The following is a 57,671-nucleotide window of genomic DNA, read 5'->3' as shown; positions in this document are numbered from 1 at the left end:
TATTCAGTCTTCTTTCTTTAGATCCGAAATTCGTTTTTACGACGATTTGTTTCGCGAGATAATAGATTTTGAAGGTTTATCTTTAGTGCCCAAGCCAAGTCCAAGTCAGAAAGAACCTTAAATGATCTTTCAAGGTCCTTAGAGATGGCAGTTCTTCTTTTACAAACCTAATCGATTTTGTGAACAAAAATACAAGATCAGATCATCTTTAAAAACAAATTCTAAGATGACATAATATGTAAAATACTATACGAACTTTTAGCCTTTTCCCCACACACGTGGGGTTGAACCGACTTTCAGGAGTTTTTTTCCTACGACGTATTTCTTTTCCCCACACACGTGGGGTTGAACCGTATTGGGATAAGATAACTGTTAAGCTTAATCACTTTTCCCCACACACGTGGGGTTGAACCGCAGAAGAGGCAAAAGAGAGACAGGCTGCAAAACTTTTCCCCACACACGTGGGGTTGAACCGACATGAACCCGTCGAGAGGTTTTGAGTATCCCCTTTTCCCCACACACGTGGGGTTGAACCGACATGAACCCGTCGAGAGGTTTTGAGTATCCCCTTTTCCCCACACACGTGGGGTTGAACCGGGCGAGGGCTACACTCCTGAGCAGGTAGAGGACTTTTCCCCACACACGTGGGGTTGAACCGTGACAGCTATTAAAGAATTGTCATTAGGATTACTTTTCCCCACACACGTGGGGTTGAACCGTTTGTTTATAAACGCAGTTCCTGAACTAATAACTTTTCCCCACACACGTGGGGTTGAACCGACAATGTGGCCAGTGCTTTGTTATGGAGTTGGCTTTTCCCCACACACGTGGGGTTGAACCGATGATCTTTTCCCCGTCAGTTAACCCGAACCCCTTTTCCCCACACACGTGGGGTTGAACCGTCGGCAACCGGTTTTTCGTTAAAGTAAATCCACTTTTCCCCACACACGTGGGGTTGCATTAAAAGTTACAGAGAATAAAATTTATCTTTGTTTGAGATGCCCCCGTTTTTAGTACCAGTGTAAAGTGTCAAAATCCACTTAAGCAGAGCGTCTTAAATATTCCTCCGGAGTAAGTCCCCCAAGAGAACTATGTGGCCTTTCAGAATTATAGAAATTTCTCCAATCCTCGACAAGGCGCTGTGCTTCTTCAATATTCTTAAACCAATTTTCATTTAAACATTCGTTTCGCATTTTTCCGTTAAAGCTCTCGATGAAGGCATTCTCAGTAGGCTTACCCGGCGTAATAAAATGAATATCGACTCCTTTTTCAAAAGCCCATCGTAAAAAAGCTTTTGATGTGAATTCGGGACCGTTATCCACAACGATTTGTTTTGGCAGGCTACGGACTTCAGATACTTCATTCAAAATTCTTACTAATCGTTCCGAAGTGATTGAGAATTCCACCTGCGTTGCCACGGCGAATCGTCCAAAGTCATCGATGATATTCAATATTCTGAATTTTCTTCCCGAGTAGAGTGAATCCGACATGAAATCCATCGACCACCTTTCCTCCGGTTTCTTAGGAACAATCTTTGGAATCGCAGGTAACGATACTCTCTTTCGTTTCGGTTTGATTCGGTATTTTAAGCCCAATGCTGAATACAAGCGATAGATTCGTTTATGGTTTACTCGTTCTTCTTGCCGAATAAAATCATGAATCTGTCTGTATCCCGCCCTTTTATGCTTATACGCTAAAGTGAGAATTCGATCCTTCAATTCCATGTTTTTGTCCTGAAGCCTGGAACGATGTCGAAAGCCGGTTCTGGAGATTTGCAAAAGACGGCAGGATTTCCGTTCTCCAAGCCGCGTTTTGATTAACAGGAGCGCCTCTCGTTTCTGCTCACGGCTCACCACTTTTTTTCGAGTAACATCTTGATCGCTTCATTTTCTAAAGCTAACTCTGCATACAGTTTCTTTAGCCTACTGTTTTCTTCCTCTAAAGTCTTCATCCGTTTTAGATCGTTTAGTTCTAACCCGCCGTATTTCGAACGCCAACGGTAAAAAGTGTTACCACTGATTCCGTATTTACGACAAAGTTCAGGAGTCGATATCCCTGATTCAGATTCCTTTAGAATCTTATGAATTTGATCTTCACTGAAACGTTTTTTCATGTTTTCCTCCAAAATTTTATGTTCTTGAGAGGATTTCAAACATTCTAAATGGTTCTAAATTCGGGGGCTAGGTCATGTTAAATTGAGAATTTTTACAACGTAGAATCCATGAATTCAACTTTAAGTTTTTAATATTCCTATTTTGTGGAAATTTCACTTTCGCAAAGGTGAATGATGGACTTAGGAATTACGATCGGAACATAAAGAATATATCTTAAAAGTCCTTTGTTTAATCTCGAAAAACGAAGTTTCAAAACGGAATAATACTATTTAGAAGCCAAAAAGTTTGAAAAAGAGAAGTGGTAAACCAAAGATAATGATGATTTACTAATTTATAGCATATTGGAAATGATGAAATTGATATGCGGAATTTTATTGTCGTTTTAATTTTTACCGTATTTACTTTTTCCGGTTTATTGGCGAAAACTTCCGATTTCAACGGCGAATGTAAACCGAAAGAATGGATCTGTATTCTTACCCGCAACGAAAATAACAAAGTAGAATTTTACGTTCAAAACCAAACACCTTCGGGAGAATATCCTTTTATAATTTATTTTAATTTCTCGACTTTGAATAACTTCGAGGCCGATGTCCCTCTACCATATCGTTTTGTTTCCAAAGGCAGTTCGGAACCGAAAAAATTTCTCACGATCAGTCCGATCGACTCTCGCAAAGAACGCTCTTACAACTCAAACATCTATGTAAAAGCAGGGGATGACGGTTCCAAAGCGAGAAACCTTCCTTATCGTTTACCTTTTGAATCCTCTTCCAGAGTCGGGCAAGGATACAACGGAAAATTCACACATACGGGAATATTCACTTACGCGCTTGATTTCACTCTTTCAGAAGGAAGCCCCATTCTCGCCGCAAGAGAAGGACTTGTGATCGCAATACAAGACAAATATCAATCTGGAGGAACTATTTCCTTCTACAAAGACAAAGCAAACTTTATCCAGATTCTACATAAAGATGGAAGCATAGCAGAATACGCTCATTTAAAACACAAAGGAATTTCAGTTCAAATCGGACAAATCGTCCAAACGGGAGAAAGAATCGGCTTTTCCGGAAACACTGGCTTTAGTAGCGCTCCCCATTTACATTTTCACGTTTTAAGACACAAGGCAGATCTTCAAACCTTAGAATCGGTTCCCATTTCTTTCGAAACCGACGAAGGAGTGTTAGACGAGCTTAAAGAAGGTGTAGTTTATTGGAATCCTTCGAACACCTTGCCGGCAGGCAAAATTTTCTTCGAAGAAGATTTAAAAATTTGCTCCGAATTTATTCAAAAGAAACTTTCCGAATGCGAAGAAAAATTCAATCCGCAAAAACGACCGATTCTTGCACTTGAGGTGAGAAAACCAGGAAAATATGATCTGAAAGTCGAAGTATGCAATCCAGATTCGATCTGCAAAAGAATCGATTGGACTCTTCAACCCGAGTGGAAATCCTCCGTTTCCTACTTCGACTGGAATTTGTTTCCCGGACAACCCGGCAAATATAAAATTCAAGTCATCAACGACATCGAAATCATCAAAACCTGGATCGTTGAACGTTAGTTAGGATATATTAATCTGCGATTGAAAAATTCCATAAACCGGCAAACTATAAGAAATACAATTTTGAGTATCTTTCTATTAGTTACTACATTGTGTACATCAAAAAAACGGAATATGGATCCTCAAAATCAACGATTACACCGACTCAAATAGACTCCATATTTAAGGTTAACTCTGAGAAATCGAAGATTGTGATCAAAATTTTTAAACAACCTCACAAAGACAATATCCGAAATAAATGTAAAAAGGATTCCTAAATCCGACTTGCTTTTCAACACCGAGTTGATTCTATTTTCCGAAATAATAGGAGAGTGGAATGCATCCGGCAATCATCGCATTATTAGGTTTTGTATCTTGGACACTCGTGCTCGGACTTTGGTTAGTGAGCATACGATCATTCAAAGTATTGATGGGAACGAATAAATCGGACGAATTCCCAGCAGGAATCAAACACGGAAGCGAATTCTATTGGAGGCTCAACCGAGCTCATCTCAATTGTATAGAAAATCTACCTGTTTTCGGAGTCTTAGTTTTGATCGGCGGTTTCATCGGAGTTTTAGATGAAACATTCGGACTTGTATCGCAGATCGTTTTAGGTGCGAGGATTTTTCAGACTCTCGCTCATCTTAGTTCTGGCTCAGTGTTTGCAATCAATACACGCTTTACTGGTTTTATCGTACAATACGGAAGTTTTATATATTTTCTTTGGCACATTCTTCACAACACGGGAATCGTTTAATCGGAGAACCGCTTTAGTATTAAGTCGACACGAAAAGAATCGGATTCTAAAACTGTATTTCTTTTTTTGGAACCAACGATCATATTTGCGAACCACACAAGCGTGCTTAAAATTCGAAAAACTTCAGTCTTGTATTGAAAGATACGTAGTTTCCAAATTCGAAGAACACTGCGATAAAACGGATCAGACTTCGTTTTATCGCAGGAAATTTTTTCAGATTTGGAATTTTCTTTCCACTTCCGAAATTGAATTTACCAGTAGGATTACGAAAACTTTCCTTCAAAATGTCTCATTAAAAAACTACACAAAGCGACAATAAAATCCCGTCACAATGGCAATAGAAGTTGCGATTTTAGTCTTTCTCCAAAAGGGAAAAGTTAGAAATCGTCTCAAAAATGGATTCGAACGTTATACAACGGTTTCTTGAAAGTAGATGAAAGATTTCTGAACAACCCCACCCAATTGTCGCATTACTTTGTATGATATAGAATTTAAGTGGAAATGACCCACTCAACAATCCCACTTCTACCGAAAAACGGAAAAAGGTTCCGAAGCTTTAAACTGCAACGGCTCTAAAAACGGAAATTTTTATCATGAAACCTGCCCAAATTCCGGTTATCAAAACTCGAAAAGGGAAGACTTTCTAAAAAGAAAATCTACTTGACCAAACATATTTTTTAAGAAGGATTCTTTTTACTTGAGCGTTTGTCCGTCTGATTTTTAATCTTATGTTTTCTAAATTTGACTTTCTTCGTAAAAATCTCTACAGCATGGCAGAACTATGTCTTGAACAAGTGCTTCTTTTAGACGACGCTCTAGAAAAAGACGACAGTGAACTTGCAAAAAAGCTAATTGATCGAGACGATCTAATCGACAATCTCGAAAAACAAAACGACAATCTTTCTCAGAACGCGATTTTGGAAGCGGTAGCCAATCGTAATTCCATGGGAATGGATCAAGTGGATGGAGAAGTCGTTTTAAAACGTGACCCTCTTCGATTCGCACTCTCGGCGATTCGGATCACAAGAAACTTGGAAAGAATGGGAGATCAAATCGTAAACTGTGCCAAATGCTTTCGAAGAGGTTTAATCCCGAAACGATTCTTCTGCGAGGAAGAAATTCTCAACAAACTTTTATCTAGAGTCATTACGATAGTCGGAATGGCCGTTGAATCCTTAGTCGAAGAGAAAAATCGATTCTACGGAAGCGTTCACACTGTGGAAGAAGAGATCAATAACCTCTGTCAATCCGCTTTTTTAAAGTTCGTCATGGATCCGAGATTAGACAAAAACCAATTTGCCGACGTATATAGACTTATCCTTTGTTTGGAAAGAACGGGGGACTATGCGGTAAATATGGCGGAAGAATTGGTTCGTTTGAATACGGGAATGGATATTAGACACGTTTCCGATCCGGTTCAGGCAATCGCAGAGACTATAAGTTGATCGTTCTTTTTACTTGAAACTCGATCATTTTAGAATATTCCATAAATATAACTCACTGCTTTTCAGGATATAAACTGATACGAAGATTTCGGTAAAATCCGTTATAATAGTATTTCAGTTATTCTTATCAAAATACGCTTGGTTCAAACATGAAAAAACATTTCATTTATTCGGAGAACGGCTCCGAAATTTTTTGGCAAATCGAAATTTCCGGACTTTCTTTGGTTCTTTCCTCCGGAAAAACCGGCAATGCGATCGCAAAACGTTCAATTCGCAACTTCAAAACGAGAGAACAATGTTTCAAGGAATTTCAAAAACTCATCGATCAAAAGTCCGAACTTGGATTCAGAGAATCCGATCGAATTCCTACTTTCAAAACCCTAAACGGTAATACCGATTATCTCACAACCTGGAACGCAATCCTGGAAGCTTCCGATCGTAAACAGGCGCTCCGTTCTCATTTCGAAATTCTTACCGAAACCGAAGAATGCGCCGCAGTCCTGGATCAAATCGTTTCCAAAATCGAAGAGATTTACATCGAAAACGACCAATTCGTTTTTACGCTTCCTTGGCACTATGACGAGGAAACCAAGGTGCATATTCGCTGGAACGCCCCTTACATCGGTAGAATCCATTCTTCCGTTCCGCACTCGATGGCGAAGTTCGTTACAAACTTCAACGGGGTTTCTTTCCATCACGACAACGACGACTTGGCCATCACATGGGTGTTAGGCGTTGAGCCCAAAGATAAGGAAAAGTCCGCTCTTGTCGTGGGAGACGGAGGTTGGGAAAAAGAAATTCTGGAAAAAGGGGACGATTGGTGGATTGCTCCTCTCGAAATTTTAGAACAGGACTTCGGAGACGTTCAGTGTTTCGGAGCTTTTGACGAAAGTCAAAATTGGTTCGTCTATCATCCTGTCGTCAAAAATAGATTCGGAGAACTCGCGATCACGACCGTCAGTCACGAATCGTGCGAAATGGAAGAGGCAGTCGTTCGTTATGGAATGGGCGGGTTCATACTTCGTGAAATCGCGTCTTGGATTTTAGATATCGAGATTGATTCCGGAAAAGACCTGGCCCTCTCCGGTTCTCCAGTCGTTACGAGAGCCTTTCAGGAATTCGTCGCACACAAGGCAGTTACGCTTTCGGAAAATCATCCCGAAGTCGCCAAACGTCTGTTAAAGTGCGACTGGCATGCCCTGGCAGATTCTATCCACAAAACAATTTCCAAATGGGTTCGTTCTCTCGCAAAAGAAGTAGCTGTCGAAAAGGACATTCTCGTGATCGATTCCTATTGGGACGACGCAGGTGAAGTGATTTTTCTCGGGTTGGATTGGCATTCCGGAACCGATTACGAAGACGCTATTTCTGAAGGCGCCAACGAAATTGATTACCCTCTCGATTTTACTTCGTTTTACAAGTTGGTGTTGGGAAAAGATCAGAACGCAGAGTTAGACGGTGATGAAGTTGTGGAAACCTTAGAAGACGATTACTCGATCATTCGGGATATTCTCACTTATCTTTCAATCGAAAACTTGATCTCCGTCGCAAACGGAGAGGATTTTCAAAAACTACCACTGGATGAAAAAGGAGTTTATATCGCGTATTCTCATTATCACGACGAGGAAGCCGAAGTCGTTTATCATTCTATCGAAGGGATCAAAAAAGAATTTTTTAAAAGCTTATTCTCTACAGAAGGTAAGAATAAAAAGGAAAGAGAGGTTCCCGAAGAAGAACAGGAACTGATCGACGATATCGTCGGCGACGTCATGGAGAATTATCCTTGGATCTGGAAAGACACAATAGAAAAAAGTATGAATCGTCTTGCGGAGAATTTTCAAGAAAACAAAGAACGTTATCAAAGAGAATTCAACAAAATCCTGGAATACAAAGAGAAAGTAGACGAGGAAGAAAAAACGACCTTGAGTAATCTTGGAATGCAAATGAGTTCTGCAGCTCTCAATCGATTCTTAAGAGAAAATAAACCTGATGCCGCCAAATGGGTGCTTCAGTGTTATAGCGACATCTACCGCTCTTTGGAAATCAATGGGAATTCCACCTTCACAGGAAATGAAACGGGGAATTCGTATAACACAGCCGAATACTTTGCGGGCGACATCATAGTATTCATCACAAAATACAACGAAAGTCAATATCTCGCCCTACTCGAAGATCTTTTGCCTGCCGATATTCAGGATGCAAGACTTGTGTTCAATCTTGCCTGTTTGAATTCTTTGGAAAAAAACAAGGAGAACGTTCTGCGTTATACGAAATTGGCACTGAGTTTGGGGAAACCGAAAAAGGATTTTGAGGATAGCGATTTTGACAATTTCAAAGATGATCCCGAATTTCATTCTTTGGTTGTGTTACATTAAAATTTAGAAGTTTTTGAGGCGAGTTTTTATTTTATAGGTAAAACTGATAGAGAAAATCCCGTCCAGCCCAATAGAAGCGAGACCGCTTGAGTCTAACAAAAATGTAGGACTACTCAAGAGCGTTCCAACGATAAAGTCTTCTAGAAAATCCATAAATCACCAATCCGCGGGAACTCCCACGTTCAGAAGACTGAGGACAGTGTCACGGCAATGCCGCTCCCATAGAAGACAGTTTTGATACAGACTCAAAATGATTTTTTAATTGGAAAACAATCAATTTATTAAATAATGGCTCTATGTAGAAGTTTATCGGTTTGTATGTAAACAACCTTTAGAGTGAATAAAGGATTTTTAAAGCTACAAGTTCCTACATTTTCAGAATTTATTTATAAAATCTTGATTTTCCGAAATTACCGATAAATTTAAAATTGAATGATTCAAATATAAATGTGTTTCAGTTGGCTTACTTTGAAAAGTATATCTAATTTTTCTTTTATTAAAAATATCAAAAAAACAAAATATTCTAATGAAACCATAACTCTGATTTTTGAGAATAGTAAAATCCGCGCAGTATTGAAAGGAGAGCAGATAGAAGCTCAGTTTAAATGTCTTGATGGGTTTTTGCTGATTACTTCCTATAATTATTACGATGGTACGGATTATTGGTATTATTTTCTAAATAACGATTTAGAAGTTAAGGACATGATCTTTGATCCTTATGTTTCATTTTTATATATGGAAAAGACGCATATCATAAATTCGCAAACACTCCAATTCAGCTTTTTGAAGCCGAATCAAACTTGGCGTTTAGTAATTCATTTCGAACCTTTTTGGGATTTTTCTCTTTCCGCTGTTTTAAAAAGACCCTTTCGTTTTGTTTTTAAAAAACGGATTTTGTCTTTGTTTAAATTGGAGTCGCCAAGTTGAACAAACGATATTGATTCCAATTTTTTAATTTTGAATCGATGTCGAAACTCACATGTCTAAGAGCCCGCCGTCTTAAAACCTGTGTGATCATTCTTTAGAGATTTTTAATAAAATGAAGTAGCCCTACCAAAATCGTCATATTAGATAATTGCGAACTTTCAAACAATTCTAATATCGTTAAATTTTTGTATGAGTTCCCACGTTTTTCAGGTCCGGAAGGACGCCATTTTGTCTAAGAACTTGTCCCAAAACCTCGGATGTAGGAACTCCTACAAGAGCGTTCCAACAATAAAGTCTTCTAGAAAATCCATAAATCCGCGGGAATTCCTACGCTCTATTACGAACTTATAAAATGATTGCGCTGATTTCTTTTAAGGTTTTGGAACAAGTTCTTAGAGCCGGTCTCAAAACTACCTATCAAAAAAGTTAAAAGCAATGATAGAACTTGCGAGATAAAGAGATGCAAGATAATTTTCAGATTTTCTTTCCCAACGAATTAGGATAGCTCTGAATCGATTGTGCCAACTGTTAGTTCTTTCAACGACCCATCGTCTAGATTTTCCATTGTATTTACCGATGAGAGGCTTTTCACCTTTTTTCCGAATATGAGATTGAATGTTTCTTCTTTTGATTAAAACTTCTATATCTTGGAAGTCATAACCTTTATCTAAACAAAGATGTTTTGGCTTTTTTCTTCTTTTTCCGGAAAATATTAGGATTGAATTCAACGTATCTTTTACACCGTGTTTGTCATGAACGTTAGCTCCAGTCAACGTAATTGCCAAAGGAATTCCATTTCCATCCGTAAGGATATGCCGTTTAACCCCTAATTTGGCACGGTCTGTAGGATTTTTCCCGGTTAAACTCCCCCTTTGGGAGCCTTAACCATTGCCGAATCCATCGAAGCCCAGTCCCATGCTATCTGATTCTTTACATCATAATATTTTAAAATGGATTTATAGATCTTTTTGAATACCCCTGCTCGTTCCCATTCTTGAAATCTTCTGTGACAAGTTTGACCAGATCCAAACTCATTGGGAATTGCACGCCACTGACAGCCTGTTTTCATTCGATAGATGATACCTGCCATTACTATTCTTGAAGGAACACGATTGCGACCTCCTTGAAGATTGGGCTTTTCTTTAGGAATCAATGGTGCTATTTTTTCCCAAAGTGCATCGGGGATTTCTGAATAATATTTGTCCATTTCACATTTATATTTTTACACTTTCTCTGTACAACCAGCTTTGAGACCGGCTCTGATATGGCGCCCCCATCCGGAGCCGTAAATATTTTTTCGCATTTTTTTTTAATCACCCAATAATTTAACTCGTTAGAGAAAAGCATTCGCGACGATTGATCAGACTGATATTCGCGGGTTGGATACCGCAGGATAATCTATACATCGGGAGCTGTTCTTAGTCTTAAAACGAAGGTCAAATTTGAAATTCAAATTTGCTTCAACACTGAGCCAACAAGTATTCCTCCTTTATCGTACATCTTCTCTAACGAATTCAATTATTGGATGAAACATTACTCTAACTCTATGCAACCAGATTCATCGCCGCCCAAAGAAATCCGGATAACTCTCTTGAAACTGCCGTTATCATTACCTGAGGAGTTTTTCCTCTTTGCTGTAGATTACGAAACTTTTTGTGTAATCTGAGAGATGCTTTTTCCGCCAAAGCAACAACTAACGCAGGTTGTCCCGATCTACGTGCGGTTACAATCTTACTTCCTGTTCCAGGGAAACGATGTTGCCAAGCTGCTTCTGTCAATATTCTTCGAAGTCTGGGACTTCCAGTTTTTGTTATCCCTGTTTGTTTTCTTTTGGAACCGCTGGAATATTCTCCCGGAACAAGTCCAAGAAAACTCATGAACGAACCGGCTGTTTTGAATCGTTTGAAGTCACAAACCTCACAAAGTAAAAACATTGCGGTTAGATAATCCACTCCTCGGAAACATCTTAATATTCCTACTTTCTCTCGATACGGTTCACTTTCCGCTATCTCTTGTATTCTCTTATCCATCGCTTTTAAATTCTCTTCTTGAACTCTTACCCGACTATAATAGTCGTTAAACGTCTCTTGAAGGATCTCATTGTTAAACTGTAGATTGTTCAACCATTTGTTATGACTCACCGTCCAATACTTTGTTTTTGAGTAGGTTATACCCTTTCTTAATAAGAATTTCATTAACCTTTGACGATTCCTTCCTAAATCCAAACGAAGGCTGTCACGGGATCTCAAATAATCTCTTACCGCTTCGTCCTCTTCACTCGGTACATGAATCGATTCTAATTCTCCACTTCGTAATAATTTTGCTAATTTGATTGCATCTCTTTTATCCGTTTTGATCTTATCCGAACTTTGTCTTGGTATCTTTCCTGGCGCTACAAGGATACAATTCACTCCCAAAGACTTGAGATATCTGTAAAGTGGATAACCGGTTACTCCCGCCTCGTAACAACTATGTATCTCGTTCCATTCTGATTTTAGTTTATTGACGAACTTTTTGATCTGAACCTCATTATGTTTTATCTGCTGTTCTTTTACTATTTCCTTTGTATTGCTCGTTAAACACGCAATTCTAATCGTTTCTTTGTGGACATCCATTCCTACATATACTTTTCTTTTCATTACGTTCCTTCTGTTGGTTTTCTTGTTTTGTGGTAAATGCTTGCATCTTACCCACGCTTTTCAAGCCCAGAAGGGGCGCCATTTTGTCTTAGTAAGTTCGTAATAAAATATAGAAGTTCCCACAAATCACGTCCCTTTGGTGGTTTATGAGATTTCGAGAATATTTTATAATTGTTAAGTTCTCGTAGAGGCTTCTATATTCCGAGGTTTTGAGACAGGTTCTTTATGGAAAACTTGTAAAGTCCTAAAATCAGCTTTACAGGAACCAGGTTGCTTGATAAACGAAATAAGGAGTAAAAAGGCCTGAATGCTGTCATAAAGAAAAACGGCTTGATTGATAACGTTTTTGATCTTCCTTAAAATTATAGAAAGTATTATATAATCCGAATTTAAAAGTTTTATTGATTGATCGTATTTTCATAACAAAGATTTTCTTCGATCATGTTAGCTTTCGTTTGGTGATTTAAGAGAATTTGATACTATCAGTTTTCCTAAAGCACAAGTTCAACTTTGTATCTTTCCTATGGTAAGAAATTATTTGAAGTGGGTTTCTTACAAACAGAAGAAGGAATTGATGATTGATTTAAAGACAATTTACGAATCTTCATCAGAAAAGATCACGAAGAAAAGTCTTGATGATTCTGCAACCAAGTGGGAAAGTCAATATCCGATGATTGATAAGTCTTGGAGAAGTGGTTAATCGATTATTCCATTTTTGACTTATCCACCTAATATTCGTAAGTAATGTACACCGCAAACGCCATCGAATTTTATGAATATGGGTTTGAGAAAAATCATCAAAAATCAGGGTTTGTTTCCGACCGATGAGGTAGTATCCTTTTTTGACATTGAATAATATGTTCAAAAAATGGACGATACCCGTTCAAGGTTGGAAAAAGCAATGAATCAGTTTTTCATTATTTTCGGTGATCGATTGAATCTCGATTTTTTTTTGAAGAAAGTTATTTATACAGTGTTGCTGGTAACGCCGTTTTCCAAAATAAGAAAATTACTTTTCGGAGGCGACGACCCATTTTAATGCAATATTCTTGCAGGATCATATCTCATAAAGCTTTTCGCCTCCCGTTGCAGACAAAGAGTATGGAATTCCTGATGTCCATTATATAATTGATTTTTTGGAGGAAGATTTATTCTAAATTTTGAATATTATGGAATCTTTCTGGATGTTTCGATTCGGTTAATTTAAAATCGAAGTTCTTTTTGAAAATTCTAACTTGGGAAAAAGAAAGTTCTAAATTATGAAAAAATTATTTCCGATTCTCATTTTTAAAAGACCGGAGAAATGAAATGTCTCTGTAACATTATACGGCAATTTCGTTGAAAAAGGTAAGGAGATTCGGTTCTTCTTGAGCTTTGAGGTAGTCCAAAGATTGTTCGACCACCGAATCCAGATAATAGACATAGTTTTTATAATTTTTAAGAAATTCTTTTGTCGTTTCCGTTTTTTCGAGAGGAATCTTTCCTTGAACGACCAGTTGGAAAAGAGCTAAAATTCCAAAAGCCGATTTGAGAGGATCTTGATTGGCGGCAATTTTCAAAATCTCATCTAAATCCACTTCGGAAAAAGAAGGTAATAAATCCGCAATCAGTTCCAAAGCTCCGATTGGAATCTGGCGATCTAGAGATTTGACGTAATTGATGATCACACGATATGAACGGTTGTCCCCGACTCTGGAAAGAATTTGAAATACGCCTGAAAGAAGTTTTTTATGATAACCCCAAGAAAGTCTACCTGAATCTGCGTCACGCATCACTTGGTATAAAAAACTCCACACGAACTTATCGTTTTCGATTGCTTTGTTTGCGAGTTCGGAAAGCCATTCGTCAAAAAAGGGGCTTTCTATTTCTTTTGAGAGAAATTCCATCAATTCAATCGGATTTCTTGTTTCAGGTATTTTATTTTTGGGGACCATAAGCATGATTATCTTATAAAACAAAATCATTTTCCATTCTTTTTCTTTGGAAAAAAAGGAATAAATCAAAACCAAATACTTTTGCAAAGCTTTAGCATGAACACTAACGTAAAAATGAAATTCGGTTCTAGAATTTTCCCGTGAATCTTAATCTTAATGAAAGTAATAAGAAACTGAAAACAAAAAAGACACTGGTTCGTTTTCTTTTTTTAATTTTTGAAAGAGATTTACAATCTATCCCAAAATTTAATGAATCAAAAGGCTTCTTTTTAAGTTTGTAGTGGATGAAGTTATCAGAGTAAAAGACTTTGGAAGTGATGATCCGTAAATTTCTTGTTTTATTGTGGAGAGTGAGTAAAAACAATCCTTGAAGTATTGTCAAAGCCCGAAGTGAAATATCAAAGAGACAACAATCTTAGTTCTACAGAGCGAAAACGGAAAGTGTGTTATAAATTAGGCTTTGAATTGAAAGTTCTACATAAAAGTATTAGAGTTTGTCCCAAAACCTTAAAAGAAATCAGGTACAATCTTCGGTAAATTCGTAATAAAGTGCAGAAGTTCTCACAGTTCCGCCCATTGGTGTTTTGTGGACTTTCAGATAGACTTTATTGTTGGAATATTCTCGCCGGAGTTCCTACATTCTGAGGTTTTGGTACAAACTATAAAATCTTTTTGACACAAAAAAGATATTTCTTAAAAGATAAAAAGAGTTAGCTCATTATGAATCCTATTTCAATTCAAATCTTTCAAGATATCTATCATGCTTCTCAATCGGGGAGAATGATGACTATGGAGGCTTTGGAGATCAATACTGCCAAACCTGCACATCAACTCAGACCCCATCTGGAGGATTTGAAAGAGTCCAGGTTTGTGGTTGAACATCCGGAAGGTTTTGGAATTGCTCCGTCCGGAATTTATTACTATAAAAGCCGTTGGGGTTAAAAGTAAGCGAGTAGCTTTTCGTTATTCTCTCTTGAACAATTATAAATCCCTAGGCATTTATGGAGATCATTTTCAAGGATATGATTCCGCACTATATTGTATCGATTATAAAGTTGCCTCGAATTTTTTCCCGACGAAAAGAAAATCTGGAAAAGTTTCCGTTATAAATATCTACTCGGTTCTTCCATGAATGTGTTTGCAAGAAGAGGGGCTTCGGTCCGAGATTTTGAGTCTTGTGGCATTAGGGAATTCGAATTTCAGGATAAACAGTAAATCGAACCGATCTACATCTAAACTAACGCGAGTTTGGTGTAGAAAATCAGAACCTGTTTCCTCAAATGCGGAAATTCCCACGAAATCAAAGCCGCTATTATTAACTCGACTGTCTTCAGTCGATACGGGAACTTCCTTGCGAAAAATTATTCAAAACCGTAAAAACAGAGTAAGAAGACGTAATTTGCGGGAACTCCTGCACTTTGAGAGTTCCAGGTTGCAATGAATATGCAATTGTGATGTTATCTTGACCTCTTGAAATGAAACATGGAGTTCCTACAAATTACGTCCCTTAGATAGTTTTCGAGCTTTCGAGCATATTTTATAACTGTTAAGTTTTCATCGAGGCTCGTATATTCCGAGGTTTTTGGACAGATTTTTTATTGGAATGATGTATTTTTTCGATAACCATTTTCTACTTTTACGGCAACAATTTGCTTGAATGGAAAAAGATCCGAAAGTCTATTTTTGAAAATTGATTTTTTACAAAGATCTAAGTTTCTGATTAGAATTTTAAATTTCGCCCTTTTTATTCTCGTTATTTCGATTTCGATTCAAAAGAAAAACCGCAAGTACGGCAAAAGTACCTCCGATCATCGTCGTAAGATTCGGAGATTCATTTAGAAAAATCCAACTTCCCAAAAGAGCTGTGACTGGAACCAAAAAGATAAACGAACTCGCAACTCTCGAACCTAATTTGGTGGAAGCAAAAAAGTAAACTGTGGTCCCGAAAGTTGTAGAGATCACGGAGAGATAAAAAATATGAAACCAAAAATAAGGCCCAGAACTCAAAGCATTTTCCACCCCGTAAGGGAACGCGAGAAATAAATCTAGGATCGTTCCAATTGCAAAAACATAAAAGCTATACACAAGCGGAGAAATTGTCTGTCCTGTGCTGTGACTATTCATGCTTAAGAGAGCCCAACTAAACGCACAAAGAAGGAAAAAAATATTCCCGGATCGGAGTAAAAAATCTAAATCGAGTTCCCAAAGCTTAAGTAGAATACAACCTCCGACCAGACCTAATAAAAGCCCGATTCCTTCCCGAGCGGAAGGCAATTTCTTTTGGAAGGAATGGACGAACACGTACGTAAAAATCGGATTCATTGTAGTTACGAGAACCCCGCCTGCTCCTGCAAGTCCATTCTTCAAACCTAGAAGAAAGAATTGATTGTAAATGGTATAAAGAATTCCACCAATTGTGATCTGAAATAAAACTTTATAATTCGGTAAACGGAAAAATCCTTTTCTCCAGAAAACAACTGGAAGAAGAGAGAGCGCAGTCGCTAAAAATCTCCAGAAGATGATTACATTCGGATGTTGAGTTCCCACGATGAGTTTTGCAGAAGGCCAGGCAAAGCCCCAGGAAATCATGGCGATTACAAGAAGGACGTAAAATTTGGCACTGGTGCTCGGTAACATAAAAGAAATGAGTCTCTTTTGCCAATTTCAGGAATTAAAAAACAGATTCAATCTTTACTCGGGTTAACGCTTAGTCTTAGATCGATTTCTATGCTCTCTCACAAGTTCGGGAAGTTTAGACATGGAGGAATGAATCCTATGCATCTCCAATGCGGGCTTTGCGGGAATTCCAAAGTAAGCGACCTTCTCCGTACTGTCTTCAGTAAGACCGGACATTCCCATAAGAATCGATCCTTTCTTCATCTTAATACCTTCCGCAACCGCAGCTTGACCGCCCATGATCACACCATCTTCCAAAGTAACGGAACCGGCAAGAACCGTTCCACCAGCAATATAAACATAGTTTCCGACTCTACAATTATGAGCGATATGAACATGATCGTCGAATTTCGTATGATTTCCGACGGTTGTGGTTTCAATCGTCGCACGATCGACAGTACAACAAGCACCCATTTCCACGTAGTCTCCGAGCACGGAATTTCCGATCTGAGGAATTTTGTAACGCACTCCTCCCTTATCATAAAAACCGAAACCGTCCGCTCCAATTACGGTATTTGAGTGAATGAGATTGTGTTTTCCAAGAATACAATTGTAACCGATCACAACTCCCGATTTCAATATTGTGTTTTCTCCGATCTTAGCTCCACTTTCCACGATGACGTTCGGATAAATTTGGCAATTGTCTCCAATCTTTACGTTTTCTTGGATTACGACAAAGTCCATGATCGTAACATTTTTTCCTAATTGAACGCTTTCATGAATGCTCGCTTTGTTTGAGATAAAAGGAGTAGGGAGTTTCGGTTTCTTTTCAAAGAGAGAAAGCAACTCGATAAATTTGAGTCTTGCCTCATGTTCCGGCACGATCAATGCTGAGGTAAACTCACTTGCCAACGAAGGAATGGTAAGTGCCAATTGAACCTGCTTCGCTTTCGGATTAGAACTAAGATATTTTTTTGCTTCAAAGTAGTAAATTCGATCCGGTAAAACGTTCGAATGGTTTTCAATGTCTCCGATTCCGTTGACATCCATTTCTCCGTTGCCCTTAAGTGCTACTCCGAGCGTTTTCGCTAAATCTTTGGCTTTCATAAGATCAAATTTTTCTCATATAAAAAAAGGACTCAACTCGTTTTTTACCTTTAAGATCTGTTATACAATGAAAAAGAACTCTGTTTTCTATTTTTCCTTGCAGAAATTCTTTTATTAAAGAGTGATTTTATAAGACCAACGATTTTTCTTGAAACCTGTTTTGATTTCTGCAAGGAAAAAAGGTTTAAAATATTTAGAATATAATCAGTATATTCAAAATTTAGAAAGAATATGCTTGTCGATGATTATATAGTGGAAGATTGTTTGTTTTTCCATAAAAATAGAACGAGAGATGAAACGGAGTCAATGCCGAAATCTTATTGGAACTCTTGCTCGGAGCATTCCGTTGTTCTTTCAATTATCTTCTGCGACTGAAAATCTTCGTAGTTCTTACATTCCGATATGCGCTCTAAAGGCCGGTCTCAAAATCTTAGGAATGTAGGAGCTATTACAATCTTAAACGACAGGAAAAACTTTCAATGCAACGTAATCTGTGAGAACTTCCACGTTTTTTAGAAACTTACCGGATCGTTGAAAGATATTTTTTCAGGTTTTTAAGACAGGCTCTGATATGGCGCCCCCATCCGGAGCCGTAAATATTTTTTCGCATTTTTTTTTAATCACCCAATAATTTAACTCGTTAGAGAAAAGCATTCGCGACGATTGATCAGACTGATATTCGCGGGTTGGATACCGCAGGATAATCTATACATCGGGAGCTGTTCTTAGTCTTAAAACGAAGGTCAAATTTGAAATTCAAATTTGCTTCAACACTGAGCCAACAAGTATTCCTCCTTTATCGTACATCTTCTCTAACGAATTCAATTATTGGATGAAACATTACTCTAACTCTATGCAACCAGATTCATCGCCGCCCAAAGAAATCCGGATAACTCTCTTGAAACTGCCGTTATCATTACCTGAGGAGTTTTTCCTCTTTGCTGTAGATTACGAAACTTCTTGTGTAATCTGAGAGATGCTTTTTCCGCCAAAGCAACAACTAACGCAGGTTGTCCCGATCTACGTGCGGTTACAATCTTACTTCCCGTTCCAGGGAAACGATGTTGCCAAGCTGCTTCTGTCAAAATCCTTCGAAGTCTGGGACTTCCAGTTTTTGTTATCCCTGTTTGTTTTCTTTTGGAACCGCTGGAATATTCTCCCGGAACAAGTCCTAAAAAACTCATGAACGAACCGGCTGTTTTGAATCGTTTGAAGTCACAAACCTCACAAAGTAAAAACATTGCGGTTAGATAATCCACTCCTCGGAAACATCTTAATATTCCCACTTTCTCTCGATACGGTTCACTTTCCGCTATCTCTTGTATTCTCTTATCCATCGCTTTTAAATTCTCTTCTTGAACTCTTACCCGACTATAATAGTCGTTAAATGTCTCTTGAAGGATCTCGTTGTTAAACTGTAGATTGTTCAACCATTTGTTATGACTGACTGTCCAATACTTTGTTGCTGAGTAGGTTATACCCTTTCTTAATAAGAATTTCATCAACCTTTGACGATTCCTTCCTAAATCCAAACGAAGACTGTCACGGGATCTTAGATAATCCCTTACTGCTTCGTCCTCTTCTTGCAGATTTGCATTTTGTGCGAGAAAACCGTAATGATAGGGAGAGGCCGATAAGGGAATTGGAATCGAGGAGGAAGGATACGAACGTGTATCAAATTGAGCGAACTTGACTCGGTTTAATTTTCGCATATTCTATTTTTTGCAAGTTCTGACTTCTGTTTCACGGAGACGTAAGATAGAAAGTTGCGCTTCCCGTTGAAGTGGAATTCAAAACCAAAATCGACGGGGCGTTCGCGAAATTTTGAGACGGGTTCTGCCGGCTCTCGAAACAAATCCGAAAAGAATTCTATTTTTCGGTTATCCTTCCTCGATTCTTGCATCGTTTAGAATCGATTTTCAAGGGGTTTGAACGGATTAGAAATCGAAAATTATCACTTCATCGAAAAAGATAATATTATTGAACACGTTCGGAAATACTATTGACGGAAAACGACGTCCGTTTAAATTTAATTTTGGAAAACTTTATCTTTTTCAAAGACCGAAATCGATTTATGGAATCGGAAAATCAAATTTCTAAAACGAAAAAGATCATTATAACTTGTCTGATCACGACCGCGCTTCTATTCTTTTTAATCTCCGCTCCGTTTTGGGCCTTGAATGAGCAATACGGATTCGTTCTTTTTGTGGCGTATCCTCTTTCATTGGGGATATTGAGCGGATTTTTAGTTTCTTTTTTCACAAAAGAGGCCACTCGAACTTTCGTTTATATATTTAAAACCACTATCATACTAACGGTTATCTCCATTTTAGTTTTTTTATTCTACGCAAAGGAAGGATTGATCTGTGTGCTTATGGCTCTTCCTGTTGTTTATTTTTTCCTATTCTTAGGAACTGCGTTCGGCTCAGTGATTTATCTAAGAGTTTGGTCCAAATATCTGCTGATACTTACGATTTTATTCTTTAACATATCTGCATATATCTACGATCGAAACGATCGGGAATTGGATTTGCATAATGTGGAAACTCGGGTGGAAATCGACGCTTCCAAAAAAGAAATTTGGGACAAGATTAATTCTCCCTTCAAGTTCGGGGAAGCGGAGAATTTTTTTCTACGCAACGGGGTTTCCTATCCGATTTTTATGGAAATTTTAAAACATGATAAAAATAAAATATTGCATTGTGTTTATACGAACGGGGAAACTTCCGCTCGAGTGAGTTCTTTCGTGGATCGGAATCGGATCGCGTTTTCCTTTTCGGAGCCGCAGGTCACCATGAAAGAAACTTCCTTCTACGGAGAGGTCGAGCCGAAACACATTCGAGGAAAAATCTGGGCTCGGTCCGGCGAATTTCGTTTGGTTGAAATTTCCGAAAACAAAACCAGACTTGTGGCCACTACGAAATATGTGAATAACCTGGGACCTAAATTTTATTGGGAATTATGGGAAAATTATCTGATGGATGAAATGCATCGTCACGTTCTGAACAACGTAAAGAAAAAAGTAGAATCCGAACGAACTCATTCACATTTTGAAACCGATTAATTCCGACTTAAGAATATACTAAAAATATGATATTCTCCGGAAACTTCGAGAATCAGAGAAGATTTTTCGACTTATTTTCAAAAAGTTACGGCTTTATGGAAATTCTCACGTTCGGATTCGCAAATCGTGCGAGAAAACGTTTCCTGAAAATTTTGGATCCCACAAACGACGGAATCGTTTGCGATTTGATGTGCGGAAACGGAAACAATATCGGAATTCTAAGAAAGAATTTTCGTTGTAAAAGGATCATAGGCGTCGACGTTTCGAGCGGAATGATTCAAGTCGCGCGCGATCGTTTCGGGGAAGAACGTGTCTTTTACGTTATCGAAAACGCACTTGCTTCTTCGATTCCGTCCAATTATTGCGATTTTGTGAGTTGTAGTTTCGGGCTCAAAACGCTAAGACCCGAACAAAGAATTCTTCTGATAAACGAAGTCCATCGGATTTTAAAACCGTCCGGTACTTTCGTTTTTATGGAGTTATCCAAACCGGTCGGATTTGTTTCCGTCTTTTGGAAATTTTATTTTCTGTTTTTTCTGCCTTGGATGGCTAGATTGTTTTCTTATCCGTTTGTACGGAAAAAATATTTAACGGATTTGATTTCCGACTTCGGAAGTATTTTTTCCGAGGAAGAATTTTATCGTAAGGTTTTTTCGAAGTTAAGATTTTTTCGTTGGTATGGAGGAATTGTGACCGGAGTTTTGGGAGAAAAAACGGAGATGCCGTGACCGTTTCGATTTTGAGAGATTTGATTTGTCGATTCAAGGGAGAGCAATATGAACATTGTCTTTTCTAACGTTTCATTGCCTTAACCCATTGTACGATTTCCTTGAATTCCGGATTTTCTTCAAGTGAAGAAAAATATTCTCTCGCCCATAAGAAATGAGTACTTAAATGTTCTTCCTCTTTGAGTTCCCGCAAATGTTGTAGTGCGAGTTCGGGCTTTTTGTTAATCGAAAAATATCCGGCAAGCACAAGCCTTAAACGATTGGATTGAACCGTCTTCGATGCGTTCGGTAGAAGTTCGGCGATCGCTTTGATATACTCCGGTTTTGATTTTTCTTTCCAATAAGTGAATAAAAAAAGATCTAATGTGTTCGCCAGATTATCCTGTGATATTTCATTGAACTTATCTTGATACTGTTCGGCCCATTTTTCTTTGCCGAAGATTTGAGAAAAATACGGATGATCTTTCAATATTCTCCGTCGAATGAATCCTTCCTCGTCGAGAATTTCGGGTTTGTTTTTCCCGACTTTGAGCAGGATCGTTGGCGGCTCGTCGTGCGCATAGGCTCGATAGATATAAAACGGATCCATTTTTTTGATCTTTAAAAAATCCGTTCGCGTTAGAGAATATGCGACTGCTTTTTCAAAAAGAACGTCGAGCAGTTCCCTTTTAAGCGATGAGTGAATCCGTTCCGATTCTTCGCACACTTCCGTGGGAACAACCTTGGAAAAAACGAAATCGAAATCGACTGCGTTGTCGCCTCCGTCGAATTCGTTGAGTAAGTCGTCCGGGTCGTTGTTATCGGTCGCAAAACACACAGAGAGACCTATATCTTCTTGTGTATCATCCCAGAAGAAAAGCACTCCGCTCAGTTCTCCAGATAGGTCCGTCCCTAACTCTTTCCAATTTGTATTCAATTGATCCACGGTTTTAGTAAAAACGTCTTCCCATGAAATTTGTGTTAGCTGGGAAATCGATTTGCGCACCATTTCGTCGCTTTGAGAAAAATCCGAAACGATTTTATACGTCCTTTCTTTCATGTAGGCAAGAAGATCCGTCGGAATGAGCGATATCATTTTTTTTCGCTTTGGCCTGATTCAATCCAACCGGGATTGCGACTGGACAAGACCTTTCCATTCTGATCTCCGCAAGTTCTTAAATCTTACATTCCGATCGCGGCGCCTCCGTCCACTCTTAAATATGTGCCTGTAATATAATTGGATTGATCGCTCAAGAAAAATTTCACGGCGTTTGCGATCTCTTGTTGAGTGCCCGGTCTTCTCAGAGGAATGAACATAGGATCGGTCAACTTCTTTTGAACTTCTTCGGGCAAAGAAGCTGTCATATCGGTTTGAACGTAACCGGGGCAAACCGCGTTTACGAGAACATTTCTTCCTGCAAATTCTCTCGCGGCAACTTTTGTAAGAGCGATCACTCCCGCTTTGGAAGAGGAATAATTTGCCTGTCCCGGTTGTCCGGTAAGTCCGGAAACGGAAGAGATGTTAACGATTCTTCCGGACTCCGCTTTGAGAAGGAGTTTGGAAGCGTATTTAGTCATTAAAAAAACTCCTTTCAAGTTTACGTCTAAAACGAAATCAAATTCCTGTTCGGACATTCTCATAAAAAGGTTATCCTTGAGAACTCCCGCATTGTTTACGAGGAAATCAAGTTTGCCGAATTTCTCCTTAACACCCGAAATGACTGAGTCGCAATCGTCTGGTTTGGTTACGTTGCAGGAAAGTCCTAATGTTTTTACTCCGAATTCTTTGGTGATGTCGGCGGCGGCTTGTTCGATATGTTCTTTGTTTAAGTCGACTACTACTATGTCACCTCCTTCTTTTGCGATTGTATTTGCGATCGCTCTTCCGAGACCGCGTGGAGACGCAGCTCCGGTGACGAGTGCTACTTTTCCTTCGAATTGTTTAGACATGATTTCCCTCGCGTCGAGTTTCTAATTGGCTTTCCATTTCCGTAAGAGAAATAGAATTGCCAAGTAAAAACTTTCTTTCGAATTTCCTTTGCCTTTTAGAATCGAGAATGTAGATTCGTTTCAATGAATATTCTTTTATTTCGTTTTTGGAGAATTGAAACATGCAATCTTCTTACAATCGTCCCTTAGAAATGGTCGGCTCGATCGAAGCCGTCCATTTACCCGGAAATCCCGAAGCATACACGGTAGTTCTTTTTCACGGTTACGGGGCAAACGCATACGATCTTTCACCTCTCAGCGCGTATTTGGATCTTCCGGATGGAACAAATTGGTTGTTTCCAAATGGAATTTTGGAGGTTCCCGTAATGCCCGGTTATAACGGGAGGGCTTGGTTTCCGATTGATATGGAAGCTTTGCAGAAAGCGATGATGACCGGAGGTTATCGTGATTTTTCCGATCGTTATCCGGCGGGATTAGAAAGTGCTCGAGAGAAAGCGATGGAGATGATCCGTAGTCTCGGAATTCCTATGAATAAGATCATCTTAGGAGGTTTTAGTCAAGGTGCGATGCTTGCGACCGATATGACTCTTCATTCCGAAGTCGCTCCTGCGGGACTTATGATTTTATCGGGAACTCTCATCAGTGAAACGGATTGGAAAAGGCTCGCCGAACAAAAGAAGGAATACAAATTCTTTCAGAGTCATGGAAGAATAGATCCCGTTCTCGGATATCCCGCCGCAAAAAAATTGGAGCAACTATTGATCGGAGCCGGATGGAAAGGGGAGATGATCGCTTTTCAGGGTGGACACGAAATTCCGGAAATCGTACTTAGAGGAATGAACCTGTATCTCAGGAACATTACCGGATGACGAAACTCATAGAGAAATATATTGCTTTAAAGAACAAATATCGAAATTACGATACGAAGGAAGCTCTGAAAAGAATGCAGGCTTTCCGAATTGTTTTGAAAGATCTGGGAGAAAAAGGTTTTCATACCGGAGTCGAAATCTTGGGTTCGATTAATTTCGGAATCGTGGAAACTGCGTCCGATATAGATTGTATTCTTCTCCATTTTTGTGATCTTCATAAAGAAGTCGAATGCCCTGAATATTGCCCTAACTTTCTATACGAAACCGAAGAAATCAAAACTTCTCTGCGCAAGCGTTTGAATGACGAAAATTTAAAAGTCGAGTTTTTGGATTGTATCAATCTGAGAATGGTAGAAAAGGCAATGGAGCAAAAGGAGAATCTAAAAGACAGTGATCTTCTCAAACGGCTGATGTTTTATAGAACGATCGGAAGACCGGTCAATCGTCCTTTGTTCATTCCTTACTGCGAGAAACTTGAAGAGAACGAGGAATTCATCCGGGATATACTCGACTGGGGTTCCGAGGCATTGGAAGATTATCTAAGGACATCTAGACATAGATTTTCGTTCAGCAAATACAACGAAAGAATCGAAAGTTCCGGACTTCAATTACCGCCTGGACTCAAGGAAGAATTAAAAAGTTATCTCGACGAGGTTCCGGAAAACGGTTAGTACGTTCACTTATAAAAACACGTTAAGTGAAATATCCTGCAATGTCGTTAGTTGTTGAAAATTATACGTTTTGAAAAAATAGAACACTATAAATTGATATGAAATTTCTTTTAAAGTTTTGAATCTGTCTTAAAAACCTTAAAAGAAATCAGTTAGAATGATTCGGTAAGTTCGTAAATAAAACGTAGGAGTTCCCACAGTTTACGAGCTTTTGAGCATATTTTATAACTGTTCAGTTCTCGTCGAGGTTCCTAGGTTTTGGGACAGATTCTTAGTGTTTTTTAAAAGATAGATTTGGATGTCAAGTTTGTGGAAAAAGTCCGATGACACATCCAAAAGTTGAATTCCATCGTGATATATAATCTATGGTCTAAAAGGGAGCGCTGCTGTAGATAGTTTAAGAACTTTAATGCTCTATATGCAATTTGGGAAATGAGAATTTAACAGAAAGTAATTCCTGGGAAAACTTAATTTAAATTTTATAATAATGGTAAGTGTGTCGCCTAACTTCGGTTTCTCATTGTTTGCTCGGGTTTTCCGATACATTCTCTTTGTCAATTCGGCTTGTAACATAACCTTACCCACAACTCCTCGGATCTGAAATCTGTCCCGATCTTTGCAAAAAGACGGCTACTCTGCTGGCAAGTTTTGTATGCGCCATAAGTTTCAAAAATATAGGAAAATGGTTTCCGTTTTTTGAGTTGAATGATATGCTTTCTAACCGAGTATTCTATGAGTGTTCAATTTCGTATCGTCGTTTTTTTCGGCAAAGAGCTTCTTCAAAATTCAACAAGAATTATAATCGAAGTCGCGCCTTATATATTCTTTTTCTTTTTTTCGATTCCCGTTTTGATTTGGAGCAGATCCAACGGAGAATCGACCATTGACGGAAAATACAAATATTACAATGTAGGATTGCAGGATCAGTTCACCTATCTTGAAATCAATGGACAGATCGAAAATCTTTCCGGAAAAGATCATGCTGAAGCTTTTTTTACGATGAACTTTTACGATAAAGATGATATTCTGTTGGAAACTTGTCAGTTTGCGATACAAGGTTTTCCATCGGGACACAAGAGAGATTTTTATGCCAGCGTGAAATACGTGGATCCAAAACGGATCAAACGTTTTACGATTGAGTTCGAAGGAGAAAATTAAATCCGGCTCCATGTTCTCAAATGAAATGAATTGTGGAAACCCTAAATTTAAAGGATAATGATCGAGTTGCCAACTCGATCTTTTTTACAAAGTAAGTAACGATTGTTTTTTTTAGGTTTTGTAAAGGTTCAGGGATGATGAAAATTGTAGATCCGAAACGTTTAGAAAACAACACGTTCGTTTGGTCATAGGCAGGTAGGTTATGAATAAAAAAAGATTTTGGTTCGTTTTGTTTTTGTTACCGACTTTGTATTGCGGTTCTACGGTAAGGGCCGGAGAAATCGGACTTTTTTGGAAACCTTTCGGATTTTCGGATGTCGGATTGCATAAAGAGCCCGTGTTAAATGGGTTCTATTGGTTGCTTCCTTGGAACGATATCTATACTTATTCTACACAATGGAACGCTTATAAGGAAAAAGTCGACGTTCTTACCAACGATGATTTGAAGATAGACGTACAGGCGATTATCATCATGAGACCGATTCGGGAGGAAGTATATAAACTTCATATAGAGGTCGGTCCAGAATATTACAGAAGTATTGTGCAACCGGAGTTTAGGGCTTCGATCCGAAATGTGGTTTCTCATCATCAGATGATTCAGATTTCTAAAAACAGTGCTGTTCTAGCGAAAGATATAAAAACCGCAGTGATCGAAAGAACAAAAGGAAAACATATCGAAGTATTCGACGTGATCTTAGACGATATAGAATATTCTTCCAATATGCTACATGCAATCGAAACTAAGTTGACCAAACAGCAGGAACTTGAGCAGCAAAAATACGAACTGGAAATCGCCGAAAAGAATATTGAGATCGCTAAAAAAAGGGCGCGGGCCGATGCAGAAGCGCAGTTGATTCGGGCTGAAGCGCAAGCGAAGTCGCAAGTGATTATCAACGACAAGTTGACCACGAGGTATCTTCAGTACAAATCATTTGAAAGTCCGAATTCCAAGCTGATCTTTGTGCCGCAGGGTAGGGATAATCTTCCGATCGTCGTGAATCCGAAAGAATAATAGTATCAGGGTTATGCGGATTTGTCCGACAGGATATACTCGGAACTACATAATAAAGTGCACAATCCGATAGAATTGTTGAAAAATCTCATAGTGACGATTCACAAAACTGCTTCAATCGACCGTTTCCGGAAAATAAAAACAGATAAAGAATTAATTTTCAACAACTCCAATGGTTTTACATCAATTATATGAATTCTATGTAAGAAAAAACTGGGGCTGGACAGAACTCGACTAGCGCCAATAGAAGCGAGACGCTTTAGTTACCAGCTTGATCTTTCTGATAAAACAGAGTTAAGTTTTGAGCGCGCTGTAAAATACCAATAGCTTGCCTTGCATCGATCCCTTTCGCATTGGTTATGCGAATTCACGTTAACTTAGAATCATTAGAATTTGAAGTCGACCAACCTACTGTTTTCCAAGAATAAAGATATAATATTAACGTGAGTTCGGCGTAAGAAAGTTTGGGCGAATCGCTCGCGAATTTCATAGATAAAATAGCTCGCGACCGCGCTTTTCGCTTCAATTCCTTCGGAATTTCCACTACAATCGCGTTATATCGAACTCACGTTAATATTACACAAAAATAAATCTAGCCGAAGGAGGATCTTAAAAAAGTAATATATGAAACCCAGATCCGATTCTTCTTGTTCGGTTTAAAACTCCTTTCAACTTAGACAAAATGGCGCCCCTTCTGGGCTTGAAAAGCGTGGGTAAGATGCAAGCATTTACCACAAAACAAGAAAACCAACAGAAGGAACGTAATGAAAAGAAAAGTATATGTAGGAATGGATGTCCACAAAGAAACGATTAGAATTGCGTGTTTAACGAGCAATACAAAGGAAATAGTAAAAGAACAGCAGATAAAACATAATGAGGTTCAGATCAAAAAGTTCGTCAATAAACTAAAATCAGAATGGAACGAGATACATAGTTGTTACGAGGCGGGAGTAACCGGTTATCCACTTTACAGATATCTCAAGTCTTTGGGAGTGAATTGTATCCTTGTAGCGCCAGGAAAGATACCAAGACAAAGTTCGGATAAGATCAAAACGGATAAAAGAGATGCAATCAAATTAGCAAAATTATTACGAAGTGGAGAATTAGAATCGATTCATGTACCGAGTGAAGAGGACGAAGCGGTAAGAGATTATTTGAGATCCCGTGACAGCCTTCGTTTGGATTTAGGAAGGAATCGTCAAAGGTTAATGAAATTCTTATTAAGAAAGGGTATAACCTACTCAAAAACAAAGTATTGGACGGTGAGTCATAACAAATGGTTGAACAATCTACAGTTTAACAATGAGATCCTTCAAGAGACGTTTAACGACTATTATAGTCGGGTAAGAGTTCAAGAAGAGAATTTAAAAGCGATGGATAAGAGAATACAAGAGATAGCGGAAAGTGAACCGTATCGAGAGAAAGTAGGAATATTAAGATGTTTCCGAGGAGTGGATTATCTAACCGCAATGTTTTTACTTTGTGAGGTTTGTGACTTCAAACGATTCAAAACAGCCGGTTCGTTCATGAGTTTTCTTGGACTTGTTCCGGGAGAATATTCCAGCGGTTCCAAAAGAAAACAAACAGGGATAACAAAAACTGGAAGTCCCAGACTTCGAAGAATATTGACAGAAGCAGCTTGGCAACATCGTTTCCCTGGAACAGGAAGTAAGATTGTAACCGCACGTAGATCGGGACAACCTGCGTTAGTTGTTGCTTTGGCGGAAAAAGCATCTCTCAGATTACACAAAAAGTTTCGTAATCTACAGCAAAGAGGAAAAACTCCTCAGGTAATGATAACGGCAGTTTCAAGAGAGTTATCCGGATTTCTTTGGGCGGCGATGAATCTGGTTGCATAGAGTTAGAGTAATGTTTCATCCAATAATTGAATTCGTTAGAGAAGATGTACGATAAAGGAGGAATACTTGTTGGCTCAGTGTTGAAGCAAATTTGAATTTCAAATTTGACCTTCGTTTTAAGACTAAGAACAGCTCCCGATGTATAGATTATCCTGCGGTATCCAACCCGCGAATATCAGTCTGATCAATCGTCGCGAATGCTTTTCTCTAACGAGTTAAATTATTGGGTGATTAAAAAAAAATGCGAAAAAATATTTACGGCTCCGGATGGGGGCGCCATATCAGAGCCCGTCTCAAAACCTCAAAATATAGGAACCTCGAAGAGAACTTAACAATTATAAAATATGCCCGAAAGCTCATAAACTACCAAAGTGACGTAATTTGTGGGAACTTCCATATTTTATTACAAACTTATTGAATGATTGTAACTGATTTCTTTAAGGTTTTGGGACAGGTTCTAAATCACTCTAACTGATTTCTTTTAAGATTTTAAGACAGGCTCTTTATTGAAATCCAAAGCAAATAGCTTCGAAAGCGATTGGAGACGGACTATAATCTGATAACTTATTTACATAAACGTAATAGTACACCGTAAACTATTGAAAGACAAACCTTACTTTATTCAATCTCCTAATAGAGTGACCCCCTGCCAGTTTTCAGGAACCCCAAACCTACAATTGTGCACGGACTTTTCCAAATACACTCTTGCCGCTTGATCAGCCCGGTTTTTTTCCAGGATTCGATTAAAAATGACACATGCTTCTTCGAAATGTTTCTCTCTAAACAAAAGGATCCCGCGCTCGAATTCCTCCCTTGTATTCATGTAAGAATCAATTAAATTTTCTGGAAGTCCATTAAACACTTCCAAAACCGTATAAACACTTCTTTGATCTCGAATCTGAATCCGGTCCACAACCCGATAGAAATACTCAGACGCATTTGTTAAGCGAAATAGAGTAGAATCAGTAATCAACAGGGAAGATTCGTACATTCTTGAAAGTTGCCCTATTTTTGAAGCAACGTTCACTGAAGATGAAATGACGGTGCTTTCCATTCTTTCCGCTTCCCCGATGGTTCCCAGTAAAATTGGTCCGGTATGGATCCCACTTCCGGAACGAATCGGATCTTTTCCGTTGGCAATCCTTTCTCGATTAAATTCCCTCAAAATTCGTTGAATTTCGACCGCACTTTCCAAAGCCCTTTCGGGTTCTGGAGGGAATAACGCTAAAAAGGCTTCTCCGAAATATTTATCGATAAATCCATCTCTTTCACGGATCACCGGACCGACTTTACCTAAAAAAGAATTAATAAATTTGAAATTTTCCTTTCCCGTCATCTTTTCAGAAGAATCGGAAAAAGTTCGAACTTCGTTATAGAGAAGACTCATTTCTTCTTCCGCAATATCCCCGAGCTTAATGTCTAGAATATCATGCTTATTTAATATTCTTAACAACTCCTTCGGAACGAAAAGTCTGTAAGAAGAATTCACCTTTTTTAAACTTTCAGACACGTCCTCCATAGCATTGAAAGCCAGAGAATACCTTTTAGCCAGAAGGTAAGCTTCAGAAAAGATAAGAGCGACCAATCCGAACGGAGCGAGAATAAATGTAGGTATAATTCTTTTATTATAAAAAATATCCTGACTGTATGCAAGAAAGACTGCGAAAATTCCAATCAGGATCGCGACCGCACCAGTTTTTTTCCGAATCAATGCAAGTGCCAACACGTAAAATCCGACCGCAAAACATAAAAACGTAAACACGTAATAGTATTCGATGGTCCCCGTAAATAGAACAGGATCCTGAGAAACAACGATCAGGGAAAAAACCGTAGCGATAAAAACGACAATATAATGAATCTCTTTTTTTAACTCCTCCGGAAATAAAGCTCTCAAAAACGCCGATGTAACCGGAGGAATCAGATAGAAACTGAGGTAAACGATTCTCATATGAACAAGATACGAAACACCAGGAAAAATCACTTGAATGAGATTTTGTTCGGTACTGATTTCTCTGAAACAAAACACAAAACAAAGAATCCCGAAATACAAAAGAGCCACATCTTTCTTTCTTAAAAAATAAAGAGTGAAATGATACAACGCCATTGCTATTAAAAACCCAAGAAGAAAAACGTCTACAGTCATCCTTTTTTCTCTGAGTCGAATGATCTGATCCTCATTTCCAAGTACCAAACGCGCGGTCAATCCGCCTCTGGCGTGATAAAAATTGGAGAGGGGAATTCGAATTTGAAATTCCTTTTTTTGAACTTGAAAAGGTAAAATTTTTACGTTCCATTCGGGCGTAGATGTGTCCAAGGTTTTTCCGGGAACACCTTGAGCTCCGATTTTAATCCCATCAACCCAAACCTCGTATGCGGTTTCGGAGGTTTCCGCTAAAATCGCAAGATTTGTTGAACTTAAATTTTTAGGGAGAATTACTTTCAAAAAGTATGTTGCAATTCCGGTTCCGGGATAATTTTCTCCATGCGGCTCTTGGATTCGAGTCCAAGCTTTGGGAACGGGCATGAGTCTATTTTTTTCCGAGTTTACTTCCGGATCTTCAATAAATTCTTTCCAACGAAAAATCCAATCGCCTTGCAACGCGACTGGACCGTATTTTTTAAAATCCCAGGAAGAAAGATCGATAACTCCCGAAACGACAGAGACTTGAGGACGTTCCAATTCTAACGCACATTGATCTAAAACAAAAAAGAGTCCGAAAAAAAGTAAAACTTGTCTTTGGAAAAAACTAAATCGTATCATGGAACTTTTCTTAATTTTCTCTTTCAATTTTGAAGTCGGTCAAGTTGAATATTCTACTTCTACACATCTGAAGTGTATTTCCATTCAATTACCCGAAGGAACGACCCGACAGTAATGGATCGATCCTCAAAATACTACCATAGTTTATTGTTCTGCGCAACTCCCTTAAAGACGACACAAAGTTTATTTGAAATTCTCTGTCGGTAATTGGAAATTTCATTTTCAAATTCTTTTCCCTATACATGGACATAACGAATAGAAGTTTGAATATTCATTAAAAACAATGAAACAAGTTATATCTTTCGACTGAATTCGATCCAAAACCTCACAACTTATCCTTTTTCTCAATTGAACGAACCAAATTTGTCGCCAGATCCGTACACGCCCATAATTGATTACCCAACTCGATAAAAGTATCATATTCAAAAGATACAAAAAGATATTAAGTAGTTTAAATATACTTCCTCAAAAAGCCCTCAAAGTAAGTCCATCAACAAAATCCCTAAGCGATGCTAACGAGTAAATATAATTTATGCTCGAACACTTTTAAAAATTATTTCAAGGACAATACAGAATTGCTCTCCGAACTTACGATAAATAGATCCAAGAGAGGAAGCAAACGAAACATATTAAATAATCATAATTCTATATATGGAATAAATCCATATCTGCAACCGATATTTCCAAAATGATCCCACATCAAATCTATAGAGGCAAAGTTTGTGAAATTGCTCAAGGATCCCGACAGATAGAAAAGAAAAAAGTATTTATAATTTCAAACGATCAAAGGAAACCAAAAAACATCATAAAATCCTTAAATGGCAAATTAGAATCTTATCTTTCTTCCAGATACTTTTATCCCGACGAGTTTGTATGAAATCACTTAAAAAAGGATCTTTTTGTAAAAGCCTTTCTCAAAAAACCGATGTGGAAATTCCTATAAGAATTTAACAAAGAAAAAAGTGTAACCAAAAGTTTATAAATTCACCTAAATTACATAATTTGCGGGAATTCCCGCTTTTATTATAATTGATTAAAAGCCTGTCCCAAAACCTTTAAAGAATCAGTTACAATGATTCAGTAAGTTCGTAATAAAATATGGAAGTTACTACAAATTACGTCCTTTTGATAGTTTACGAGCTTTCAAGCATATTTGATAACTGTTAAGTTCTCGTCGAGGTTCCTATATCTGAGGCTTTGAAACAGACTTTAAACTCAAAAAAATTCCATACGATTCTTGTCTATTTTGGAGAAGTACTTCACTACCGTTCAATTCTTGAAAGTCATTATCTTAAAAAACAAATTTCATCTTGCAAACGACTTTCCGGAGAAAAATAAAACGCATACCTGAGAGGTTCCCAATTAAGACACCTGAATCATATAAGAATTTACTAATGGTTGGAAGCGAAAAATTCCGAAGTAGAAATACTCGCCTTAGCGGAACAAACTTTATAGTTGGAAGCGGTCGGGCAAGAAGCAGTGCCCCCCACCTTACAACCTTTGTCTTGACATTTCTTTCTGTTATCAAATGTATCGGAACCAATATACCTGCAATAATCTCTACAATGATCTGCGGATCCGGAAGTGCAAATATAACAACCATCTGCAGAAAGATTTTCGATCAGGAATAAAGAAATTAGAATCGTAAAAATAAAAAACAAGCTTTGAAACTTTTTCATACCTTAACCTCTCTGTTTTTTGATCATAATAATCTAAATTTCTCTGTAAAGATTAAAAAAACGGTTTCAGTTCAACATAGGATCTTTTGTGTGTTCGACAAAATACTTATAAATCCCGCCCTTGCTTTTGAGAGCTTCCTGCCATGTTGTTTCAGGATCTTGATTTAAGACAAAATCTTTTGTGGCTTCATGAGTTACCCAAGACTTACGATCCATCTCAGTTTCCAACTGCCCAGCACTCCAACCAGAATACCCTTGGTATACGTGAAACTTAGAAGTGGATTTCAATAATTCCAGGAGAGTATCGTAACTTCTCGCAAGATACAAACCAGGAATCACTTCAATTCCAGGCTGAGCAATTTTATTGTCCTCGTGTAACACTGATATAAACGTAGGATCCACAGGACCGCCAGAATAAATCGGAAGAGTACGACTAACATGATCCGGAATTCCTTGGATTACGTCTCCTATGGACGCCTTCTGCTTTTTATTCAGTACCAACCCGAAAGCACCTTGATTGTCATGCTCTACCATCAAGATAACCGTTTGGTTGAAATAGTCCATAACGATCGAAGAATTGGAGATTAGAATTTTTCCGTTATAAGTTTCTTCCATACCTTAACCAGTTTTAGACCGGATTACCTTTTAGAAGTTCCATGGATTTCAGAAAGAATTTGATAAGCGATTTCCAAAGTGGAAACGTCGGAATTTCTATTTACAATCGGATCTGTTTCTTTTCTGATACAACGGATAAAATGTTCGTGCTCTTGTTTGAGTGGATTATCCTTATGAACGAAAATCTTTTCCACAATCGATTCTTGGCGATACTTGATCTCTTCGGATAAAAGAAGAATATCGGAAGTAGCTTGTCTATGCAGTTCGATTTCCTGATCCGTAAAATCGAGCATAATGTACACGTCTTTCTGAGTGATATTCAAGGTTCTAATTTTCGCTTGAGTCGTTCTGGACGCGGTAATACTTGCGAGACACCCGTTTTCAAATTCAAGTACAACGTTTGCGACATCCTCGTGAGCGGACAATACCTTTGTTCCCGAAGCGGAAAGCTTTCTAACGGGGGAATTGACTAGATTTAACACGATGTCAATATCGTGAATCATCATATCAAGAACGACACCTACGTCTTTGATTCTCGGATTAAAAGGGGCAAGCCTCCTCGACTCAATAAGTAAAGGATCTTTTACAATTTTACCTAATTCTAATACTGCACCGTTGAATCTCTCCACATGACCCACAAGAAGAATTAAATTCTTATCTGCGGCAATTTTTACGAGTTCTTTAGCCTGTTCGGTTGTTTCTGCAATCGGCTTTTCGACTAATACATGTTTGTTGGCTTGCAAAGCCTTCTTTGCAATTTCGTGATGTAAAAAAGTAGGGACAGCGACAACTACCGCATCCACTTTTGAGATCAAATCGTCGATCGTCGCAAATGCAGATGTTTTGTGCTTTTCCGCGATTTGTTTTCCTCTTTCAATATCCGCATCATAGATTCCCACGAGGATTGCATCATTTAGAGTTTTTGCCACGTTTACATGATACTGGCCCATGTGGCCGGTTCCGATCACGCCGAGTTTTACTCTTTCCATCATTGTATTTCCTTTGTATTGTGTAGCTTGGGTCGCGCTATTCGAGAATTTTTACGGAAATTTTATATGTAGAAATCGATCCTTCCATTTCGAAAACAGAAAAAGACCGAATTCTTTTTACTTTGTAAAGATTTTTCCTTTGGATCCGGGAATGGTTTCTCCGGATTCTCTTGCGAACTCTTCTATCAATTCTCTTTGTCTTCTCGTGATCTTTTTCGGAATTTCGATCTTCACGACTACGTGCTGATCTCCTTTTCCATAAGCACCGAGATAAGGCATTCCGTGACCTTTCAACCGGAACACTTGACCGGATTCCGTTCCTTCCGGAATTTTCATCTTAGCCTTTTTACCGTCGATTGTCGGCACTTCGATTTCCGCTCCGAGAATCGCTTGAGCTAAAGTAATTTTCCGAATGAGAATCAGATCGTTTCCTTGGCGCTCGAAAAGTTCATGTCTCTTTATATGCGTGACCACATATAAATCTCCGTGAGATCCACCGTTTGGCCCGGCCTCACCTTCTCCTGACACTTTGAGTCTGGAACCGGTTTCGACTCCCGGAGGAATTTTGATATTGATCGTTCTGCGTTTTTCTTGAAGACCTTGGCCACCACAAGCTTTACAAGGATTAGAAATCGTCGTTCCTTTTCCTCTACAAGTAGGACAAGGCGTTGCCACGGAAAAAAATCCCTGCGTTCTTCTTATCTGGCCAGAACCGCCACAATCCGGGCAAGTAGTTGGTGAACTTCCTTTCGCCGCCCCCGAACCGTTGCAGTCTCCGCAAGATTCCAATCGGGGAATTTCGATTTTATATTCCCTGCCGAGCGCGGCGTCCTCTAAGGAAACTTCTAAATTATAGCGTAGATCGGAGCCTCTTTGCGAGCCGGATCTTCTTCCACCGCCGAAACCTCCTCCTCTGCCGCCGCCGAAAAAATCACCAAAGATATCCCCAAAATCTCCGAAAATATCAGAGAAATCAGTGTACGCGCCTTGACCGAATCCGCCCGCTCCGGCTCCGACACCGGCCTTTCCGAACTGATCGTAAGCCTGACGTTTTTTGGGATCCCGTAAGACCTCGTAGGCTTCAGTGGCTTCTTTAAATTTTTCTTCGGATTCCTTATTACCCTTGTTCTTATCGGGATGATATTTGATCGCCAACTTACGATAAGCGGATTTGATTTCCTCGTCGTTAGCACTCTTGGAAATCCCAAGAATATCATAGTAACTTCTTTCACTCATTGTTTAATTCCAAGTAAACGTCGAATTGGATGCCTGTTCGAACTCTCTTTTAAATACTTCGATGATTCCAAAACACCGCGTAGGAAAGTTTTTAGCTTCCTACACGGTTCACACACAACGTTTTCGACTTTTCTAAAAACTTAAATTCCTTATATGCAAGAAATTTAAATTGCAAAACATCGAAACTTCCCAAACTAAAGGATCGCTCCTCAAGTTCTGTTTGAAAGCCTTCGACCATATGTCGCGTCGCTATTAAAAATTACTCCGCGTCCTCATTTTTTCTCATCGTCCACCACGGTGTAATCCGCGTCGACGACCTTTTCACCGTTATTCTTACCCTGGTCGTTCTGTCCTTGATCCGGACCTGCGGCTTGTTCCGCGCCGGGTGCACCTTGTGAATAAATCTTAGTAGCGATATCGGAGGCAATTTTAGAAATAGAAGTTTTCGCGGATTCCATTCTCGCCTTATCGTTACTTTCAATCGCTTCGCGTGCGCGTTTGATTTCGTCCATCGCAAGCTGTTTTTCGCTTGCTCCGATTTTATCCCCCGCTTCGTTCACGGTCTTTTCAAGAGAATAAGCAAGCGTATCCAACTCGTTTTTCGCTTCAATCACTTCTCTTTGGGCTTTGTCCGCGGCGGCGTGAGCTTCCGCATCCTTAACCATCTTTTGAATTTCGTCTTCGGATAATCCGGAGGAAGATTCGATTCTAATCTTTTGTTCCTTACCAGTTCCAAGATCTTTCGCTGACACGTGTACGATTCCGTTAGCGTCTATATCAAAAGTAACTTCGATTTGAGGAACCCCTCTTGGTGCGGGCGGAATTCCGATCAGATCAAAGCGACCGAGAGTTCTATTCGCTGAAGCCATCTCTCTCTCACCTTGAAGAACATGAATCGATACCGCGGATTGGTTGTCCGCCGCAGTAGAAAACACCTGGGATTTCTTCGTAGGAATCGTAGTGTTTCTTTCAATCAGTTTGGTCATAACCCCACCGAGGGTTTCGATTCCGAGAGAAAGAGGAGTCACGTCAAGAAGAAGAACGTCCGAAACCTCTCCGGCTAATACTCCGCCTTGAATCGCGGCTCCAACCGCAACGACTTCATCCGGGTTTACAGACTTATTTGGCTCTTTTCCGAAGATCTGTTTGACTAGTTCTTGAACCGCAGGAATCCGAATCGAACCACCCACTAAGATCACTTCGTTGATATCGGAAGCCTTTAAACCCGCGTCACGAAGGGCATTCTCACAAGGAATTCGAGTACGATCCACAAGAGACTTAGTCAATTGATCGAACTTAGCTCTGGAAAGAGTCATGTCCAAGTGTTTCGGACCGGATGCATCCGCAGTGATAAACGGAAGGTTGATCTGGGTAGACATCGTCCCAGAAAGCTCGATCTTTGCTTTTTCAGCGGCTTCTTTCAATCTTTGAACGGTATTCTTATCCGCGGAGATATCGATTCCAGTTTGATTCTTAAATTCGGAGATCATCCATTCCATAATTGCCATGTCGAAGTCATCTCCTCCGAGGTGAGTGTCTCCGTTTGTAGATTTCACTTCGAAAACTCCGTCGGCAAGCTCCAAAATGGAAATGTCGAACGTTCCACCACCGAGATCGTAAACCGCGATTTTAGAATTGACATTTTTCTTATCAAAGCCGTAAGCGAGAGCGGCCGCGGTAGGTTCGTTGATGATCCTTTCAACTTCAAGGCCAGCGATCCTTCCCGCATCCTTAGTCGCTTGACGTTGTTCGTCATTGAAGTAAGCAGGAACGGTAATCACGGCCTTGGTTACTTTTTGACCGAGATAGTCTTCCGCAGTCTGTTTCATTTTCATGAGAACGCGAGCTGAAATTTCCTGAGGAGTAAATTCTCCCGCGGAAGTTTCGAACTTAACTCCTTCGTTTCCGGAACGAATAACCTTATACGAGACATGTTTCATTTCGGACTCGCATTCGCTGATTCTACGTCCGATAAAACGTTTTGCGGACCGGATCGTATTTACTGCGTTAGTGATCGCCTGGTTCTTTGCAAACTGGCCGACCAAATTCTCTCCTTTTGCGGTAAATGCTACGATGGAAGGAGTTGTTCTAGCTCCTTCTGAGTTTTGAATAACGACCGGATCACCACCTTCCATAACAGAAACGACCGAGTTAGTTGTTCCTAAGTCGATTCCTATAATCTTTTCCTTGGACATTGTTTTTCTCCTTTATACTTCCCTGAGATTCTAATTATGCTTCGGTTTGCCGATTCGAACCCTTGCAGGCCGAAGCGTAAACTTGTCTTCGTTTTCTTTGTAATAATAGCCAGCTTGATACACATCTATAACGGTTTCTTCCGAGTATTGCTCCCCCTCTTCCGAAGAAAGAGCTTCCATCGACATCGGATCGAAAGGTTCCCCCTTCGGATCGAAACGAAGTACATTCGATTTTTCTAATACAGAGTAAAACTCCTTGAGAATCATCGCAACACCTTCTACAAAAGGTTTTAATTCCTCTGAAGTAACTTGAGTCGCACCGACTCTTTCTAAGTTATCAATCGGATTCAAAAAACCACTTACAAGAGACTTGACCGCTTCCTTGCGAATCGAAACGAATTCCTGTGCGGAACGACGTTTAAAGTTTTGAAATTCGGCTCTTTCTCTTGCCCAAGAATCCTTTAAGGATTCAACCTCTTTTTTTGCGGCTTCCAATTCAGTTTGTAGCGAAAGTTCCGAATCTGCTGCCTCGGCAGCTTGAGTCTGTTTCGGTTCAGTCGCTTGTGTTGATTCTTCAGAATTCATATTCTCTAATTTAGTTTCCTCTAATGTTATTGACCGAGAATTTTTCTCGTTGGCCTTTGCTTCTTCCGAAGTTTTATTTTCCGAATTCGATGTTTCGGCCATACATTACTCTCCCTTATTTACTAATGCGAGTCACCATTTCGGAGACGAGTTTCGACGTAAAGTCGACAAGTGGCAAAGCTCTGTTGTAATCCATTCTCTGCGGTCCTATGATTCCTAATGCTCCGATCTTCTTTTCTCCCATCTTATAGTTAGAAGTGATGATAGAAACACCAGACATACTTCGATTCCCGTCTTTTCCGATGATCGTATATACTCCATCCTGATCAATGTAATCGGAGAAAAATTCTTTCAAAAACCCCTGATCGTCTAAAAGAGAAAGGACTTGAGAAAGTTGTTGTTCTTCGTCTCTGAAATTCGCGTAGAGATTTTTAAATCCGTCTATATACAAAGTAACCTCGGAGTTATCCGGGTTCATAGCGGAGGACAGTAGATCCGCAATTCTTGTAAAATCCTCGGGCCCATCCCTTCGAACCATCAGATTCGGAATGACTACATTCTGAATTTCGTATATATCATAACCTTTCAAATTGTCGTTCAGATATTTAGAGACCTGATACAAGGCTTCCTGGGAATAATTCCGATCGACAAAAATATTTCTGTGTAGAACGGTTCCGGATCTCATTACGAGAACCATCAAAATCTCGTCTCCGCGGACGTGAATCAATTCGAGATGCTTTAGAGTATCCAAATTTTTTGCCGGACCGATCACGATTCCCGCCGCGTTAGACAGGGAAGAAAGCACCGAAGCAGTGGCCTTCAAAATTTGATCGAGTTTAAACTGCATTTTCAGATATTCTTGCTGGATCCGTTGTTTTTCCTTGAGAGTCAACTCGTATAGAATTACGAGTGAATCCACATAAAAACGATACCCTCTTTCCGTAGGAATTCTTCCGCCCGAAGTATGTTTGGACGCAAGATAACCATAATCCTCCAAATCTTTCAATACGGTTCGGATCGAAGCAGGAGAAAGTCCAATATCGTGTTTATCAAAAAGGGTTTTCGAACCTACAGGACGATTCTCCTGGATAAACTCATCTACAAGGGCTTTTAGAATTCTTTTATGACGTTCCGTGAGATCCATTTTTTCTGGCACTCTAAATGTCAGAGTGCTAATTCATACAATTAGTTTCCAAATTCCTGTGAAAAATGTCAAGGAAGAAAGTAGTTTGATCTTGTTTTGGGTACAAAACCCTTCTTTTTTTAGCATTGGAAAGAGGAGAGTGCCGGAAAAGAAGAACTTAAGTGACATAACTAGTTTCTATTCTTACGTTTGAGTGGATAAATTGTACTAAAGTAGACCTTTTCTGGATTCAATTTTGTGGGAGTTCCTACGTTTTTAAAGCGATAGTTTTTAGCTTGAATTCAATATAAAAAAGTTTAGGCGAATCGCTCGCAAATTTCATAACTAGAATGGCTCGTAAGCTGATGCTCATAGATCGCAGCATAAATCGCTTTCGGATTTATTACACCGAACTCACGTTAGGAATTACCATGTTTTCAAGATTTAGCATTCCTCATTAAAGAAAACGGGAATAATTTTGAATCTCCTTTCCGAACGCCAATTGAATTGGTTGATGATAGCTCTTGTTCTCCGAGGTTTCTCAGAACCTGCCGCTTGTCCCGGTTTGCAAGGTTTTCTGAAAAGCCGAGCCGAAAGAGGGACCGTTTTCGATCAGGGACCTCGGGGTTCCTATATTTTTTTGCAGGAACTCTTACAAAAAAACTTAATAAACTCTTATCAAAAAGATAGAGCTTTATTTTTATTTCAGCAACATTCAAAAAAACAATCTTAAACAAGGTCGCTTCTTCATCCAAAAATAATTTGGATAAAGAAGCGAAAATCATTTAGAGACTACAAGTCGAAATTGCAGATAGATACTGATTACCGGTCGTCTGATTAGAGACAGTCGTAATAGAATTTAAACCACAGTTGAGTCGTTTATAAAGCGGAGGCCTCATCATGAAGACTTCCGCTTTTAAATCGTTGAATTGCCAATTTAAAAACTGAAACATTTCGTTGTACGTAGCGGTACTTGGAAACACCGATGTGGAAATCGGCGAGTTACAAATCGTTCCCGATGTTGGACTTGTCAGACAGGTAGAATTTACTCCAAATGTTGTATCTCGAAAATCCAATTGATCCTGCGCCGGATGTGAATAAGAGATCGGTGTTCGATACGCCAACGGTCCTTCACAAGAATAAAGAGCAGAAGGATAAAATTGATTCGAATATTTACTAAAATAAATCTCACCCATTCTGCAATTCATACTTCCTAAATTATTCACTTGATTGGTTTCCAGAGTTGAGATCAAATTGTTAATTCCAGAATTGAATTCAGACCAGGCGACAATCCAATCGGGACTCGAACGAAGGCTCCCACTCATCATACCCCGGCAAGAGAAACGACCATTGATCCCAAACACCGCAGTCGTACATTTTGCCATGGATCCGACGGTAGTCGCCCTAAGAATCGATTGAATGACTGCTGGATCATTAGTGGACAAATCCGCTAATTTCGGCGTTTCGGTCGCCGGGTTTGTAAGCGTATTTACATTCAAAACCAAAGAGTCCAAATAAGATTGATATGAAGTATCAAGAGATGTGTCCTGGGATATTTGAGCAACTAAAGAATCAAACGCCTGAATATTAGAATCACGTAATGTCCGTATCAAATCTCTCAAAGTATTTTTTTTATAAGTATACAGATAATGAAAAAAATTACCTGCATATCGATAGAATTTAAAATCTCCATAATGAGCCGTCACGATCTGTGGAACGTTCATCCTAGAAGAGGCGTCATATTGAATTTGAGAGACCAAAACTTTACGCGGTCGAATTTCTTTCGGGGTGCTACCAGCCAAAAATTCCGCCATTCCTTCGTCAAACCAAGTCAATCTTTCATTTGCATAAACCGAACCCTGACCCCACATCCCGGGAATTATAAATCTACCCACAAGGTAATGAACATATTCATGACGTAAGAGTTCTTCCAGAGTGTACATGCTCTCTGCCGGAGTACGTTGGTATGTATAAAACGATTTATTCGATTCTATATAAATTCCGCCATTGTTTGTAGCAAGATCGAATAGGAAAGGATGAAAAACACGGTAATCTTTCAGAGATCCATACACATACATAGAAATAGAGTCGGTCGGATCCCCGGATACCGGAGCGAGAATTTCTACCAAACGAAAGAATTGAGATTCAACTTGTTTGAGAGCGTGGTAAAGAGGTTGAATCGATGTGAGTGACAAAGACGTGTAGACAACTTGAGTGCCATCGTCAAAAGAATAAGTATTCGGAAACGCCATCGCCTTGACGGAATTTTTGGTTACGCTCAAACAGATTTGCCCAGTACTCAAATTCGCACAATCCGAATTTTGAGTCACTCCTCTGACCGCCCAAAGATATGGCTCCGAAAGATACGGGTACGTATTTAGAACATCCGTCAAAACCAATGTAATCATCGATTGCCAAACAGGAAGATAATGATAAATATTATTTAAACTGTAAATTGCAGTATTGACGATCCAAACTTGGGAATCATTATTGAAACTCGTATTCAGAGCTAACCCTGCTAGAGCCTCGATCAATAAGGTATCGATACTCGCAAGAAATTGGGGAAAGCTCGGATGAGTCTGACGATTGATCAAAGTGAAAACGGCAAACAAAGCGTTGGCCTGAGAATAACTATTAGTTAATCTCTGCTGGTCGCTTAAAGAAATTTCAAGGAACGAGACAATATTAGGATAAACCGCCTCTCCGATCTCTGCATTATTCGCCGTTGCAAAGAAGGAATATAAAATTTCTCCGGCTTCGTCGGTTCCGCTTAAGAAATTGCTGCTATTTCCAAAAATCTGTAACGGAACGATTAAATCTTGCGAGATCCGATTTCGATCAAATGGGATGGACGGGTAGAAGTATTTTAAGTAGAATCCAGCCCAAAATATTCTGTACAGTTGCAAAAACTTTAAACCATTTGTACCATCGTAAACAGGAGCAATATCGCTAAATTGCCTCATTACCGCAAGCATATTCGCTTGAGAGTAAATCGAATTCGAATATTGATCGTAGGTCCAGACAAAATTGTCTATACAATCGAGATCGTGCGTTTTCAAGAATGTAACGAACTCTTCCGGTTGTAGATTCGCAACGAAACTTCCGGTACATTCCGAAAGAATTATATTTTGTACGGTCTTTTTCGCAACACCATGAGGTTTCAAAAATTCAACCGTCGGAATGAGAATTCTTTTTTTAACATCCATACTTTCGTCAAAGTCTTGTTCATTTTCACTTTCCTCTTGAGCGGACCTAAGGCCGATTGGTTCGTTTAACGAAACAACACTTCTCGTTACCGATTTCATTGTAGGTTGAGCAGGAATTCCCAACAAAATACTCAAAAAGCTACGATCATTTTTTGAACTGTTATTTTGTTTACCACATCCTAATGATGAAATGAGGACCATGGCGAAGACTGCCAGCATCTTGGATCTTTTATTTTTTATCACTTTATTTTTCCTCTAATTCATCTTGAAACATTCATTAAAAAAATATTTTCAAAATTTTAGAAAAAAAATATTTCATAGCTATCGTAAAAGATAAATGATTAGGCTTATGATAAAACAACAAGGTCCGTACTTATTTAAGATGGGTAGTATGGCTTTATGAATGTACTTGTGGCGATTTGAAAAAGAAAATTCAGATTAGAACTGTCTCAAAAATACCTTAAAATGGTTGGAATTAGCATTTTAAACAAAGATAAAGTATTTTTGAGACAGTTCTAATCTTTTTTATTTTCTGAGAAGACATTCCTTTTAGGGTAAACCTAAGGGAGCCATATTTTATAAAATCATTATTAGAGTTGTTGAAAATTCCATAGTGACAATTCACAAAACTGTTTCAATCGACCGTTTTCAGAAAATAGAAACGGATGAAAAATTAATTTTCAACAACTCTATTGTTTTTCTAAAGCTAAATCTTAGTAAGTGCACTTCATTTATAATTAACGTGAGTTCAGCATAACAAATGCGAAAGCGATTGTAGTGGAAATTCCGAAGGAATTAGAACGAAAAGCGCGGTCCAAACTTTCTATATCGAACTCAAGTTAATTACCTTTTTGTAAGTAAATATTCCCATTTCGCTTAAAGTTGTAATCTGCGAAAGATAAAACGATTTACTAAAAAAGATGAAGATACTTAAAAAAACGTTTTTCTCATCATGAAATCTTTGGAAAAGTTCAAAAAGGTGCAGCGTTCCTAGATTTCAGAAGGTATTCGCGAAGGGGACCGATAGAACGTTTTTGGCCTAGATATATCAAAGGATCTTTCTTGAGGGTTCTTGTAGAAAACATGAGAACAGAATTCGGGATCATCGAAAACATCACTTTTCGAAATCAAGGTTTCCGTCGATCTTTACTAAAAGAGAATGAAATCCCACAAAATCAGACTTACAATTCTATTTTCTTTTCTCTGTATTCTCTTCTGTATTCTCATCGGGAGGGTCGTTTTTCTCACGTTTTGGAACGAGCGAGAAGTAGCTCTAAAAACCGGAGATCGAATCATGCGAGGTGCAATCTATGATCGAAGAGGGATCGAACTCGCGATGACCGTCGATTCCGCAACGATCGGAATCTATCCCGCAAACATCTACGATCCGAATTTTACCGCGGTCCAGTTGGCGCCGTATTTGGATATGTCTCCTGAAAAAATCGAAGCTATGATTCGGGAAAAGAGTCGCTATTTTCTGTTAAAAAGGGAGATCGACGAATCTCTCGGAAATAAGATTATGGAACTTTCTCTCCCCGGAGTAAGAAGAGAAAAAGAATACAAACGAGTCTATCCGCACGGAAACCTTGCCTCCAGTCTTGTAGGTTTTACCGGAATGGACGACGACCGTGCACTCTCCGGTTTGGAAGTGCAATACAATCAGGAATTAATGACTCCGACCGAATCGGATTCTTCGAGAGGAAGTAATCTCCATCTAACGATCGATGGTCTGATTCAATACAAACTCGAAAAGGCTCTCGGTAAACGATTTGAAGAAACCGGCTCGAAAAAGGCCATCGGGATTTTGATGGATATCAATACCGGCAAAATTTTAGCCTCCGCTTCTTTCCCAGCGTTTGATCCCAACCAATACAACGCATCCGGAGAAGACTCCCATACGAACTGGGCAATCCGTCACGTTTATGAGCCTGGTTCTACGATGAAAATCTTTCTGGCCTCCGTTCTATTCAATGAAAATCTAATACGTCCGGATGAAAAGTTTCACTGTCCTGGTCATGTGGAACTTGGTAAAACCAAGATCAAATGTACAAATGCGCATGGACATCTGAACTTAGAGGAAATCTTACAGTATTCTTGCAACGTGGGAATCATCAAGGCCTCCCAAAGAATTCCCGAAACCTTACTTTACGATTACATGAAGAAGTTTCAGTTCGGAGAAAAGACAGGATTTTTACCGAACGAATCCGTAGGTTATTTTCCTCCTTTGAAAAAATGGACTCCTGCAACTTCAATGTTTATGGCGATTGGACAAGGCATTTCGGTAACTCCTATTCAGCTGGTCGCTTCTGCCGCTTCGGTAGTCAACGGCGGAAGAATGCTGACCCCCCGAGTCGTTTCTCATTTTAGCGACTCTTACGGAGCAATTCTTCACGAGTTTAAAACTCAAGAATCTCCGATCGGAATTCGCGAATACACGACAGAAAAGATTCTCAAAGCGATGACAAGAGTCGTTCAATCCGGAACGGGAAAAAACGCCTACATTCAAGAATATTCCATCGCCGGTAAGACGGGAACGGGCCAAAAAGCTATATCAGGAAAAGGTTATGTAGAGGGATTATGGTCGGCTTCTTTCTTGGGTTTTTTTCCCGCAGAACGACCCAAAATTGTAGGATTGATTCTTTTTGACGAACCAAAAGGCGGCACACACTCGGGAGGCGGACTCGCAGCCCCCGTTTTCAAAGAGGTTGTCGAAAATATCATTCCGATCATAGAACAAGGGGAAAGGACCTTAAACGTTTCTTTAAAACATTTTCAGAGAAAAAACATAAAGGGAACTAACACGGGAGAAATTCCGGATCTCATCGGAAAAAGTAAACGAGAAGCCCTGGAAATTTTAAGACCCTCGGGAATTCCGGTTAAGTTTCATGGAAGCGGATTTTGCTATGAACAAGAACCCAACCCGGGAAAAAAAATCGGAGATGGAAGACTGAATCTGTATTTCAAATGATTTAAATCCATTCCAAAATTATGATATATTCCGTCCCAGACGAATCAATTCTCGAAAAAAATTTTAAAAGCCTATCTTCCTCCATCAAAGAAAAAATCCTTCAATCTCCGCCTCCCATTTCGATGGAAATTAAAACTTCCAAAACCGGATATCCCGTTTTGACCGCGGATGGAATCGCATTACACAGCCTGATGGATCCGATTACGGAATCCAAACGACTTCTCGAAGGTTTGAAAAAAGAAGACGAAGAAAGAGTCTTTCTTTTTTTCGGAGCGGGAATCGGTTACGTAGTTCAGGAAAGTTTAAAATTTAAAAATCTAACGGCAATCTGGATGGAAGTCGAACCGACGATTATACGTTATGCGCTTTCTATATTCGACTATTCCGAATTTTTAGAATCCGGAAGACTCAGGATTCTATTGGCCCCAATTTTAGAACAGGATCTTTACGCCGCGTTTCGTGGAATTTCCGGTTTTCCGATCAGCTTTATTCCTCACCGGGGAAGCAATCAATGGAAAAAAGATTCTTACGAAGAACTACGCCTTATATCGGAAGGATTCTTTCACAAAAAGGACGTAAACATTTCTACACTCACTCGTTTTGAAAAAATCTGGACTCGGAATTTTATTTCCAATCTCCCCGAACTCGCCCAGATGCAACCAATCGGCTCTTTATTCGGACTCTGCAAAGGCAAAGTAGATATACTCGTTTGTGGGGCAGGACCTTCTTTGATTTTTTCCTTGGATGATATCCGAACCTATAGAAAAAATCTAATTCTAATTGCGGTTGATACTGCATTGACAATTCTTTGGAACGCGGGAATTGATCCCGATTTATTTTTTTCCGTGGATCCTCAGGCTCTCAATACCAAATACTTGGAAGGATATAACGGAAATGCGAAGATCGTTTTCGATCCAACTTCTTCGTATCATTCTCTACGGCTTGCCGGAAAATTCAAAAAAGGCTTTTTTACTTCCTCTCCATTTCCTTTGATTAAGATCCTTTCTTCTAAACCGGAAGAGGAAATCGGAGTCGTCGATTTCGGAGGATCCGTTTCGACAAACGCAACAAGCCTCGCGGAAAAGATGGAAGCAAGAAACATTCTTCTTGTGGGCCAGGATCTTTCCTTTCCGGATAAACTGGCACATTGCAAAGGTGCAGTTTTAGAAGAAAGACTGAATCACATCGAATCCAGAAAACTCAGAAGAGAATATCATAATCACAAACAAATGACCGCCCTTCCCGTTAAACGGACAAAGTCAATCCGCGGCAAAGAAATACAAACTAACGAAAAACTTCTTATTTTCAAAAAATGGTTCGAAGAACATCCGAAAAAAAATCCTTGGTTTAATTTCGGAAAAGACGGTGTAATTCTAGAAGGGATTCCTAACGTGGATTTTTCGGAATACATGCAAAAAAACGAATGTGATTTAAAATCTGTTCGCTTAACAAGAGAAAAAATTCATAAAATTTCAGACACGTTCGGATTTGATTCCCCAATAAGAGAAAGTATATCCAAGAAAAAAAGCAACTACGTTTCCGCTGAAAACAAAATCGAATCGGAATTTCCGATTAAAAACACGACCATCAAAGAAGTCCAGTTCAATACGCAGGAAAAGATTCTTTCCGAATTGAAAACGTTGCTCGAACAACTCAAAGGATTTTCCGAAAAAGTTACAAAAGGGAGAATCCTTTCGGCCCGTTTGTATTCCCAAGTTCGAGCCGAAGATAAGTTCAAGGACCAGATTCTGAAACACTTAAAAGAAATGGATTACATAGACGAAGAGGTTTCTTCCCGTAAGGGCCTGACAGAAATACTGGGAATGAGTATTCAAAGAACCGTTTTAATGATTACGGAAGGTTACGAAGGCGGACTGAATTTGGAAGAAAAGAAAAACGAAAGATTAGGAATCGCAAAGAAAAGTCTTCTTCTGTACCAAGGTTTGGAAGAAGCCTGTAAACTCCATTCTAAGTTGATCGGGAAGGCAATTACGAGACTTAGTAGAATAACGGATTCATATTGAAACGCTTCAATCAGACGATATTATTTCATTTGACTCATATACTACTTTGAATCGGAAAATTGACTATGACCGTTATTTATAAACGAATTCGGATTTTTTGTTTTTGTTTCGTTGTTTTACCTTTTGTAAACTGCCTGACTCTAAACCTGTGAGGGTATCATCAACAACTTCGTTTTATGATTATGAAAGACCTCCTATAAACAAAATGAAGATCTTACAGAAAAAGAATCATCCTCTCCTAGAAATATCTTACACAATGAAGCGAGAAAATAGATTTCGACGTTATTGCACACCCCAGCCCGAAACAAACTCCGCCCAAAGTGAAGAATACTCCTATGATATTATCAATCACACTCTCAATGAAAAATGTGAATTTAAAAGCGGGGAATTTCATTCATCGATCCGAGTTGAAAAAACGCAAAAAAAGTTATTTTTTTATGATCTTGGAAAGGCGATTCATCTGAGGGATCATGATCATGTTGACCTCATTATCTATCGCGGAACTTACATTAGAAAAAAGATCTCCGACATTAAGGAAGCATGGTTCGTAGAACGTAAAAATTCTTATGACGGTCTTTGCATCGCGGATTCTAAAAATAGAACTCTTGCAATGGATCGTTCTAAAATAGAAGGCAGCATAATTTCACTCAGCGGCGCGTATGTACTCAAACCAAAGCCGACTGTTCCAAACAATCGAACACGAAATTACTTACATTATCTGAAATTCCTCAAACTCCTCCTATTTATTTCGTAATTATTCCTGAACATTCTCCTACTCATCACCAAGTGCCTATTATGCGGTTTGGTCTGTCTCGACTCAGACTTCTTCGAAAATTTTATATAACATTTAATCCTTGGTCCAGAAGCATTGTCCAACGAACATAATCTATTACGGTTTGGGTTATTTGGCTTACCCATTTGCAATCGCAGCTGATGTTGTGAGCGCACCGTTTGTACTTGCATATATTATATATTTAGTCGTAGAATTCTCTAATAAACATAGATAAAAAATTTTCCCAAAAACTTCAAAATGTAGAAACTCACGCGAAAACTCTAATAACAATAAAAACTGTTAAAACCTAATGCATGAGCAAAGTGACTTCTGCTATTGGTAACCTACTACGCGAAGGTATCAAAATGGAGCCAAAAATTAACGGGCAATTTTGCAAAAGGTAGAAGATCTCAAGAATTACGCCTAATTCGGAATTATTGGCTTTTTGAAAAAGATCCTATATTTTAATTTTCGAAACAAGCTCATTATGATATTATTTTCATGCGCCCAAGTAGATAACAATCGTGATTTTTTTTTCAGGTTTTGAGACAGACTTCTTAAAAAAGCTTCTATAAAATAAATTTCTCATTGAATGACAATTCTACTTAGAAATTCGATTCTAGGGTTGTCATCTTTAAATATTATAGAGGTGCTTTTAAGATTTTAGGACAAACTTTTAATGATTATCCGTATTCAGATTCAGCACTTTTAAAATTTTCAGAAAAGTTTTGAAAATTTGAAGAAGTTTGCTTTTTTTTTATTGACTGTAATTGTGCAATGCAATACAAAAGGTTTGTGCATCGCACAAAGAAATTGATCTCAAGGAGAAAAATTAAATGGAAAAACAAATTCTAGATATTCTAAACGCAGGTCTAGGGCTTATTAAAGCTAGTCAAGAAGGTCTGGGTAAAGCGAAAGCCGATCTTGAAAAAACGTACTTGGAACTTGTTACAAAAGGAGCTTCCGACAATTCTGAGACGACCGTAAAAATCCGTGAAACCGTTGATAAAGTAATCAATGACATTAAGGAAGTAACTTCCGTTGCAGGAAAGAACTACGAAGAAACCAGATCGAAGATTATTGAAAACTACAACAAAATCACCGAAGAGATCAAAAACAAAATTCCTGAAGGTCAAATCGAAGCTGTAAAAGCAAAAATCAACGAAGTGGCTGAGGCAATTAAAAACACCACTGCTGGAAAAGTTGCTGTTTCTAAATAAGAGCAGTAACTTTCCCTCTCGGGCGGGCTTACTTTAACCCGCCTGAATCCTCTTTCAAAATACTTCCGAGAGAATTTACGGTTCGTTTCAAAATCCGAACCTTCCACTTTTAACATTTAGAAATTCAAAACTACAGAACTTAAAAATTGCAGTATTTTCGCGGAAAATATTTCAGAAACACTAAGAACTTGTCCCAGCTGTAGCAGTAAATATTTTTTCGCATATTTATCATCAAATCGTTTAACCTAGTTAGAGAAAAAAATTCGCAACGATTATTCGGACTGATATTCGCGTGGATACCCGCAAGATAATCTATAAGCTGTTCCTAGTCTAAAAAACAACTCCGCGCAACACTTCCCTATAGTTTATTTTAATCCGGCCCTTATTATACTTATCTGTTGTTCTTTCAACATTTCCTTTTAGAATTACTCTTAAATACGCGATTCTGATCGTTTCTTTGTGGACATCCAAGCCTACATATACTTTTCTTTTCACTCCAATTTCTTCTGCTGGTTTTTTGTTTTGTGGTTAATGCATTTTTTGATTTAATCCGCGTTTTTCGTATCCAAAAGAAGCGCCATTTTGTCTAAAAACGAATAGATATGATTGAAAACATAAAAGACCCCAGCAATTTAAAACGACCTCTCGTATTTGCACATAGAGGCTTCAGTGGAGAATTTCCTGAAAACACAATGATTGCGTTTCAAAAAGCAATTCAAGTGAAAGCCGATTTGATCGAATTGGATGTTACTCTTTCCGAGGACAGGGAAGTTGTAGTCATCCACGATGATGATTTAGATCGAACAACCAAATTGGTAGGAAACGTTCGGAAGTTCGAAGCTAAAATACTCAACGAATTGGACGCGGGTTCCTGGTTCTCTCGAAAATTCAAAAAAGAAAAAATTCCTCTTTTAAAAGACGTATTACGCTTGATCCAAAAATCCAAAACCGATTTGAACATAGAAATCAAATCAACGGCCTTGGACCCCCACATGAACGAAAATTCGATCGAACTTAGTGTTTTGAACTTGGCTCGTCAGTTTCAATTGCTACCTAGAATTGTAATTTCTTCCTTTTCCTGGGAATGTTTGGAAAGGATTCGAAAGCTCAATCAACAAATAAAATTAGGTGTTTTAGTGGGAGACGGAAACGGAGACGTTTCCGAGGCAATCGTTTTCGGAGAAAGGATCAAAGCGTGGAGTATTCATCCTTCTATGGAAGACGCTTCGAAAGAAAATTTAAGATTAATATCAGAAAAAAATTTCCTAAGCGTCGTTTATACGGTCAATGAGGCGGAAGAGATAAAACGTTTTTTAAGTCGAGGAGCGGACGGTCTTTTTACAAATTTTCCGAAATTAATGAGAACATTGGTAGAAAAGAAATTTCGATATTCCCCAAAACGTACAATTTAAATTGCTAAAGGACTATAATTCCCTCCCAAGAATTTTCTATTTTATCTCAAAAACCCTCTCGTACAATATCACAATCTACTTTTGAAATAGATTTAAAACTTGTCCCAAAACCTCAAAAAAATCAACGCATCATTTCAGCAATTCGTAACAAAATGCGAAAGCCTACAGATTACGTCTTTTAAGTAGTTTATGGGCTTTTTTCATTGTTCGATTCCCATAGGAATTTCCACGTCCTAAGGTTTTGGACAAACCTTTAGTTTCTTTCTACCGGATCGATGTCCGTATTGATCCAATATTCATCACCGTAATCGAAAAATAATTCTTCTCCCGCCTTTACCTTTCGGATTGCTTCGAATCTCGCTGTTTTCCAACGAACGGACACAACAAGTTTTACGTTCGGCTTAGAACTATGGTTCATAAAACGAGTATAATTACTTTCCTTTCCCTCTCCGTAAATCCAATGGTCCTTACAAATCCAAAGTAAATATTTCGATTCGCAGTATTTGGAGGAATTTGCAATTTTATCGGTAAGAACTCTACCGGTATAATATCCGATAGTATCTCCTTTGTTTACGTTTTCTTTCGGAAAAAGCCCCATCCCGATTCCAGGAATCGACGAAGCTTTGATCTCAAAGTCTTTTTCATGGAAAATACGGGAACGCGAAATCTTCTTACGTAATTGCATCGTTGAAACTAAAACTCCTGGATACGAACAGAATTTATCTATGATTCCCAAGAGAGTATAAAATTTGCAACTGAATTCTGAGCGCCTGTCTTAAAAGAGATTCTTTATAACTATCTATCTCTTAAGTTTGGTATTTTCCAAGACCAAATCTTCCGCCATAGATAGTTTTCGTAAAAGGTCTAAAAATCAATACTGTGTAATGAAACCGGCTTGTTCTTCGTTCTAAACTTAACGATTGATTAACCCCATAAGATTTCAGTTTATTCATAAAACTTAAAGTAAGACCAAACGACGTTTTACGTTACGATATGAAATTTCCTCTACATTCCGGAAACAGACGACCTCAGGAAAGACCAAAACGACTCTAAAACTTCTTGTCATAGAAAAGCTCGAACGGGAGCTTATTCGTATGGAAAAGCCCTATAGAAAGAATGTCGGAATGGTCGTCTTCAACTCCTATGGAGAAGTTTTAGTGGGAGAAAGGCCAAACTTTCTTGGCTCTTGGCAATTCCCTCAAGGTGGAATCGATGAAGCCGAAGACCCAACTACAGCAGCTCTAAGAGAATTGTACGAAGAGGTCGGAATCGATTCTGGAAAAATTATCGCCGAGTATCCGGATTGGATTCCCTACGATTTTCCGGAAAACCTTCCTCTTAATCGACACCTTCAAAAATATAGAGGGCAAATTCAAAAATGGTTTCTGATCCATTGGAATGGAGAAATAAAAGACTGTAAGCTGGATATCTACGAAAGAGAATTTGAAACGGTTCGTTTTATTCCCATAGAAAATACTTTAGCTACAGTTGTTCCTTTTAAAAAAGACGTATATTATAAAATTATAGAAGAATTTGGTCCTAAGATCCATACCTTTCTCCAGGAAGCGAAAGAAAAACTATGACGGAAGAACGATCCATTTTCATCCCACCGGGAGGCCCCCCCGGTCCGATTCCGGGCTTACAAACGGTTTTCGACGCGGTCGGCGAAAATCGGTTACGAAATCTGGTTTCTACTTTTTACGATCAGATCTCCCTGAGTCCGATTGCTTTTATGTTTCCCGAAGTTTTAGAAGAGAGTAAAATAAAATCCGCCGATTTTTTAATTCAAGTTACCGGGGGCCCCTTTTTGTATTCTCGAAACCATGGACCTCCGAGGATGCGTGCAAGACATCTTCCGTTTCCGATCGATGAAAAGGCGAGAAGAATTTGGCTCTCTTGTTATCGCAAGGCTCTGGACGATTGGGAAGCTGACGTTTCCATAAAAGAAATTCTTTGGATTTTTTTTAAAGACTTCTCGGCATGGATGGTGAATTTGGAAGGCAAAACGGAGGAAGAAGATGGGATCCAAAAATAACTCAAGAGCGAAGATTCTCGTTCGTGGAAAGGTTCAAGGAGTAGGATTTAGATATTACATTCTTCAAAGAGCCCAAGAATGCAGACTCAGCGGGTACACCCAAAATCTTCCGGGAGGAGAAGTAGAAACAATCGTGGAAGGAGATAAGGTATTTATTGAAGACCTCTACAAAGCAATTCAAAGGGGACCCAAAGGCTCCGAGATTAAGGAAGCTTTGATTAGTTGGGAAGACCCGAAAGGGAATTTTAGAACTTTTGAAATTAAAAAATAAACTTCACGAAATCCACTCAAGTAATCCGAACGATAACCAAAAATTCATATTCGTACGTTTCTGTCTCTTAGAATCCATCAACCCGCGTCTCTCCTTTTAAAATTTGGATCTTCCTCCGGAAAAACGAGGATCAAATTCTCATTTAAAAGTTTTTTCAGAGTGTTGATATAAATTGACTTGGATCCGCCATACCTTTAAGACTTTTACCGGAAAAAAATGGCCGTATGATTTCGAATTTAATAGAAGATCTCGGTTTCTTTCGGGTTGTCTTTGAGCGGTCGCTTCGACTTTCAAGCACAGATATGAGAGCATGAGATTCTCGTTTTTTTTACGATCGTAATCCAAACCCCACACTTCTTGCAACAAGCTTTAAAACGAAGCATAACGATTTTATACTATATTGAAATCAAAAATAGTAAAAAATATTTCAAGACACGAATGTTTTTGTTTAAGGTATCTTTGATTCGTTTTCAGAGATTCCTTATTTGATGGGATAAGCACTCGTAAAACGTTTGATACTTTCAGAACTTCCGAATAGAATTAAAATTTCCTTCTCTCTAAATACCGTTCTGGAATCCGCGAGAAAAACGCCACCTTCTTGGGGTTCCGAATCGTTTCCGTTCGATTCCGCTTTTCTGATTCCGACTAGATTGATCTGAAACTTTTCCCTTAGCCTGAGTTCTCTTAATTTTTTACCGTAAAGAAGAGGAGAAATTTCCACTTCGAAAAGACTGTATTCTTCGCTTAACAGGGTCGCCTTTTTTACCCCTTGATAACTGAGTTGTTCCGCCATGGAAGCGGCCGCCCTCTCTTCGGGATTGAACAGATTTTCGATCCCAATCATCTGAAGAATTTTACGATTCAATTCGGAATGATAACGAACATGCAAACATTTTAAATTCATATCTTTTAAATTGTATGCGGTAGTGATCAAGGATTCAAAATTTTCCGCGAGGGCTACAACGATCTCATCCATGTCTTCCAGATCCAACTCTTCCAACGAGGATCTACTGCTCGTATCCACACAAACGGCAAGAGCACAATGATCCTTGACTTCTTCGACAATTTTTATGTCCTTGTCTATCGCCGTCACCTCGTGCCCGTTCTCGTTCAAATAGATTACCAGAGTTTTACCGAAATCTCCCAAACCGATGACGGCGATTCTTTTTTTGAGGGTTTTATTTTTCTTTTTGACCACTATGACACGCCTCCTCTTAACCGACTATGATTGATTCTTCCGGAAATTTAAGCCCGGATTTTTTTTCTTTCGGAACCAAAGCGATCAGTATGGTTAACATTCCGACCCGACCGCAAAACATCATCAGACAAATCAAAATTTTTCCCGCCGAAGTCAAAGAGGACGTAATCCCTCTCGAAAGTCCCGCGGTTCCGAACGCAGATACAACTTCGTAACAGAGATCCAAGAATGCGGAATCTTCGGTGCATGTTAAAAAGAAAATTCCACAAAAGATCAGAAATAAAGATACGAGAATTCCCGCAGACGCCCTGGAAGTGGAACCAGAGGAAATTTTCCTTCCAAAAACTTCCACTTCTTCCTTGCCCCTAATATGATTGAATAGATGAAGTATGGCAACCGCAAGTGTCGTTGTTTTGATTCCACCTCCGGTGCCGTTCGGAGAAGCTCCGACCCACATTAAAAAAAGGCTAACAAACACCATGGGCATTCCCATTTTAGAAACATCTAATGTGTTAAAACCTGCGGTTCTAGTGCTGATCGAATAAAAAAGAGAATGAAACATTCCATCCATTACGCCTAATCCGGAAAGAGTGTTATTCATTTCCAACACGTAATACAAAACCGTTCCGAACACAATCAAACCGGCCGATATGGTAAGAATCAACTTGGCTCCCAGTTCCATCCTTTTGGGATAATCTCCGATCTTCAACATCCAATGAATCAGATGATTCACCGTAGGAAATCCTAATCCACCGAGTACGATCAGAACCATTACTATGGATAAAAACTCTCTTTGGTTCGACATCCAATCGGTTGCAAAACCCTGAGGGAACGTGGAAAAACCGGCATTACAAAAAGAACTCACCGAATGAAATAAAGAGTAGAAGATTTTATTTTTAAGATTCGTTTCACTTTGGTCAGGATAACATACAAAGATCAACAGGACTCCCACCGCTTCTATGAGAAAAGTTTGAGCCGCTACCTGTTTCAAAACGGAGGAAGCTCGTCCCACACTTTCCTGACTAAACAGATCCTTGATCAGAAGTTTGTTTGTAACACTAACCTGCCCCGCCAAAAAGATCGCAAAAAAAACGGTAAGCGTCATAAGACCAAGTCCACCGATTTGAATCAATAACATCAGAATCGTTTGTCCCGTCCCAGTCAGTTGAGAAGCAACGGATATCGTACTCAAACCAGTAACACAAACCGCACTTACAACCGTAAAAAAAACGTCTATCGTAGGAATTGAAACGGCTTGGGCTCTCGGTAAGGATAACGCGAGCGTACCAAGTAAAATCAAAATTCCGAAACTTCCCGTAATAACCAAGGAAGGACTAATCTGTCTGTAATTTAGAAGTTCCGTTTTTCGAATCAATCGAGAGAAATTACTAAATAGAAGAAAGAGTTGACTCAAAGACAAAAAAGCCAAACTTGCATCTTCTCCGCTTAAAGAATTTAAAGTGAGAAATTCATAGATTTCCTGGCTGATGATCTCCTGGAATACGATCAGAAAAACTACGATCGCTTCCGTCTTATGAGTTTTGAGATAACTGAATAGGTTTCCAACAACAAAAATAAACGAAAGGACCTCATAAACCACAAGCGATACCACAATTACGTTTACGAGTAGTCGAATCCAATGCGTCCATTCGTGAGGATAATAAAATCCGTAGATTAAAATCAAAAGACAAAGAGAAATACTTCCGCAGATCGAGTAGTAGATTCTTAAAAGAGGATAAATTTTAGACTGATAAAAAAGAGCTACATTGTACCAAATATTTGATAAATTGAATATTATCTCTTTGATAGAATTCATTAGAAGCTAACGTTAAAAAACGAAATCTCCAGTTTATATTCTCTTCCTGGAATCCCGGAGGCCCCCGCATTGGAGATGGGCAGAGAATTTCCAAAGCCGAGAGAATCTGTGGATGTTGGTTCGACAGGGGGTGACTCGGGTTGGTTCTCCTTTTTCATGGATTCGTATTCTTTCATATCATGCCAAGCATTTGCAAAAGCAAGACTCGTTCCGAAAGTAAAAATAAAAACGGAACCACCGAACGTCTTTTGAAACTTATGCACGCCTTGAACTTTTGCATTGGAAGCAATCGCGTACCCGAAGCCGAGAGTGATTGGAAGAGTCATAAAGAAGATGATTGAAAAACGACGAAGCGTTGTTTCCGTATATTTTTCCTCCTCATGAATCTGATTTTGCTTTTTCTTTTTGTCGGCTTGTTGCGCCTGTCTTTGAAGAATCGCTTCTACATTGATATTACCCGTAAGAGGATTGATCAGATTTTCTTGTTTTCTTTCCGTATTGGGATTTACGGTTCTGCGTAAACCGCCGGTTGACGGAAATGGAGTTTCGAAAGGAATCTGTACATTCTTAGGAGAAATCAAAGCCGGTTTTTTAAAGGCCGGAGGAATCGTATATTCCTGATAAACCTCTCTGGTCGGAGAATCTTTATAGTTTCTCAGGTTGAAATCGTAGGGATCGGAAAAGTCTGTTTGACTCTGAGAAAACAATAAACCCGGATTAAAAAAAGAAAGAATAAGAAAAACAGTCGTAAGTTTGATGTTCGTATAAAAAAGAAACAAAACCAATTGCTTACAAAAATCAGAGACAAAATTCCAAATCTTTTTG

The 57,671-nt window shown here is 38.9% G+C and carries 42 protein-coding genes, 4 pseudogenes and 1 CRISPR repeat array (1 of these 47 running past the window's edge); of the genes and pseudogenes, 23 read left to right on the top strand and 23 right to left on the bottom strand.

Annotation, left to right across the window (positions count from 1 at the left end; genetic code table 11):
- Positions 1 to 263: 263 nt before the first annotated feature.
- A CRISPR array of direct repeats spans positions 264 to 963; the repeat unit is 29 nt; unit sequence CTTTTCCCCACACACGTGGGGTTGAACCG.
- 77 nt (positions 964 to 1,040) lie between these two features.
- Positions 1,041 to 2,113, bottom strand: a protein-coding gene (locus tag LEP1GSC190_RS02635; RefSeq protein WP_420844300.1) for an IS3 family transposase whose coding sequence is annotated in 2 segments (ribosomal slippage) — positions 1,041 to 1,876 and positions 1,876 to 2,113 — 1,074 coding nt in all. Because the reading frame shifts where the segments join, the coding sequence is not laid out codon by codon here.
- Positions 2,114 to 2,475: 362 nt separating this feature from the next.
- Between LEP1GSC190_RS02635 and LEP1GSC190_RS02625 the strand changes: the two genes are divergently transcribed.
- From LEP1GSC190_RS02625 to LEP1GSC190_RS02605, 5 genes are all read left to right on the top strand, one after another.
- Positions 2,476 to 3,669, top strand: coding sequence for a M23 family metallopeptidase (locus tag LEP1GSC190_RS02625; RefSeq protein WP_117344618.1), 1,194 nt, complete (start codon positions 2,476 to 2,478; stop codon positions 3,667 to 3,669).
- A gap of 316 nt (positions 3,670 to 3,985) precedes the next feature.
- A complete protein-coding gene (locus LEP1GSC190_RS02620) occupies positions 3,986 to 4,408 on the top strand; it encodes an MAPEG family protein (RefSeq protein WP_002748632.1) in 423 nt (140 codons plus the stop codon).
- Positions 4,409 to 5,136: 728 nt separating this feature from the next.
- Positions 5,137 to 5,853, top strand: coding sequence for a phosphate signaling complex PhoU family protein (locus LEP1GSC190_RS02615; protein ID WP_002748660.1), 717 nt, complete (start codon positions 5,137 to 5,139; stop codon positions 5,851 to 5,853).
- 149 nt (positions 5,854 to 6,002) lie between these two features.
- Positions 6,003 to 8,228, top strand: a complete 2,226-nt coding sequence (locus LEP1GSC190_RS02610) for a TPR end-of-group domain-containing protein (RefSeq protein WP_002748634.1) — start codon at positions 6,003 to 6,005, stop codon at positions 8,226 to 8,228.
- A 447-nt stretch (positions 8,229 to 8,675) separates the two neighbouring features.
- A complete protein-coding gene (locus LEP1GSC190_RS02605; RefSeq protein WP_002748645.1) occupies positions 8,676 to 9,155 on the top strand; it encodes a hypothetical protein in 480 nt (159 codons plus the stop codon).
- A 410-nt stretch (positions 9,156 to 9,565) separates the two neighbouring features.
- Here LEP1GSC190_RS02605 and LEP1GSC190_RS02600 read toward each other — a convergent pair.
- Together LEP1GSC190_RS02600 and LEP1GSC190_RS02590 are read right to left on the bottom strand one after the other, a co-directional pair.
- A protein-coding gene (locus LEP1GSC190_RS02600) for an IS5 family transposase (protein WP_237578308.1) occupies positions 9,566 to 10,362 on the bottom strand; the annotation gives its coding sequence in 2 pieces (ribosomal slippage) (positions 9,566 to 10,017 and positions 10,017 to 10,362; 798 coding nt in all).
- 337 nt (positions 10,363 to 10,699) lie between these two features.
- Positions 10,700 to 11,794: an IS110 family RNA-guided transposase gene (locus LEP1GSC190_RS02590; protein ID WP_002748658.1), complete on the bottom strand. Its 1,095-nt coding sequence runs from the start codon at positions 11,792 to 11,794 to the stop codon at positions 10,700 to 10,702.
- A 487-nt stretch (positions 11,795 to 12,281) separates the two neighbouring features.
- Between LEP1GSC190_RS02590 and LEP1GSC190_RS20065 the strand changes: the two are divergent.
- Positions 12,282 to 12,746: pseudogene (locus LEP1GSC190_RS20065) on the top strand (transposase); the annotation flags it as partial.
- A 370-nt stretch (positions 12,747 to 13,116) separates the two neighbouring features.
- Here LEP1GSC190_RS20065 and LEP1GSC190_RS02580 read toward each other — a convergent pair.
- On the bottom strand, positions 13,117 to 13,728 hold the full coding sequence (locus tag LEP1GSC190_RS02580) for a hypothetical protein (RefSeq protein ID WP_036037353.1): 612 nt from the start codon (positions 13,726 to 13,728) through the stop codon (positions 13,117 to 13,119).
- A 720-nt stretch (positions 13,729 to 14,448) separates the two neighbouring features.
- Here LEP1GSC190_RS02580 and LEP1GSC190_RS02570 point away from each other — a divergent pair.
- Entirely contained in the window at positions 14,449 to 14,670 is a 222-nt protein-coding gene (locus LEP1GSC190_RS02570; RefSeq protein ID WP_002748666.1) for a hypothetical protein, read from the top strand.
- A 786-nt stretch (positions 14,671 to 15,456) separates the two neighbouring features.
- On the opposite strand, the gene LEP1GSC190_RS02565 is transcribed toward LEP1GSC190_RS02570, so the two are convergent.
- The 4 genes and pseudogenes from LEP1GSC190_RS02565 to LEP1GSC190_RS02555 all read right to left on the bottom strand — a co-directional run.
- Positions 15,457 to 16,365, bottom strand: a complete 909-nt coding sequence (locus LEP1GSC190_RS02565; protein ID WP_002748650.1) for a DMT family transporter — start codon at positions 16,363 to 16,365, stop codon at positions 15,457 to 15,459.
- Positions 16,366 to 16,428: 63 nt separating this feature from the next.
- Entirely contained in the window at positions 16,429 to 17,451 is a 1,023-nt protein-coding gene (lpxD, locus tag LEP1GSC190_RS02560; protein WP_002748636.1) for a UDP-3-O-(3-hydroxymyristoyl)glucosamine N-acyltransferase, read from the bottom strand.
- 456 nt (positions 17,452 to 17,907) lie between these two features.
- Positions 17,908 to 18,105, bottom strand: a pseudogene (locus LEP1GSC190_RS20955) (hypothetical protein).
- A 197-nt stretch (positions 18,106 to 18,302) separates the two neighbouring features.
- A pseudogene (locus LEP1GSC190_RS02555) lies at positions 18,303 to 19,034 on the bottom strand (IS110 family RNA-guided transposase); the annotation flags it as partial.
- 491 nt (positions 19,035 to 19,525) lie between these two features.
- On the opposite strand from LEP1GSC190_RS02555, the gene LEP1GSC190_RS02545 reads away from it, so the two are divergent.
- Entirely contained in the window at positions 19,526 to 20,515 is a 990-nt protein-coding gene (locus LEP1GSC190_RS02545; RefSeq protein ID WP_036048418.1) for an MATE family efflux transporter, read from the top strand.
- Positions 20,516 to 20,541: 26 nt separating this feature from the next.
- Positions 20,542 to 21,243 carry a class I SAM-dependent methyltransferase gene (locus tag LEP1GSC190_RS02540; RefSeq protein ID WP_002748639.1) on the top strand — a complete coding sequence of 234 codons (702 nt, stop codon included), beginning with the start codon at positions 20,542 to 20,544 and terminating at the stop codon, positions 21,241 to 21,243.
- A 64-nt stretch (positions 21,244 to 21,307) separates the two neighbouring features.
- Here the strand turns inward: LEP1GSC190_RS02540 and LEP1GSC190_RS02535 are convergent, their stop codons facing one another.
- Together LEP1GSC190_RS02535 and LEP1GSC190_RS02530 are read right to left on the bottom strand one after the other, a co-directional pair.
- Complete coding sequence (locus tag LEP1GSC190_RS02535) at positions 21,308 to 22,318, bottom strand: hypothetical protein (protein ID WP_051019826.1); 1,011 nt, start codon at positions 22,316 to 22,318, stop codon at positions 21,308 to 21,310.
- Positions 22,319 to 22,404: 86 nt separating this feature from the next.
- The gene (locus LEP1GSC190_RS02530) at positions 22,405 to 23,172 is read right to left on the bottom strand and encodes a beta-ketoacyl-ACP reductase (RefSeq protein ID WP_002735533.1); all 768 of its coding nucleotides are present in this window, start codon (positions 23,170 to 23,172) and stop codon (positions 22,405 to 22,407) included.
- A 161-nt stretch (positions 23,173 to 23,333) separates the two neighbouring features.
- On the opposite strand from LEP1GSC190_RS02530, the gene LEP1GSC190_RS02525 reads away from it, so the two are divergent.
- The 5 genes from LEP1GSC190_RS02525 (at position 23,334) to LEP1GSC190_RS02505 (ending at position 28,741) form a co-directional block, all read left to right on the top strand.
- A complete protein-coding gene (locus LEP1GSC190_RS02525; RefSeq protein WP_002748654.1) occupies positions 23,334 to 24,041 on the top strand; it encodes an alpha/beta hydrolase in 708 nt (235 codons plus the stop codon).
- On the top strand, positions 24,038 to 24,712 hold the full coding sequence (locus LEP1GSC190_RS02520) for a hypothetical protein (protein ID WP_002748663.1): 675 nt from the start codon (positions 24,038 to 24,040) through the stop codon (positions 24,710 to 24,712). Before LEP1GSC190_RS02525 ends, LEP1GSC190_RS02520 begins: the two co-directional genes overlap by 4 nt.
- Before the next feature lie 732 nt (positions 24,713 to 25,444).
- A complete protein-coding gene (locus tag LEP1GSC190_RS02515) occupies positions 25,445 to 25,870 on the top strand; it encodes an FxLYD domain-containing protein (RefSeq protein WP_002748638.1) in 426 nt (141 codons plus the stop codon).
- Positions 25,871 to 26,072: 202 nt separating this feature from the next.
- On the top strand, positions 26,073 to 26,882 hold the full coding sequence (locus LEP1GSC190_RS02510; protein ID WP_002748677.1) for a prohibitin family protein: 810 nt from the start codon (positions 26,073 to 26,075) through the stop codon (positions 26,880 to 26,882).
- Between the two features lie 764 nt (positions 26,883 to 27,646).
- Positions 27,647 to 28,741: an IS110 family RNA-guided transposase gene (locus LEP1GSC190_RS02505; protein ID WP_002748658.1), complete on the top strand. Its 1,095-nt coding sequence runs from the start codon at positions 27,647 to 27,649 to the stop codon at positions 28,739 to 28,741.
- A 622-nt stretch (positions 28,742 to 29,363) separates the two neighbouring features.
- Here the strand turns inward: LEP1GSC190_RS02505 and LEP1GSC190_RS02500 are convergent.
- The 8 genes from LEP1GSC190_RS02500 to hrcA form a co-directional block, all read right to left on the bottom strand.
- Complete coding sequence (locus tag LEP1GSC190_RS02500) at positions 29,364 to 31,502, bottom strand: adenylate/guanylate cyclase domain-containing protein (protein ID WP_002748252.1); 2,139 nt, start codon at positions 31,500 to 31,502, stop codon at positions 29,364 to 29,366.
- A gap of 1,391 nt (positions 31,503 to 32,893) precedes the next feature.
- Positions 32,894 to 33,181: a hypothetical protein gene (locus LEP1GSC190_RS02490; RefSeq protein ID WP_002748223.1), complete on the bottom strand. Its 288-nt coding sequence runs from the start codon at positions 33,179 to 33,181 to the stop codon at positions 32,894 to 32,896.
- Between the two features lie 66 nt (positions 33,182 to 33,247).
- Complete coding sequence (locus LEP1GSC190_RS02485; RefSeq protein ID WP_002748207.1) at positions 33,248 to 33,796, bottom strand: YqgE/AlgH family protein; 549 nt, start codon at positions 33,794 to 33,796, stop codon at positions 33,248 to 33,250.
- Positions 33,797 to 33,819: 23 nt separating this feature from the next.
- Positions 33,820 to 34,788: a Gfo/Idh/MocA family protein gene (locus LEP1GSC190_RS02480; RefSeq protein ID WP_002748246.1), complete on the bottom strand. Its 969-nt coding sequence runs from the start codon at positions 34,786 to 34,788 to the stop codon at positions 33,820 to 33,822.
- 114 nt (positions 34,789 to 34,902) lie between these two features.
- Positions 34,903 to 36,021: a molecular chaperone DnaJ gene (gene dnaJ / locus LEP1GSC190_RS02475; protein WP_002748238.1), complete on the bottom strand. Its 1,119-nt coding sequence runs from the start codon at positions 36,019 to 36,021 to the stop codon at positions 34,903 to 34,905.
- A 272-nt stretch (positions 36,022 to 36,293) separates the two neighbouring features.
- The gene (gene dnaK, locus LEP1GSC190_RS02470; protein ID WP_002748227.1) at positions 36,294 to 38,216 is read right to left on the bottom strand and encodes a molecular chaperone DnaK; all 1,923 of its coding nucleotides are present in this window, start codon (positions 38,214 to 38,216) and stop codon (positions 36,294 to 36,296) included.
- 30 nt (positions 38,217 to 38,246) lie between these two features.
- Positions 38,247 to 38,903 carry a nucleotide exchange factor GrpE gene (gene grpE, locus LEP1GSC190_RS02465; protein ID WP_002748244.1) on the bottom strand — a complete coding sequence of 219 codons (657 nt, stop codon included), beginning with the start codon at positions 38,901 to 38,903 and terminating at the stop codon, positions 38,247 to 38,249.
- Positions 38,904 to 38,916: 13 nt separating this feature from the next.
- A complete protein-coding gene (gene hrcA, locus LEP1GSC190_RS02460) occupies positions 38,917 to 39,945 on the bottom strand; it encodes a heat-inducible transcriptional repressor HrcA (protein ID WP_002748214.1) in 1,029 nt (342 codons plus the stop codon).
- Between the two features lie 457 nt (positions 39,946 to 40,402).
- On the opposite strand from hrcA, the gene LEP1GSC190_RS02455 reads away from it, so the two are divergent.
- A complete protein-coding gene (locus LEP1GSC190_RS02455) occupies positions 40,403 to 40,657 on the top strand; it encodes a hypothetical protein (protein ID WP_002748247.1) in 255 nt (84 codons plus the stop codon).
- A gap of 52 nt (positions 40,658 to 40,709) precedes the next feature.
- Here LEP1GSC190_RS02455 and colA read toward each other — a convergent pair whose 3' ends face one another.
- Positions 40,710 to 43,373, bottom strand: a complete 2,664-nt coding sequence (colA, locus tag LEP1GSC190_RS02450; RefSeq protein WP_002748271.1) for a collagenase ColA — start codon at positions 43,371 to 43,373, stop codon at positions 40,710 to 40,712.
- A gap of 916 nt (positions 43,374 to 44,289) precedes the next feature.
- On the opposite strand from colA, the gene LEP1GSC190_RS02445 reads away from it, so the two are divergent.
- The 5 genes and pseudogenes from LEP1GSC190_RS02445 (at position 44,290) to LEP1GSC190_RS02420 (ending at position 51,526) form a co-directional block, all read left to right on the top strand.
- Positions 44,290 to 46,098 carry a penicillin-binding protein gene (locus LEP1GSC190_RS02445; protein WP_002748282.1) on the top strand — a complete coding sequence of 603 codons (1,809 nt, stop codon included), beginning with the start codon at positions 44,290 to 44,292 and terminating at the stop codon, positions 46,096 to 46,098.
- Between the two features lie 119 nt (positions 46,099 to 46,217).
- A pseudogene (locus LEP1GSC190_RS02440) lies at positions 46,218 to 48,122 on the top strand (motility associated factor glycosyltransferase family protein); the annotation flags it as partial.
- Between the two features lie 256 nt (positions 48,123 to 48,378).
- Positions 48,379 to 48,876, top strand: coding sequence for a hypothetical protein (locus LEP1GSC190_RS20060; protein ID WP_237578330.1), 498 nt, complete (start codon positions 48,379 to 48,381; stop codon positions 48,874 to 48,876).
- Between the two features lie 854 nt (positions 48,877 to 49,730).
- Entirely contained in the window at positions 49,731 to 50,114 is a 384-nt protein-coding gene (locus LEP1GSC190_RS02430; RefSeq protein WP_002748205.1) for a phasin-related domain-containing protein, read from the top strand.
- Positions 50,115 to 50,716: 602 nt separating this feature from the next.
- Positions 50,717 to 51,526: a glycerophosphodiester phosphodiesterase gene (locus LEP1GSC190_RS02420; RefSeq protein ID WP_002748204.1), complete on the top strand. Its 810-nt coding sequence runs from the start codon at positions 50,717 to 50,719 to the stop codon at positions 51,524 to 51,526.
- 253 nt (positions 51,527 to 51,779) lie between these two features.
- On the opposite strand, the gene LEP1GSC190_RS02415 is transcribed toward LEP1GSC190_RS02420, so the two are convergent.
- Complete coding sequence (locus LEP1GSC190_RS02415) at positions 51,780 to 52,211, bottom strand: SET domain-containing protein (RefSeq protein ID WP_002748234.1); 432 nt, start codon at positions 52,209 to 52,211, stop codon at positions 51,780 to 51,782.
- 409 nt (positions 52,212 to 52,620) lie between these two features.
- On the opposite strand from LEP1GSC190_RS02415, the gene LEP1GSC190_RS02405 reads away from it, so the two are divergent.
- Genes LEP1GSC190_RS02405 through LEP1GSC190_RS02395 form a run of 3 tightly spaced genes read left to right on the top strand, consistent with a single transcriptional unit; the run spans position 52,621 to position 53,832 of the window.
- Positions 52,621 to 53,109 (top strand): RNA pyrophosphohydrolase, encoded by a 489-nt coding sequence (locus LEP1GSC190_RS02405; protein ID WP_002748260.1) that lies wholly within the window; start codon positions 52,621 to 52,623, stop codon positions 53,107 to 53,109.
- A complete protein-coding gene (locus LEP1GSC190_RS02400; RefSeq protein ID WP_002748219.1) occupies positions 53,106 to 53,561 on the top strand; it encodes a globin domain-containing protein in 456 nt (151 codons plus the stop codon). Before LEP1GSC190_RS02405 ends, LEP1GSC190_RS02400 begins: the two co-directional genes overlap by 4 nt.
- Positions 53,545 to 53,832 (top strand): acylphosphatase, encoded by a 288-nt coding sequence (locus LEP1GSC190_RS02395; protein ID WP_002748226.1) that lies wholly within the window; start codon positions 53,545 to 53,547, stop codon positions 53,830 to 53,832. Before LEP1GSC190_RS02400 ends, LEP1GSC190_RS02395 begins: the two co-directional genes overlap by 17 nt.
- A gap of 481 nt (positions 53,833 to 54,313) precedes the next feature.
- On the opposite strand, the gene LEP1GSC190_RS02390 is transcribed toward LEP1GSC190_RS02395, so the two are convergent.
- The 3 genes in view from LEP1GSC190_RS02390 to LEP1GSC190_RS02380 are tightly spaced (at most 13 nt apart) and all read right to left on the bottom strand, a layout consistent with a single transcriptional unit that may run on beyond the window.
- Complete coding sequence (locus LEP1GSC190_RS02390) at positions 54,314 to 55,033, bottom strand: potassium channel family protein (protein WP_036036022.1); 720 nt, start codon at positions 55,031 to 55,033, stop codon at positions 54,314 to 54,316.
- A gap of 13 nt (positions 55,034 to 55,046) precedes the next feature.
- On the bottom strand, positions 55,047 to 56,846 hold the full coding sequence (locus tag LEP1GSC190_RS02385) for a TrkH family potassium uptake protein (RefSeq protein ID WP_002748221.1): 1,800 nt from the start codon (positions 56,844 to 56,846) through the stop codon (positions 55,047 to 55,049).
- Positions 56,846 to 57,671 carry the 3' portion of a hypothetical protein gene (locus LEP1GSC190_RS02380; RefSeq protein ID WP_002748269.1) on the bottom strand. 68 nt of this gene lie beyond the right edge of the window, so the window shows 826 of its 894 coding nt (coding positions 69–894); its start codon lies beyond the right edge, outside the window; it ends in the stop codon at positions 56,846 to 56,848. The genes LEP1GSC190_RS02385 and LEP1GSC190_RS02380 overlap by 1 nt, the downstream gene beginning before the upstream one ends.

The organism is Leptospira mayottensis 200901116, assembly GCF_000306675.2.
In the GTDB taxonomy this organism is placed as follows: Bacteria; Spirochaetota; Leptospiria; order Leptospirales; family Leptospiraceae; genus Leptospira; species Leptospira mayottensis.
Note: the sequence above shows the minus strand (reverse complement) of the source record. Positions and strands in the feature narration are given on the sequence as shown.

Coding starts and splice junctions, on each gene's coding strand:
- LEP1GSC190_RS02625 (WP_117344618.1), top strand. CDS start 2,476: ATGCGGAATTTTATTGTCGTTTTAATTTTTACCGTATTTACTTTTTCC.
- LEP1GSC190_RS02620 (WP_002748632.1), top strand. CDS start 3,986: ATGCATCCGGCAATCATCGCATTATTAGGTTTTGTATCTTGGACACTC.
- LEP1GSC190_RS02615 (WP_002748660.1), top strand. CDS start 5,137: ATGTTTTCTAAATTTGACTTTCTTCGTAAAAATCTCTACAGCATGGCA.
- LEP1GSC190_RS02610 (WP_002748634.1), top strand. CDS start 6,003: ATGAAAAAACATTTCATTTATTCGGAGAACGGCTCCGAAATTTTTTGG.
- LEP1GSC190_RS02605 (WP_002748645.1), top strand. CDS start 8,676: ATGTGTTTCAGTTGGCTTACTTTGAAAAGTATATCTAATTTTTCTTTT.
- LEP1GSC190_RS02590 (WP_002748658.1), bottom strand. CDS start 11,794: ATGAAAAGAAAAGTATATGTAGGAATGGATGTCCACAAAGAAACGATT.
- LEP1GSC190_RS02580 (WP_036037353.1), bottom strand. CDS start 13,728: ATGGTCCCCAAAAATAAAATACCTGAAACAAGAAATCCGATTGAATTG.
- LEP1GSC190_RS02570 (WP_002748666.1), top strand. CDS start 14,449: ATGAATCCTATTTCAATTCAAATCTTTCAAGATATCTATCATGCTTCT.
- LEP1GSC190_RS02565 (WP_002748650.1), bottom strand. CDS start 16,365: ATGTTACCGAGCACCAGTGCCAAATTTTACGTCCTTCTTGTAATCGCC.
- lpxD (WP_002748636.1), bottom strand. CDS start 17,451: ATGAAAGCCAAAGATTTAGCGAAAACGCTCGGAGTAGCACTTAAGGGC.
- LEP1GSC190_RS02545 (WP_036048418.1), top strand. CDS start 19,526: ATGGAATCGGAAAATCAAATTTCTAAAACGAAAAAGATCATTATAACT.
- LEP1GSC190_RS02540 (WP_002748639.1), top strand. CDS start 20,542: ATGATATTCTCCGGAAACTTCGAGAATCAGAGAAGATTTTTCGACTTA.
- LEP1GSC190_RS02535 (WP_051019826.1), bottom strand. CDS start 22,318: ATGATATCGCTCATTCCGACGGATCTTCTTGCCTACATGAAAGAAAGG.
- LEP1GSC190_RS02530 (WP_002735533.1), bottom strand. CDS start 23,172: ATGTCTAAACAATTCGAAGGAAAAGTAGCACTCGTCACCGGAGCTGCG.
- LEP1GSC190_RS02525 (WP_002748654.1), top strand. CDS start 23,334: ATGCAATCTTCTTACAATCGTCCCTTAGAAATGGTCGGCTCGATCGAA.
- LEP1GSC190_RS02520 (WP_002748663.1), top strand. CDS start 24,038: ATGACGAAACTCATAGAGAAATATATTGCTTTAAAGAACAAATATCGA.
- LEP1GSC190_RS02515 (WP_002748638.1), top strand. CDS start 25,445: ATGAGTGTTCAATTTCGTATCGTCGTTTTTTTCGGCAAAGAGCTTCTT.
- LEP1GSC190_RS02510 (WP_002748677.1), top strand. CDS start 26,073: ATGAATAAAAAAAGATTTTGGTTCGTTTTGTTTTTGTTACCGACTTTG.
- LEP1GSC190_RS02505 (WP_002748658.1), top strand. CDS start 27,647: ATGAAAAGAAAAGTATATGTAGGAATGGATGTCCACAAAGAAACGATT.
- LEP1GSC190_RS02500 (WP_002748252.1), bottom strand. CDS start 31,502: ATGATACGATTTAGTTTTTTCCAAAGACAAGTTTTACTTTTTTTCGGA.
- LEP1GSC190_RS02490 (WP_002748223.1), bottom strand. CDS start 33,181: ATGAAAAAGTTTCAAAGCTTGTTTTTTATTTTTACGATTCTAATTTCT.
- LEP1GSC190_RS02485 (WP_002748207.1), bottom strand. CDS start 33,796: ATGGAAGAAACTTATAACGGAAAAATTCTAATCTCCAATTCTTCGATC.
- LEP1GSC190_RS02480 (WP_002748246.1), bottom strand. CDS start 34,788: ATGATGGAAAGAGTAAAACTCGGCGTGATCGGAACCGGCCACATGGGC.
- dnaJ (WP_002748238.1), bottom strand. CDS start 36,021: ATGAGTGAAAGAAGTTACTATGATATTCTTGGGATTTCCAAGAGTGCT.
- dnaK (WP_002748227.1), bottom strand. CDS start 38,216: ATGTCCAAGGAAAAGATTATAGGAATCGACTTAGGAACAACTAACTCG.
- grpE (WP_002748244.1), bottom strand. CDS start 38,903: ATGGCCGAAACATCGAATTCGGAAAATAAAACTTCGGAAGAAGCAAAG.
- hrcA (WP_002748214.1), bottom strand. CDS start 39,945: ATGGATCTCACGGAACGTCATAAAAGAATTCTAAAAGCCCTTGTAGAT.
- LEP1GSC190_RS02445 (WP_002748282.1), top strand. CDS start 44,290: ATGAAATCCCACAAAATCAGACTTACAATTCTATTTTCTTTTCTCTGT.
- LEP1GSC190_RS20060 (WP_237578330.1), top strand. CDS start 48,379: ATGAAGCGAGAAAATAGATTTCGACGTTATTGCACACCCCAGCCCGAA.
- LEP1GSC190_RS02430 (WP_002748205.1), top strand. CDS start 49,731: ATGGAAAAACAAATTCTAGATATTCTAAACGCAGGTCTAGGGCTTATT.
- LEP1GSC190_RS02420 (WP_002748204.1), top strand. CDS start 50,717: ATGATTGAAAACATAAAAGACCCCAGCAATTTAAAACGACCTCTCGTA.
- LEP1GSC190_RS02415 (WP_002748234.1), bottom strand. CDS start 52,211: ATGCAATTACGTAAGAAGATTTCGCGTTCCCGTATTTTCCATGAAAAA.
- LEP1GSC190_RS02405 (WP_002748260.1), top strand. CDS start 52,621: ATGGAAAAGCCCTATAGAAAGAATGTCGGAATGGTCGTCTTCAACTCC.
- LEP1GSC190_RS02400 (WP_002748219.1), top strand. CDS start 53,106: ATGACGGAAGAACGATCCATTTTCATCCCACCGGGAGGCCCCCCCGGT.
- LEP1GSC190_RS02395 (WP_002748226.1), top strand. CDS start 53,545: ATGGGATCCAAAAATAACTCAAGAGCGAAGATTCTCGTTCGTGGAAAG.
- LEP1GSC190_RS02385 (WP_002748221.1), bottom strand. CDS start 56,846: ATGAATTCTATCAAAGAGATAATATTCAATTTATCAAATATTTGGTAC.